This is a genomic window from Streptomyces sp. NPDC088725, assembly GCF_044751305.1.
GTDB lineage: Bacteria > Actinomycetota > Actinomycetes > Streptomycetales > Streptomycetaceae > Streptomyces.
Genome location: NZ_JBIVLO010000001.1, coordinates 1 through 57,671, shown reverse-complemented (window position 1 = coordinate 57,671; position 57,671 = coordinate 1). Strand labels below are relative to the sequence as shown.

The following is a 57,671-nucleotide window of genomic DNA, read 5'->3' as shown; positions in this document are numbered from 1 at the left end:
CGCGCACGCATCGGTGCTCTCGTCGGCGCTCTCATCAGTGGGAGGCACGGTCTCTCGCTCCTCGCGGCAGGTCGGGCCGGACGCGTTCGGTCACCGGCTCAGGGGGTTGGTGAGGGTGATGTAGACGGACTGGGTGTCGACCGGGCCGACGAGTTCGTCCAGATCGTGCAGCCGCGTGAGCAGGTTGGCCTTGCACCGCAGGGTGGGCGCGTCGAGGAGATGGCCGGGCAGCGGCGAGCCGAGCGGCAGGGCCCCGGCCAGGAACTGACGGAAGGCGGCGAGGAGGACGCGCTCGTCGGCGAGACCCTGCGCGCCGAACGCTCCGATCAGCCCGCATACGTTGTTGATGCCGAGGTAGTAGGCGAACCGTTCGTCGGTGACCTCGTCGGAGACGAAGGTGTCGCTGGCCACACCGATGCCGGGGAGACGGCGCTCCAGGGCGGTCCTGTACGACTCACGGAAGTAGTAGCCCTGGTTGTCGCGGTAGCGCCCGCCGATGGGCCAGCCGTCGGGGTCGAGGAGCACCAGGGTGTTCTGCTGGTGCGCTTCCAGGGCGATGCCCGCCGTGCCGTCCAGCCAGAGGACCGGGCGCACGACCTGGTCGAGGTAGCGCAGGAACCACTCGGCGGCCACGGCTCCGGTGCTCCGGCCGGTGCGGGCCGCGAGCCCGGACACGGTCTCCGCGAGGCGCGAACGCACACCGGGGCGGCCGGGCCAGGGTCGCGGGGCGGTCAGCCCCGCGACACAGACGGCGTCGTCGGCGGGTCCGAACGGGTTGTGGCGCAGCATGACGTCGAGTCCGCCGACCGGTTCTCCGTCCCGGGTGTCGACGGCCAGCCAGGCGGGGTCGCGGACGATGTCGAACCCCGGGTGGGCGGACCGCAGTTCCCTGCCGAGTCCGCTGCGCAGCAGCCGGTGGACCTCGACTCCGCGGTGGAGTTCCTTGCGCAGGTTCTCGCGGCGGGAGTTGGTGATCCGTACGCCGAGGGAGAGCTTGAGCATGGCGGCGGCGCCGGGCCTGTGCACCGTACGGATCGAGGAGGTGGGGTGCCAGCGGTCACCGGACGGCCCGAGGTCGTGGAGCAGTCCGGCGTCGAGGAGCGCGGTGACGGCGGGACGGTGCGTCAGTTCGCGGGCCTGCCAGGGGTGCAGGGGCAGCGGGACGGTGCGCTCGGGGACGGGCAGACCGGCAAGGAGCCGGGAGGTGAGCTGTTCGGCCCGTACGACACGGCCCTGTTCGGTCCACGCCGAGTCGGTGGCGAGTACGGACCGGTCGACGGCCATCCAGTGCAGGGCGAAGGATCCGCGCAACTCCGGTGAGTAGGAGCGTACTTCGGCCTCGGAGAGTCCTTGCCTGCTCTTGGGCGTGGGATGCAGCGGGTGCCCGAGCAGCAGCGACTGTTCGGCGGTGAGGAAGAGATCGGCGCCCTCGGCGGGTTCTGGCCTGCGGCGCCGGTCCGCGAGGAAGTCGGCTGTGCGGTCGACGGAGTCGGCGACCCTGCCGACCAGATCGGCACTCTGCGGCCGGCCCGACTCCCGGCCGAGAAGGGCTGCGACCGTGACGGCTTCGGCGGCGGGGGCGTCCGGAGTCACGCCCTCCAGAAGGGGCGCGCCGAAGCGGTGCCAGCCGGTCGGCGACCAGTAGAGGACGGGGACGAGCAGCGCGGCGCCGCTCATGTCGAGCGGGATCCGCAGGAGGTCACCGGCGGGCTGGGGCAGGTTGTTCTCCCTGACCCAGCAGCGCAGCAGGTTCTCCACCGCCGCCGCGTCGGCCGCCCGCCGCGGGTCGGGGTGGTCGAGGAGGTCGGCCGGCGGGGAGGCCGCCGCGTGGGTGTGCTCCTCCGCGGGGCTGCCCGCCTGCTGCCGCGGCACGGTCGGTGACTCGGCGGCGACAGCGGGCGCGGGAACGGAGACGGGCGCGGGCACAGAAGGAGGGACGGGCGTGGGGGTGGGGTTCACGGAAAGCTTCCTTGTGAGGGGGCCGGGGTGGAGGCCGACGCCGGGAGGTCCGGGGGTGGTCGGTACGACGACGATCAGCCGGCGCTCCGCCGGAGCAGGGACCGCCGAGGCGCGGAAGGCCGGGGTACGGAACGCCGGACCACGGAACGCTCGGCGGCGGCCAGGGCGTCGCAGAACCGGTCGAGGACCGCCACGGCTTGTTCGTCGGTGAGGGTGAGCGGCGGGAGCAGCCGGACGACGGCGGTGTGCTGTCCGGCGAGTTCGACGATGAGGCCGCGGCTGAGGCATTCGCGCCGGACGACCTCGGCGAGTGCGGGATCCGGGGGCGCGGCCGGGCCGTCGCCGCCGCTCTCCGGGTCCACCAGCTCGACACCGATCATGAGGCCGCGGCCCCGTACGTCTCCGACTCGGTGATGGCCGGCGGCGAGGCCCCGGAGCTGCCGGAGCATCTGCGCGCCGAGCAGCCCGGCGCGCGCCGCGAGGCCGTTCTCCCGTACGTACGCGAGGGTCGCCGTGCCTGCGGCCATCGCGAGCTGGTTGCCGCGGAACGAGCCCGGGCGGGCGGCGGGTTCGCCGCGTTCGAGATCCGCGCGGTACACGATCACGGCCAGCGGCAGGGACCCCCCGATCGCCTGCGAGAGCACCATGACGTCGGGGGTGATTCCGCTGTGTTCCACCGCCCAGAACGTGCCGGTGCGTCCGACCCCTGTCTGCCCCTCGTCGGCGATGAGGGGGATGGCACGGTCGGTGGTGATCTCGCGCATTCTGCGCAGCCAGGTGTCGGGGGCCGGGATGACCCCGCCCTCGCCCTGGACCGGTTCGAGGATCATGCCCGCCGGAGCGGGCACACCGTCCCTGAGGTCGTCGAGCAGGCTCTCGGTCCAGCGGGCGGCGAGTTCGGCGCCGCGTTCGCCGCCGGCGCCGAAGGGGCAACGGTAGTCGTACGGGAACGGCAGCCGGGTCACCTGTACGTCCTGGGCGCGGCCGGGTCCGCCGAGGGCCGAAGGCGTCATTCCGTGGTGTGCCCCGGTGAAGGCGAGAAGTCCGCCGCGGCCGGTGGCGGTACGGACGAGTCCGACGGCGGCCCCGACCGCGTCGGCGCCCGTGGGTCCGCAGAACCGCACCGAGGCGTTCTCGGCCAGCCGTGGCGGCAGCGTGGTCAACAACTCCGCCGTGAAGGCGTCCTGCACGGGGGTCGCGAGGCCGGGGGCGTGCAGTGGCGCGCCGGAGTCGAGAACGGATCTGATCGCTTCCAGGACCACCGGGTGGTTGTGCCCGAGAGCCAGTGTCCCGGCGCCGGAGAGGCAGTCCAAGTACCGCCGCCCGTCGGCCCCTTCGATCGTCAGACCCCGGGCCCGCACCGGCACGACGGGCAGCGAGCCCGCGTACGTGCGCGCCGACGGCTCACGTGACGTCTGGCGCCGCAGGGTGCCTTCGTGGGTGACGGTCGCCGCCACCGGTGCTGGTTCGGTCACGGCGGTAGGTCCTCCCGGTGTCACGGTCATGGTGCGCGTACGGCTCCGGACAGCCGGATGTACGGGGGCGGACGCTCGATGGGCGCCTCTCAGGTCTCAACGACGAGGTGCCCGGTGGATCACGGGCACGGGGAAGATCCCTTGGGCGCGGAACCGCGGCCCTGCCGTCGGGCGTCCGCTCCGGCACCGGCATAGTGGGGGCCGCATCCTGACTCCTCAGAGTGACCGGGGTGTGTCAGTTGTGCGTTTTTCGAGGGAACCGTTCCGACGCCACAGGGGGATTTCCACCATGCGACCCATTCGCCCGAAGCTCACCGCTCGCCGTCAGGGAAGCGCTCGGCGCGGAGTCTCGCCCGCTCTCGCGATGGCTTCCGTCGCCGTCGCTCTCGCGCTCACCGCCACGGCCTGCGGTTCCGGCGAGGACGACGCGAGTGACCACCCGAGCGTGTCGAGCGGCAGTTCGTCCGACGGCAAGATCGTCATTCCGGACGGCCTCAAGGAAAAGCTCAAGGACCACGGGTTCGATCTGGACAACTGGAAGAACGGCGAGTGGAAGAACTGGGACAGGGAGACGTGGCTGCGGGAGGCCAGGGACTTCGTCAATCCGATCATCGCCGGTCTCTGGGACTCCGAGCGGATGCGGGATGCCGACAAGGCGCCCGAGAAGCCCGTCGCCCCGGACCTCTCGAGTGACGAGGGGGTGACCGACCCGACGCCGGCGCCGGTCGAGGCCGCGGCGGTGAGCGCTCCGTACAGCGCCCACGCGGCCGAGGCGGGCAAGCTGTTCTTCGACAGCCCGGACGGCTCGATGGTCTGCTCGGCGACCGTCGTGAAGGACCCGGCGCATCCCGGCAAGTCCAACATGGTGTGGTCGGCGGGGCACTGCGTGCACGCGGGCAAGGAGGGCGGCTGGTACCGCAACCTTGCCTTCGTGCCCGCGTACAACGACAAGGGCCTGTCCTCGGCCGAGTTGGAGACGGCACCGAAGGAGGAGATCGCTCCGCACGGCGTCTGGTGGGCCGACTGGGCGCAGACGTCCCAGCAGTGGATCTCCCAGGGCGGCCCCAGCGGCGGCGACGGCGCACCGTACGACTTCTCGGTGATCCACGTCACCCCGGAGGGCGGCAGCACCGGCAAGTCGCTTGAGGAAACGGTCGGTTCGGCGCTTCCGGTGGAGTTCAACGAGCCTGCCACGACGGAGATCGCCGACGTCACGGCGACCGGCTACCCGGCGGCGGCGCCGTTCGACGGCCAGAAGCTCTTCCAGTGCGCGGACAAGCCGGGCCGGCTGTCCCTGAACGCCTCTGACCCGACGATGTACCGCGTCGGCTGCACCATGACCGGCGGTGCCTCCGGCGGCGGCTGGGTGGCCACCGGTCAGGACGGCAAGCCCGCCCTGGTGTCCAACACCTCCATCGGCCCGGTCAGCGCGGGATGGCTGGCGGGTCCGCGCCTCGGTGACGTGGCACAGGGCGTCTACGACGGGGTCAGCAAGAAGTTCGCGGACAAGTAGCGACGCATGACGGCGGCCCGTCCACTCTCCCGGGAGAGTGGACGGGCCGCCGTCATGCGTCGCTCAAGGCCGGTGCCGGTCGGACCAGGCCCGGTCAGGTCAGGGCGCGACCGGTACGTACGCGGCGAGCGCGGCCGCCAGTTCCTCGTGGACCCGTGCCTTGAGCAGCGTGCCCTCCGGGGTGTGCTCCTCGGACAGCACCTCGCCCTCGGCGTGCACCCGGGAGACCAGAGCGCCCTGCGTGTACGGGACGAGCACCTCGACCCCGACCTCGGGCCTGGGCAGCTCGGCGTCGATCAGCGCCAGCAGCTCCGCCATGCCCTGGCCGGTACGGGCCGAGACGGCGATCGCGTACCGCTCCGCCGTCAGCAATCGCTGCAGGACCAGCGGATCGGCGGCATCCGCCTTGTTGATCACGACGATCTCGCGGACGTCCACCGCGCCCACGTCGCGGATCACCTCGCGCACGGCGGCGAGCTGCTCCTCCGGCGCGGGGTGGGCGCCGTCCACCACGTGCAGGATCAGGTCGGAGTCGCCGACCTCCTCCATCGTGGAGCGGAACGCCTCGACGAGGTGGTGCGGCAGGTGCCGGACGAATCCGACGGTGTCGGCCAGCGTGTACAGCCGGCCGCTCGGCGTCTCCGCGCGGCGGACGGTCGGGTCCAGGGTGGCGAACAGCGCGTTCTCCACCAGGACGCCCGCACCGGTGAGCCGGTTGAGCAGGGACGACTTGCCCGCGTTCGTGTATCCGGCGATCGCGACCGACGGCACCTGATGGCGCCGGCGCTCCTGCCGCTTGATCTCGCGGCCGGTCTTCATGTCCGCGATCTCCCGGCGCATCTTCGCCATCTTCTCGCGGATCCTGCGCCGGTCCGTCTCGATCTTGGTCTCACCGGGACCGCGCGTGGCCATGCCGCCACCGCCGCCGCCACCCATCTGCCGGGAGAGCGACTGACCCCAGCCGCGGAGCCTCGGCAGCATGTACTGCATCTGCGCGAGCGCGACCTGCGCCTTGCCCTCACGGGACTTGGCGTGCTGGGCGAAGATGTCGAGGATCAGGGCGGTGCGGTCGACCACCTTGACCTTGACGACGTCTTCGAGATGGATCAGCTGACCGGGGCTCAGCTCACCGTCGCAGATGACGGTGTCGGCGCCGCTGTCGAGGACGATGTCCCGCAGCTCCTGCGCCTTGCCGGAGCCGATGTACGTGGCGGAGTCGGGCTTGTCGCGGCGCTGGACGACTCCGTCGAGCACCACGGCGCCCGCCGTCTCGGCGAGGGCCGCCAGCTCCGCGAGGGAGTTCTCCGCGTCCCGGACCGTGCCGGAGGTCCACACGCCGACGAGGACCACGCGCTCCAGGCGCAGCTGCCGGTACTCGACCTCGGTGACGTCTTCGAGTTCGGTGGAGAGGCCGGCGACGCGCCGCAGCGCGGCACGGTCGGAGCGGTCGTACTGGTCCCCGTCCCGCTCACCGTCGATCTCGTGGCTCCAGGCGACGTCCTCTTCCATCAGGGCATCGGCCCGAAGGCTGTCCGTGCGCGGGTCCGCCGTGCGGCTGTCCTCGAAGGTCTGCGCGTCCTGGGAAGTGGATGAAGAGGAGGTCATTGGATCCTTTACGTCGATCGGAAAGGCCGGTCCACCCGGCTCAGCAGTCACAACGGGTGACGGCCGGGATTGATTCCCGGCCATGCCGCCGGCCCCTTGACCGGCCCCTTGATGGTGGCACGGTTCGCTCCGGCCGTCACATGTGTTTCACGTGCTGTTTCCGGCGGGTGCCACGCTGTGCCAGTCCGGGTGTCCCGGCATCGGCGGGGTCTTCTTCCCGTACAGCCACGGTTCGAGGAAGGCGGACAGGTCACGCCCCGCGACCTCCGAGGCGAGCGCGGTGAAGTCGGCGGTGGTCGCCGTCCCGTCGCGGTGGTCCCGTACCCACGAGCGCTCCACGCGGGCGAAGTCCTGCTCGCCGATCTCCTGCCGGAGCGCGTAGAGGATGAGGGCGCTGCCGTCGTAGACGACGGGACGGAACAGGCTGATCGGGTGGCCCGCGGTGGGGGGCTCCGGGGCCGCCGGCGGGCCGCCCGCGGCCCGCCAGACGTCGGACTGCCGGTAGGCCTCGCGCATCCGCGTCTCCAGCGGCATCCGCGCGTGCTCCTGGGCGTACAGGGCCTCGTACCAGCTGGCATGCCCCTCGTTGAGCCACAGGTCCGACCAGGACCGCGGCGAGACGCTGTCGCCGAACCACTGGTGGGACAGCTCGTGGACCATCACCGAGTCGACGTACCACTCGGGGTACTCGGTACGGGTGAACAGGGAGCGTTCGAAGAGCGAGAGCGTCTGTGTCTCCAGCTCGAAGCCGGTGACGGCGCCGGCGATCAGCACGCCGTACGTCTCGAAGGGGTACGGGGTGCCGAGCTGCCGTTCCATCCAGCGGATCTGCTCCGGGGTCTTCGCGAGCCACGGCTCCAGCAGCTCACGGTCGGCGGCCGGCACGACGTCCCGTACGGGCAGTCCGTGCGGCCCCTCGCGGTGGATGACGGCCGAGTCGCCGATGGTGATCTGCGCGAGTTCGGTGGCCATGGAGTGTTCGGTGCGGTACGTCCAGGTGGTGGTCGCGTCGTGGCGAGTCTTCGCCACAGGGAGGCCGTTGGCGACTACGGCCAGCCGCTGCGGGGCAGTGACATGGAACGTGAAGTACGCCTTGTCGGAGGGGTGGTCGTTGCTGGGAAAGACACGATGGGCCGCGTCGGCCTGATTGGCCATCACCAGACCGTCGGTGGTGCGGATCCAGCCGCCCTTCTTCCCGCCGGTGTCGCTGGTGTGGCCGACGGTGATCCGCAGGGGCATGCCCGGGTCCACGGCCTTCGCGGGGGTGATGACCAGGTCCTCGCTCGCGCTCGCGAAGCGCGCGGGCGCTCCGTTGACCTCGACGGAACGCACGGTGCCGTGGCTGAAGTCGAGGTTGATCCGCTCCAGCCGTTCGGTCGCCAGCGCGTCGATCCTGGTGACGGCCTCCAGCGGTTCGGTGTTGTCGCCGCCGTAGGTGAAGCCGATGTCGTAGGCGCGTACGTCGTAGCCGGGGTTGCCCAGTTCCGGGAAGAGCGGGTCCCCGATACCGAGCGGTACGGGCGCGGGCAGAGTGGCGGCGACGAGGGAGGCGGAGGCGGCGGCCAGCAGGACGGCGCGCAGGCGCGGTGAGATGAGCGGCATGCACCACCGCTATCAGCGGCCGCCCGGAGCGCGGCGACGGCTCGCTCCACATCCACCCGAACGAGACGGCCGGGCACCTCAGCGGCCCCGGGTCGGGCAGTCCGGTCCGGCAAGCGGCCGGTGTCTCAGCTGGCCGCCGGGTGCTGGGCGCGGCTCACGTCGTACACCCCCGGCACGTCCCGCATGGCGCGCATCAGCCCGGGCAGTCCTGCCGCGTCGGGCAGCTGGAGCGTGTACGTGTGCCGTACGCGCTGCTCGTTGGGCGGCTCCACGGTCGCGGAGACGATCGCGGCGCCTTCCGTGGCGATGGCTTCCGTGAGGTCGGCGAGCAGCCTCGGGCGCCCGAAGGACTCCGCGTACAGGGTGACGCGGCAGTCCGCCGCGTCCGTCCAGCTCACCGCGACCGGCGCCCGGCCGAGAGCGCGCATCCTGGCCACCGCGGAACACTCCTCGCGGTGGACGGTGACGGCCCCGCCGCTGACCGGGAAGCCCGTGACCGCGTCCGGCGGTACGGGCGTGCAGCAGCCCGCGAGCCGTACGGCCGCGTCCGGCAGGTCCACCACGACGTTGGCCGCGCCGCGCTGGCCGGCGCTCACGGCGGAGGGCGCGCGGGGCGCGGCCGCGGGCGCCCTCACCGCTTCCGGGTGCGCCGCGAGCCAGCCCGTGATCGCGATCCGCGCGGCGGGAGTGTGCGCGTGGTCGAGCCACTCCGGCGAGGGTCCCGACGTGGTGTCCTGGGCCAGCAGCAGCTGGACGGTGTCGCCGTCGCCGAGGACCGTACTCAGCGGTGCCAGACGGCCGTTGACGCGCGCGCCGAGGCAGCCGTGCGCCGCGTCTCCGTGCTGGGCGTACGCGGCGTCCACGCAGGTCGCCCCCGCGGGCAGTCCGAGCATCCCGCCCTCCGCGCGGAAGACGGCGATCTCCCGCTCCTGCGCCAGATCGGCACGCAGCGTCGTCCAGAAGGTCTCGGAATCGGTGGTCGCCTGCTGCCATTCCAGGAGGCGGGAGAGCCACCCCGGCCTGGTGGGGTCGGCGCGCTCGCCCTCCTGCGGTTCCGTCACGTCGACGGCGGCGTAGGGATTGCCGAGAGCGACGACGCCGGCCTCGGCGACCTGGTGCATCTGGTGCGTACGGATGAGGACTTCGGCGACCGCGCCGTCCGGTCCCGCGACCGCGGTGTGCAGCGACTGGTACAGGTTGAACTTGGGCGCGGCGATGAAGTCCTTGAACTCGGAGATCACCGGCGTGAAGCAGGTGTGCAGCTCGCCGAGGACCGCGTAACAGTCCGCGTCCTCACCGACCAGCACGAGCAGTCTGCCGAAGTCCGTGCCGCGCAGTTCGCCGCGTTTCAGCCTGGAGCGGTGCACGGATACGAAGTGCCGTGGCCTGACGAGGACTTCGGCGCTGACGCCCGCGTCGCGCAGGACCTTCCTGACGTCCTCGGAGATGGCCGCGAGCGCGTCCCCCGCCGTGGCGTTCTCCTCGATCAGCGCGCGGGTCTCCTCGTACTCCTCCGGGCGCAGGATCGCAAAGACCAGGTCCTCCAGCTCCGCCTTGAGCGCCTGGACGCCCAGGCGCTCGGCGAGCGGGATGAGGACGTCGCGGGTGACCCTGGCGATGCGGGCCTGCTTCTCGGGCCGCATCACACCGAGCGTGCGCATGTTGTGCAGCCGGTCCGCGAGCTTGATCGACATCACGCGGACGTCGTTGCCGGTGGCGACGAGCATCTTGCGGAAGGTCTCGGGCTCCGCCGCGGCGCCGTAGTCGACCTTCTCCAGCTTCGTCACGCCGTCGACCAGATAGCAGACCTCGTCACCGAACTCGGCGCGCACCTGATCGAGCGTCACGTCCGTGTCCTCGACGGTGTCGTGGAGGAGCGATGCCGTCAACGTCGTGGTCTCCGCGCCCAGTTCGGCGAGGATCAGGGTGACGGCCAGCGGATGGGTGATGTAGGGGTCGCCGCTCTTGCGGTACTGGCCGCGGTGCGAGGCCTCGGCGAGGACGTACGCCTTGCGCAGCACGGCGAGGTCGGATTCCGGGTAGTGCGCGCGGTGGGCGTCCGCGACGTGTCCCATGGCGTCGGGCAGCCGGTCCCTGGTGGCGGGCCCGAGCAGCGCGGCTCTCCCGATCCTGCGGAGGTCGATCCTGGGAAGACCGCGCTTGCGGCTGTGGGCACCGGGGCTGGTGGCCTCTGCGCTCATGGGGCACCTCCAACAGCTTCGACCGGCGGTGGAGGAGCAGGAGCGCCCTCCGGGCCGGTACTTGATGCTATCGAGCCCATCACGCGGACCGGACCAGCTCCCGCCGAGCGTGAAACGGATCACCCATTCGAGCGAGGTTCTATCCGAAGGCCGTTTCGAGCCAGAGCGGGTCGAATCGCCCGTCGGCCACGATGACGGCCGGCCCCGTCATCTCGACCTCTCCGTCCGGGCGTTCCGTGATCAGCAGCCGTCCGCCGGGCAGGTCCACGGTGTATGTGACGGGCGTTCCGGTCACCGCCGGGTCGACGCCGTCCCTGCGGGCCGCGACCACGGCGACGGCGCAGGCGCCGGTGCCGCACGACAGGGTCTCGCCCGAGCCGCGTTCGTGGACGCGCATGGCGACATGGCGCGGGCCCCGGCCGACGACGAACTCGATGTTCACCCCGTCCGGATAGACGGACGCGGGGGCGTAGGCCGGCGCGGAGTACAGGTTTCCGGCGTGCGCCAGGTCCTCGACGAAGGCGACCGCGTGCGGATTGCCCATGTCGACGTGGACGGCGGGCCAGTCGCGGTCGCCGACCGTGACCGTCACGGCGCCCCTGTGAAACGCGGCGGGTCCCATGTGGACGGTGATGTCGCCGTCTTCGGCGCCGTCCGCGCGCTCTGCTCCCGTGCCCTTGGCGATGTGCACCCGCTTCACCCCGGCGCGGGTGGCGACTGCGAGATCGCCCGCCTGCACATGACCCGCGCGCCGCAGGTAGCGGGCGAAGACCCGCACACCGTTGCCGCACATCTCGGCGATGGATCCGTCGGCGTTTCGGTAGTCCATGAACCACTCGGCCTCGCCGGCCATGGCGCGCGCCTCGGGATGCGCGGCGGACCGCACGACATGCAGCACCCCGTCGGCGCCGATGCCCGCTCTGCGATCGCAGAGCGCGGCCACCACCCGGGGGGACAGCCCGACGGTGTTCTCCGGGTCGGGGACGATCACGAAGTCGTTCTGCGTGCCGTGGCCCTTGAGGAAGGGGATCGGCGCGGTCTGCGAGGTACTCACAGGTCCATCGTACGAGTTCAGCGCAGTCGGGCGACTCGCCAGACCGCGAGCGCGACCAGTGCGGCGGCCATGGTCACGTACAGCGCGACGACCCGCCAGTCGGGGCGCTCGCCGGAGGCACGGGACGGCAGTCCCGGCCAGGTGTGGCCGACGCGGCGGGCGGCCATCATGGCCCCGCCGGCGGCGCAGCAGCTGATCAGCAGGCCCAGCATCGCTACGACCGCTCCGACGTCACCGGTGCCGAAGGCGAGGGGGAACGCGAACATCAGCGAGCCGACCGCCGCGAGCATCACGATCGGGGCGAGCTGCCAGATGCGCAGCCTGCGCTGCGGGCGCAGTTCGACCTCGACCTCGGGGGTGACGGCTTCTTCTTCGTCGGGCCCGTCGGGGCTCAGTCCAGGACTCAACCGTGGGGGGGCTTCCTGTGTGACCTGGGTAATGGGTTCACCTTCGCGAGGGCCGGCTTCCATCGCCACGCGCCCTCCCAACTCGGACTCCACTGGTCGATCGATGCTCGATGATGGCACGCTCCCGGGTCCCGGAATGACGGGCTGAGCGTCCCGATGCCATCACGTGATCAGGCTGTGACCGCCCGTTCGACCAACGCCAGTGCCCGCTGCGGGAGTTCCTCGCGGTGCTCCGCCCCTCCGTCGAGCCAGTGCACCCGCGCGTCCCGGCGGAACCAGGAGTCCTGACGCCTCGCGAAGCGTTTGGTCGCCCGTACGGTCTCGGCGCGCGCCTCCTCGTCGGTGCACTCCCCGGCGAGCGAGGCCAGCACCTGCTGGTAGCCGAGCGCGCGCGAGGCGGTACGGCCTTCCCGCAGGCCCTGGGTCTCCAGCGCGCGCACCTCGTCCACCAGTCCCGCGCTCCACATCCGTTCGACCCGCAGCGCGATGCGCGCGTCCAGTTCGGGGCGTTCGACGTCGACGCCGATCTGGATCGTGTCGTACACGGCCTCGTGGCCCGGCAGGTTGGCGGTGAAGGGCTTGCCGGTGATCTCGATCACCTCGAGCGCCCGGACGATGCGCCGGCCGTTGCTGGGCAGGATCGCGCGGCCGGCCTGGGGGTCCGCGGCGGACAGCCTGGCGTGCAGGGCGCCGGAGCCGCGCAGGGCCAGTTCGCCTTCGAGCCTGGCGCGTACCTCGGGGTCCGTTCCCGGAAAGTCGAGGGCGTCGATGGCGCCTCGTACGTACAGCCCGGAGCCGCCCACGAGGACCGGCGTACGGCCCTCGGCGAGCAGCCGGTCCATCTCCGCCCTGGCCCGCTTCTGGTACTCGGCGACGCTCGCGGCCTCGGTGACGTCCCAGATGTCGAGGAGGTGGTGCGGGACGCCGGCGCGCTCGGCGGGTGTCAGCTTGGCGGTGCCGATGTCCATTCCCCGGTAGAGCTGCATGGAGTCGGCGTTGACTACCTCACCGTCAAGTTGCCGGGCGAGATGGACGCCCAGATCGGACTTGCCGGCCGCGGTGGGACCGACAACGGCGATGACCCGCGGTGCGGGAGCTGCACTTGTCACGGTCCCAGTCTCGCAAACAAGGGACCGCTCCCCGAACGGGTTACCCGGGTGGCGGCGGACAACGAGGCTGTCGGGGGCGCTCGCCCGTAGGCTGTAGTTCCCACCGAGGGAAGGTGCCCCATGGGATTCAAGGATTCATTCAAGGCCAGGATCGCTCCGGCCAAGGACAAGGTCTCCGATCTCGCTCAGCAGCACGGGGACAGGATCGGCCACGGCCTGGACAAGGCCGCGAAGACGGTCGACGAGAAGACCAAGGGCAAGTACAGCGACAAGATCGAGTCCGGGACGGGCAAGGCGAAGGGCGCCATCGACCGGATGGCCCAGAAGGACGACGGCACTCCCCCGCCGCCGCCACCGTCCGCCCCCTGACATCCCCGCTCAGCGACATCCCCGCTCAGCGACATTCCGGCTCACCCTTACGGCCGCGGGACGCCTCGACCGGCGCTTCGCGGCCGCTGCCGTGGGTGCGGTCCCCGGGGCTTCCGGTGCGTCAGGACCAGGCCGCGACGAGGTAGCCGACGCCATAGGGGGCGTCCTCGTACAGCAGCGCGCCGCCCAGGTCCGCTCCCCTTGCCGCGCCCGCCAGTACCTGCCAGGGCGCCCGGCCGGCCACCTTCAGTTCGGCCGCCAGGCCGACGTCCAGCGACTCCAGCGACTCAAGGTCGGCGGTCTCCAGGGCCCTTGCCGCGCGTGCGTCGAAACCGGCCGCCCGCTCGTCGAGATACCCGGGCGCTTTCAGCGAGCGGCAGGCACTGGCGTCGCCCATCACCAGCAGCGCCACTCTCCCCGGCCGCCCGACCAGTTCCTGTCCCGCCCGCACGCACTGGTCGGCGGGTATTTCCCCCGCCACGCCCAGACCGGTGACGGGGGCGGCGGACCAGCGGACGTGTTCCAGCAGCCAGGCCCCGACCGCCAGCGAGGTCGGCAGCGGGCGCTCGCAGCGCCCGCCGGATACGCCGAGCACGGTCTCGACGTCCACGCCGAAGCCCCGGAAGGACCCGACGGCGCCCTGCGGATACGGCCCCGGGCCGTCCCGCCCGGCGGGCCCGACGACGACGAGCCGGTCGGGCCTGGCGGCGGCGAGCACCCCGAGGGCGTCGGCGCACGCGGCCCGTACGGCATCGAGTTCGGGGGCTGCCCCCGACGCCACGGCGGGCACGAGCAGCGGCGGACAGGGGCAGACGGCAGCGGCGACCAGCATGCCCGCACCCTAACGCGCGCGAAAAGCGCCAAGGCCCGGGCCGGACCTACGCCCGGGCCCGGGCCGGACCTACGCCTCGACTCCGCAGCCGCCCGCCACCGCGGGCAGCGGGGCGGGGACGCCGACCGTGGGCAGCCCCAGCAGCACCCCGGCGGGGCGCTCGCCGGCGGCCGCGTTGCGCTTGTCCCAGGCGTCTCCCGAGCGGGTACGGCGCACCCGGAGGGCCGGCCCCTCGGCGAGCAGGTGGTGCGGCGCCGCGTACGTGATGTCGACGGTCACCACATCCCCGGGGCGCACCGGCTCGTCCGGCTTGGTGAAGTGGACGAGACGGCTGTCGGGCGCGCGGCCGGACAGCCGGTGGGTGGCCCCGTCCTTGCGGCCCTCACCCTCGGCGACCATGACGTCGAGCGTGCGGCCGACCTGCGTCTTGTTCTCCTCCCAGGAGATCTCCTCCTGGAGGGCGGAGAGCCGCATGTAGCGCTCCTGGACGACTTCCTTCGGGATCTGTCCGTCCATCTCGGCGGCCGGCGTCCCCGGTCGCTTCGAGTACTGGAAGGTGAACGCCTGCGCGAAGCGCGCCTGCCGCACCACGTGCATCGTCTGCTCGAAGTCCTCCTCGGTCTCGCCGGGGAAGCCCACGATGATGTCGGTGGAGATGGCCGCGTGCGGGATGGCGGCGCGCACCTTGTCGATGATGCCGAGGTAGCGGTCCTGGCGGTACGAGCGGCGCATCGCCTTCAGGATCGTGTCCGAGCCCGACTGCAGCGGCATGTGCAACTGCGGCATCACGTTCGGCGTCTCGGCCATCGCGGCGATCACGTCGTCCGTGAAGTCGCGGGGGTGCGGCGAGGTGAACCGGACGCGCTCCAGGCCCTCGATCGAGCCGCAGGCCCGCAGCAGCTTGGAGAACGCCTCGCGGTCGCCGATGTCGGAACCGTACGCGTTGACGTTCTGGCCCAGCAGCGTGACTTCCGAGACTCCCTCGGCGACCAGCGCCTCGACCTCGGCCAGGATGTCGCCGGGGCGGCGGTCCTTCTCCTTGCCGCGCAGCGCGGGGACGATGCAGAAGGTGCAGGTGTTGTTGCAGCCGACGGAGACGGAGACCCACGCGGCGTAGGCGGACTCCCGGCGGGTCGGCAGCGTCGAGGGGAAGGCTTCCAGCGACTCGGCGATCTCGATCTGCGCCTCTTCCTGGACGCGCGCACGCTCCAGGAGGACGGGCAGCTTGCCGATGTTGTGCGTCCCGAAGACCACGTCGACCCAGGGAGCGCGCCGCACGATCGTGTCGCGGTCCTTCTGGGCCAGGCAGCCGCCGACGGCGATCTGCATGCCGGGACGCCTGGTCTTCATCGGGGCGAGTCTGCCGAGGTTGCCGTACAGCTTGTTGTCGGCGTTCTCCCGCACCGCGCAGGTGTTGAAGACGACGACATCGGCATCGCCGTCGGAGCCGTCGGGGGCACGGACGTATCCCGCGCCCTCCAGCAGGCCCGACAGCCGCTCGGAGTCGTGGACATTCATCTGACACCCGTAGGTGCGCACTTCGTAGGTCTTCGCGCTCATCTCGCCACCAGGGTACGGGGTCGCCCCGGGCAACCGTCCGGGGCTTCGTCAGATGGGCCCTTGCCATCATGGGCCCTGGCCATCACGAGGAGCGAACTGGCAGGATCACGCCATGCTCGCCGCCTTGTCCGTACCGTCCTGGCTCAGCCGCCGCCGCACTCTGCGGGCAGCCGCCGCGTTTCTGGTGGTGCTGGGGCTGCTGCTGTGGTGGCTGCTGCCCTTCGGGACATCGTCCCCGCACGGCTCCGTCACGTTCAGTACGGGGGTGACCAGCGGGGTCTACCAGCGGTACGGAACGCTGCTCAAGAACGAACTGGCGCGCGATCTGCCGGATGTGTCAGTGGCGCTCCAGACCAGTGAGGGCTCGCAGCAGAACATCTCGCGGGTGGCGATCGGTGAGGCCGACGTCACGATCGCGACCGCCGACGCGGTCGCGGAGTACCAGAAGAACGGCGGCACAGGCGCGGACCGGCTGCGCGGCTGCGCGCGGCTGTACGACGACTACGTACAGCTGATCGTGCCGAAGGACTCGGAGATCCACTCCATCCGGGATCTGCGCGGCAAACGGGTGGGCGTGGGCCAGCAGGGGTCCGGCGTACGGCTGATAGCCGACCGGCTGCTGAAGGCCGTCGGGCTCGACTCGTCGCGGTCCGTCAGCGCGGCGCCCGTGGGGATAGACACCGCGCCCGGTCTCATCGAGCACGGGCAGCTCGACGCCTTCTTCTGGTCGGGCGGTCTGCCCACCCTCGCCGTGGAACAGCTGTCGGAGCGCTTCGACATACGGCTGGTGCCACTGGAAGCGTCGCTGGTCACCGAGTTGCACGCGACGGGCGACAGGGCCTCGACCTTCTACCGCTCGGCGGAGCTGCCGGCCGACGCCTATCCCAGGGCGCAGAACGGCGCGGCCATAGCGACCGTGGCCGTGTCGAATCTCCTGGTCACGACCGACCGGATGGATCCGTCCATGACCGAGGCCCTGACCCGCGCGGTGATCGACAGCCGGGACCGCATCGGCCACGAGGTGCACCCCGCGCAGCTGGTGGATCTGCGGACCGCCATCTATACGGACCCGCTGCCGCTCCACGAGGGCGCCAAGCGCTACTACCGGTCGGTCAAGCCATAGGCCCGGGCCCGCTGTCCGGGAGAGCGGGCGTTCAGGCCTGCGGGGACATCCTCGGAACAGTGAGCGTGACACGCAGACCTCGGGGCTCGCCGTGCGCGTACGCGATCGAGCCGCCGCCCGCGGTGAGCAGCACCCGCGAGATCGACAGGCCGAGCCCCGAGCCCTTGACGTTCTGGTGCCGGTTGCTGCGCCAGAACCGGTCGCCGATCCGGGCCAGCTCGTCGTCCGCGAGCCCGGGTCCACCGTCGTTGACGACGATGGTGCAGGTCTCGCCGCCCCGCCCGACCGTGACCACGACCTCTTCACCCGCCGGAGTGAATTTGAGAGCGTTGTCCACGACGGCGTCCAGAGCGCTGGAGAGCGCGACGGGATCCGCCCAGGCCGTGACATGCGCTCCGTGCTCGGTCAGCCGTACGCCCTTCTCGTCCGCGACGGCCCGCCACGCGGCGACGCGTTCCGCGGTCAGCTCGCCGATGTCGGTGAGCCGCAGATCGGCCGCGGCGTGCTCGGCCAGCGCCAGGTCCAGCAGATCGTCAAGGACCTGGCCGAGGCGTTTGCCCTCGGTGCGTACGGACGCGATCTCCTCGTTCCCCTCCGGAAGTTCGAGGGCCAGCAGCTCAATGCGCAGCAGCAGCGCGGCGAGCGGATTGCGCAACTGGTGGGAGGCGTCGGCGACGAAGGCGCGCTGCTGTTCGAGCACATCCTCGACGTTGTCGGCCATCTCGTTGAACGAGCGTGCCAGGCGCCGCAGTTCGGGCGGGCCGCCGGCCGCGGCGACCCGGGACTTCATCCGGCCCGTGGCGATGCCGTGGGTGGCCGCGTCGAGCACCCGTACCGGCAGCAGGACCCACCCCGTCAGCCGGAATGCCGCTCCCACGGCGACCAGCATCGCCACCACCTCGCCGGCGATGATGATCAGCCAGCCCCGCAGGATGCGTGCACGCATCTGTTCCGTGGGCGAGTCGGTCACCACGACCGCGATGACGTCACCGTCCCGTACGACCGGTGAGGCCACGATGAGCCGGCCCCGCTGAAGCGGCCAGACCTGAGGCGGATCGTCACTGCGGCGTCCGAGCAGAGCCTCGCCGAACGCCTTGCGGCCCTCGCCGTCGACGGGCACGCTCCATGTCTTCGGGGCGCGCGCCATGGCCTCGTTGTCGCGGTAGAAGACACCCGCCCTGATCCCGTACACATCGTGGTACCGGGTGAGTTCGCTCTCCAGCATCTCGCGCCGCTCGTCCGTGCCCGAGCGGCCTTCGGCCACGAACTGGGCGAGCGCGGCGACGCGCGCGGTGTCGTCGATGCGGTCGACGACAACCTGCTGCTGTTGCGCGTTGGCGAGACTCACCGCGAGCGGGAAGCCGAGAGCGAGGAGGATGGCCGCCATGAGGATGATGAGCAGCGGCAGAAGTCGGGTGCGCACCGGCCGCTACGGACCCTGGTTCACGGTCGGCGCGACAAGGCAGTAGCCGACGCCCCGTACCGTCTCTATCAGCGTCGGCATACCGAGCTTGTGGCGCAGGGACGCGACATGCACTTCGAGGGTGCGGCCCGTCCCCTCCCAGCTGGTGCGCCAGACCTCACTGATGATCTGCTCCCTGCGGAAGACGACTCCGGGGCGCTGTGCGAGCAGGGCGAGCAGGTCGAACTCCTTGCGGGTCAGCTGTATGGCCGCGCCGTCGACGGTCACCCGGCGGGTGGGCACCTCGATGTGGACGCGGCCGAGGGACGGAAGTGCCTCGGCGGGTTTCTCCGGCTCCTCCGTGTTCGGCGTGCGCCGGCTGACGGCATGGATGCGGGCGAGCAGTTCGCCGGTGTCGTACGGCTTGGTGACGTAGTCGTCGGCGCCGAGATTCAGCCCGTGGATACGGGAGCGGACGTCGGCACGCGCGGTCACCATGATCACCGGCGTCGAGGTGATCTTCCGTATCTTCCCGCAGACTTGATAGCCGTCCTGGTCGGGTAGTCCGAGGTCCAGAAGGACCACGCCGAAGGGCGGCTTGCCCTGATTGGCGGCGGGCAGCAGCGCGCGGAGCGCTTCCGCGCCGTTGCGGGCGTGCACCACCGCGAAACCGTGTTTGGCAAGCACGGCGGAAAGCGCGGCGGCGACGTGGTCGTCGTCCTCGACCAGCAGCAGTCTCATACCCCCCCTTGTGGTCGTGGTCACACTGCGTACAGGCATCCATTCCTATGCCGGTCCGTCAGTCAAGGGCCTTCTCGTTACCCTCATGTTTCCGTTATCCGCCTGGTACCCCGTGTGTCCTCACATGTGCACCGAGTTGTCGGCCCGCAGCCGTTTCGTAATACTCAATTTCCGCTCAGATGTAATGACGTTGATCGCAGTGCGTGACTAAGGTCCTTCCAACCGAGGAGGACGGAGCATTAAGCCGATGAGCGGAGTGTCAGTGACCAAGAGTGCCGGGGACGCCGGACAGGCGACGGACGACCTGGTCGTACTGAGCAACGTCAACAAGCACTTCGGCGCGCTGCATGTGCTCCAGGACATCGATCTGACGATCGCCCGCGGCGAAGTCGTGGTCGTCATCGGACCGTCGGGGTCCGGGAAGTCCACACTGTGCCGCACCATCAACCGCCTGGAAACGATCGATTCGGGCTCGATCTCGATCGACGGAAAGGCGCTGCCGCAGGAGGGCAGGGAGCTCGCGCGGCTGCGTGCCGACGTAGGCATGGTCTTCCAGTCGTTCAACCTCTTCGCGCACAAGACCGTGCTGGAGAACGTCATGCTGGGCCAGATCAAGGTCCGCAAGCTGGACAAGAAGGAAGCCGAGGACAAGGCCCGCGCCCTTCTGGACCGTGTGGGTGTGGGTACGCAGGCCGACAAGTACCCGGCCCAGCTCTCGGGCGGTCAGCAGCAACGCGTCGCGATCGCGCGGGCGTTGGCGATGGGGCCCAAGGTCATGCTCTTCGACGAGCCGACCTCGGCGCTCGACCCCGAGATGATCAACGAGGTCCTCGAGGTCATGCAGCAGCTGGCCCGCGAGGGGATGACCATGGTCGTCGTCACCCACGAGATGGGCTTCGCGCGCTCCGCGGCCAATCGTGTCGTCTTCATGGCGGACGGCAAGATCGTCGAAGAGGCCACCCCCGAGGAATTCTTCAGCAATCCGCGCAGTGACCGTGCCAAGGACTTCCTCTCCAAGATCCTGCACCACTGACGTCCCGGCATCACTCACGGACCGTGATCGCCGCTCTGCCGGAACCTTTTCGCCCACGTCTCATCCGAGGGAAGTCCACACATGAAGCTTCACCAGGCAAGCACCGCAGCCGCTGCGCTCCTCGTCCTCTCGCTGACCGCCACCGCATGTGGCAAGAGCGACAGCGGAGACGGAGGTGACAAGGGCGGCAAGATCAACATCGGTGTCAAGTTCGACCAGCCCGGTCTCGGCCTGAAGACGCCGGACGGCTCCTTCGCCGGCTTCGACATCGACGTCGCCACGTACGTCGCCAAGGAACTGGGCTACGACGCCAAGGACATCAACTGGAAAGAGGCTCCCAGCGCCGAGCGCGAGAACCTCATTTCCAACGGTGACGTGAAGTTCGTCGTCGCCAGCTACTCGATCACGGACGAGCGCAAGCAGAAGGTCGACTTCGCCGGCCCGTACTTCCTCGCGCACCAGGACCTGCTGGTCCGCGCGGGCGACAAGAGCATCACCAAGCCCGAGGACCTGAACTCCAAGAAGCTCTGCTCGGTGACGGGTTCCACCTCGGCGCAGAACATGAAGACCGAACTCGCCCCGAAGGCAGACCTCCTGCAGTACGGCGGCTACTCCGAGTGCCTGACCGGCCTGGAGAACAAGGCTGTTGACGCCCTGACCACGGACGACTCCATCCTCGCCGGTTACGCCGCGCAGAAGGAGCACCAGGGCAAGTTCCAGCTCACCGGCCTCAAGCTGAGCGACGAGAACTACGGCATCGGCCTCAAGAAGGGCGACGCCGACCTCCAGAAGAAGATCAACGACGCGCTCACGAAGATGGAGTCGGACGGCTCCTGGGAGAAGGCCGTGACGGCCAACTTCGGTTCGGCCAACTACAAGAACGAGCCTGCCCCGAAGATCGGCTGACGCCCGCGCGACCGCCGACACAGCAGTAACGCGCCGCCGGTCCGTCCGGCGGCGCTTTCCTACCAGCCATTTTGGGGAGAGCGCGGGGCATCGTGTTCGACTTTCTTGATACCGGGCAGTACGACGTGCTCGGCGCCTTCTGGGTGACGGTGCAACTCACCCTCTACTCCGCGGTCGGTTCCCTCGTCTGGGGAACGCTGCTGGCCGGGATGCGGGTCAGCCCTGTTCCGCTGATGCGCGCCTTCGGCACCGCTTACGTCAACCTGGTCCGGAACACCCCACTGACCGTGATCATCCTCGGCTGCTCCGTGGGGCTCAACCAGACGCTGCAAATCGCGCTCGGTGGACAGGACTTCAAGGAGATCGGCTTCCGGCTCGCCGTTCTCGGCCTGGTCGCCTACACGGGCACCTTCGTCTGTGAGGCGCTGCGCTCCGGCATCAACACCGTGCCGGTGGGCCAGGCGGAGGCCGCCCGCGCGCTGGGCCTGAGCTTCTTCCAGGTGCTGACGCTGATCGTGCTTCCGCAGGCGTTCCGTACCGTTGTCGCTCCGCTGGCGAACGTACTGATCGCACTGACCAAGAACACCACGGTGGCCGCGGCGATCAGCGTCGCGGAAGCCGCGGCGCTGATGAAGGAAATGATGGAGAACGAGAGTGACGCGATCTTCGCGGTCGCCGCGGTGTTCGCCTTCGGATTCATCGTCCTGACCCTCCCGGTCGGTCTGATCCTCGGTTGGGTCGGCAAGCGTGTGGCGGTGAAGCGATGAGTGCGACAAGCGTTCTGTACGACGCCCCCGGCAGCCGCGCCAAGCGCCGCAACGTCCTCTACACCGTCCTGTTCGTGGTGCTGTGCGCACTCGCCGCCTGGTGGGTGCTCGCGGCGATGGCCGACAAGGGCCAGCTGGCGTCCGAGAAGTGGAGCCCGTTCGCGACGGACTCCCAGGCATGGACGACCTACCTGCTGCCCGGTCTCGGGAAAACCCTGACTGCGGCGGGCCTGTCCATCGTGATCGCCCTGCCGTTCGCGGCGCTCCTGGGCATCGGACGGCTCTCCGACCACGCGTGGGTACGGGGACCGGTCGGTGTCGTGGTGGAGTTCTTCCGCTCCATCCCCGTCCTGCTGATGATGCTCTTCGCGAACCAGGCGTACGCGGAGTACAGCACCATCTCGTCCGACATCCGGCCGATGTACGCGGTCGTGACCGGCCTGGTGCTCTACAACGCCTCGGTCATGGCGGAGATCGTCCGGGCGGGCATACTGTCGCTGCCGTTCGGGCAGACCGACGCCGCCAAGGCGATCGGGATGCGCAAGGGCCAGACCATGACGTCCGTCCTGCTGCCGCAGGGTGTGACGGCCATGCTGCCGGCCCTGGTCAGCCAGCTCGTCGTGATCGTGAAGGACACCGCGCTCGGTGGCGCCCTGCTTGGGCTGCCGGAACTCCTCTCGCAGAGCCGCACGATCACCGCGAACTACGGCGCGAACACCATCGCCACGTTCACGGTCATCGCGGTGATCTACATCGCGCTGAACTCCTCGATCACCGCGCTCGCCGGCCGGCTGGAACAGCGGCTGCGCCGGGCCAAGAGGAGCACGGGGGCGGTTCTCGGAGCCGGCGACGCACAGGAACTCAACACTCCAGGCCACGGCTCGGGCGCCGGCTGACCCGTCCGCGCCTCACACGGTGGGCCGCCTGATCCCTGCGGGGCCAGGCGGCCTACGTGCGCCCCCATGGTCACTTGACGGGGGCATCCCCAGTGGGTTGCATACGTTCTGTGATCACGCACCGGGCGCCAAGCACCACTGACCGCATGACCGTACGGGCCGGAGGGGTCGCTCCGTGGACCCGGTGATCGTCGTCGGCGCGGGCCCCGTCGGCCTCGCGCTCTCCCTCGCGCTCGCCGCGCAGGGTGTGCCCAGCGTCGTCCTTGACGAAGGATCAGGCACGGACGACCCCCGGCCCGCTCGTACGGTCGTTCTACGGCCGGACACGGCCGCTCTGGTGTCCCGGCTCGGCTGCACGACTCTCCGCGACGAGGGCACGCACTGGACCGGCTGGCGTTCCCTGCGCCGCAAGCAGCTGACGCGCCGGCTCCCCCTCGCCGACGCCGCCGTCGCCGACGTCGCGGAAGGCCGTGTGAACGATGTCGGCGACGGCGCGGGCGACGACGGCGAGGTCCGCTGCCCGTCCCCCCTGCACATCCCGCAGCACGCTCTGTCGCGCGGGCTGCGCGAGGCCGTAGCGGAACAGGAACTCATCCAGGTGATCACCGGAAGCCGCCTCGACTCGCTGGAGCAGGACGCCCACGGGATCACCGCGCACACCCGGGGCCCGGGAGCGACGTGGTGGCGCGGCAGTCATCTGGTGGGCTGCGACGGCGCCAGGTCCACGGTCCGCAAGCTGCTCGACATCCGCTTCCCCGGACGCACGGCGGTGGAACGGCACGCGGTCGCCGCGCTCCGCGCCGAGCTGCCCTGGCCGGGCGAAGCCGTTCTGCACCGGCAGCCCTCCTGGCGCAGCGGAGGCGAGGAGATCTCGGCCAGGCCGCTCCCCGGCGGCGTCTGGCGGCTGGACTGGCTGCTCCCCTCGCGCGGCGAGTTGGTCACACCCGACGCGCTGGTCGTCCGGCTGAGGGACACCCTGGCCGGCTGGTGCGGTGAGACCCCGCCGTACGAACTGCTCGACACCGGTGTCTACACACTGCACCACCGCCTCGCGCGCCGGTGGCGGGTGGGCCGGGCGTTCCTCGCCGGGGACGCCGCCCACCTGCTGGGGGCCGTCGGCACCCAGGGTCTCGACGAAGGGCTGCGGGACGCCGACAACCTGGCCTGGAAGCTGGCCCACGCCTGGCACCACGGCGCCTCGGACACCCTGCTGGACAGCTACCAGACGGAGCGGCGCACCGCCGTCGCCGCCCGGCTGCGCGCGGCCGACCAGTCGCTGCCGATACTGCGGGGCGGCGGCGGGCTGCGTACGTACCTGCCCGGCGCCTCTCGCGGGTACGACACCCTGCTGGCGGACGGGCACCTGGGGAACGGGCCGCTGGGCGCGCCGCCCTCGTACCCGCACTCCCCTCTCGCGCCTCCGCACGCCGAGACGCACACGGCGGTCGCCACGCTCACCGGCGCGCCCCTCGCCGACGTGCTGGTCACCGCCCCCGACGGGGAGTCCGTACGGCTCCGCGACCGGCTCGGGCAGGATCGGCTGCTGGTGGTTCTCGTGGCGCCGGGAACCGGGGTGTGGGACCGCAGGCACTGGCTGACCGCGGGCGTGATGCCGCGGCTGGCGGCGGCGGTGACCGCCCTGCCGGTGCGGGCCGAGCTGCTGGTCACGGAGGCCTACCCGGGGGCGTCCGCGCACAATGTGCTGCTGGCGCGGCCCGACGGGCATCTCGTCGCCGCTTTCGACGGGGTGCGGCCCGCGGACCTCTACGCGGCGGCCGACGCGGTACGCGGCGGAGACCCCTCCGACACGCCCGCGACCACTCCGGTTGACCGAACTGCGGACCTCAATTGACCCTCGCGAGTACTCGTGGTGTAGTACCGAACGTGACCGACACCGATGTACGCCTGTGGCGACGGGTCCATGTGGACCTCGTCCGCTATGCGGGCTGTGTGTGTCGCCCCACCTGCTGATTCGCCATCTTTCCCCGCGCTCGCTGTGACGTATCCCGGCAGCGCTTCTTCTCGCGAACCATTCAGGACGGTCACCATGTCTGTACCCGTACGTGCCGACGCAGGCTCTGACGCCTCCCCGCTGCCGGCTTCCGCGCCTGCGGCCGTATCCGACCCGGCACCTGCGGCTGTACCCGCTCCGGCATCCGCGGCTTCCGGTCCCACCGCTGCCGCACTGCTCGCTTTCGTTCGCAGGACGGCGGCCGACGCCGCTCTTGTCGCCTCGCTCCCCCTCGACCCCGAGGGCCGTACGTGGATCCGGCTCGACGGCCCCGCGGGCAGCGAGGCGTGGCTGATCGCCTGGCCGCCCGGCACGGGCACCGGCTGGCACGACCACGGCGGCTCGCACGGCGCGTTCTCCACGGCGGCGGGCGCGCTCCAGGAGGACTCGCTGGCGGTCAGGCTGCCCACCGAGGGGTGGAAGACCCTGGAGCTGGCCGAGGGCGTCGACCGCGAGCGCCGGCTGGCCGCCGGTGAGGGACGGGCCTTCGGCAGGCACCACGTGCACGAGGTGCGCAACGAGTCGGAGACCGAGCACGCGATCTCGGTGCACGCGTACTACCCGCCGCTGCCGATGATGCGTCGCTACAGCCGTAACGGCGCCGTCCTGCGTCTGGAGCAGGTCGAGGTCCCCGAGGAGTGGCAGTGAGCGGGGCGGCGAGCGGGCGAATAGATCCGGTGGGAGAGCCGGTGGGAATCGACGAGCTGCTGGACCGGGTCCGCGAGGATCTGGACAGGGTCGGTCCGCGTGAGGCCTACGAGGCCGCTGCCGACGGCGCCCTGCTGGTGGACATCCGGTACGCGGAACTGCGGGACCGCGACGGGCTGATCCCCGGCGCGCTCGTGGTCGAGCGCAATGAGCTGGAATGGCGGCTCGACCCGCAGGGCAGCCACCGCGCGGCCGAGGCGACGGGCCACGATCTGCGGGTGGTGGTGGTCTGCAACGAGGGGTATGCGTCGAGTCTCGCGGCGGTTTCCCTGCGCCAGCTGGGACTGCACCGCGCGACGGACCTCGTCGGAGGCTTCCAGGCATGGAAGGCCGAGGGACTGCCGGTCACCCGCTGACCGGTCGCCCGCCTGCTCTCATCCACGCCCGGTCTCACCGGCGCCCGGTCTCACCGGCACCCGGTCTCACCGACCGCCGGATCTCAACGGCACCCGGTCCACCGGGCCTCGCCGACCGCCGTATCTCACCGTGCGGCGCCGCCCCTTGTGAGTGGACCTGTACCGGGTGAGGGCTCGCACCGCATGAGGGCCTGCACCGTGTGAGGGCCTGCAACTGGCGCCGTGACAAGGGCTCCCACTGCGGCTCCGGTTGCCCGGGGGCGCTTGCCCGGGGCACTTTGCCCCGAGGCGCCTTGCCCGGGGGTCGCTAGTACAGGCTCTCGTCCAGCCCGTCCGTGTCCTCGCCCTCCTCCTCAAGCGCCTGCTTGACCACCCGCAGGGCCATGCCCTCGCCATAGCCCTTGCGGGCCAGCATGCCCGCGAGTCTCCGCAGCCGTCTGTCGCGGTCCAGACCGCGGGTGGCACGGAGCTTGCGGGCGACCAGCTCGCGCGCGGTCGCCTCCTCCTGATCGGAGTCGAGCTGCCCGACCGCTTCGTCGATCAGGGCGGAGTCCACTCCCTTCGTGCGCAGCTCACGCGCGAGGGCGCGCCTGGCGAGGCCCCGGCCGTGGTGCCTGGACTCGACCCAGGCGTCCGCGAACGACGCGTCGTCGATCAGTCCCACGTCCTCGAAGCGGGAGAGCACTTCCTCCGCGACGTCCTCAGGGATCTCCCGCTTCTGCAACGCGTCCGCCAGCTGCTTACGGGTGCGCGGGGTCCCGGTGAGCAGGCGCAGACAGATCGCCCGCGCCCGCTCCGCCGGATCCTGGGGCGGCCGCTCCTGCTCGGTCCCCGACGAGCCGGAGCCGCCGTCCCGCTGTTCCGTCCGCCGCCTCTTCGCGTAAGGCATGGTCCGAATCAGCTCTTGGCAGTGGCCACCTTGGCCGACTTGGCCTTGGAGGCAGGTGCGGGTACCGACTTGGCAGTGCCGTCGGCCGGGGACGCGGCCGTGACAGCGGCGGCCGCCGCGTCCGCGCCGGGTCCGGCCGTGAGGTCTGCGGGCTTCACACCGATGCCCAGCTTCTCCAGGATCTTCTTCTCGATCTCGTTGGCGAGATCGGGGTTGTCCTTGAGGAAGTTGCGCGCGTTCTCCTTGCCCTGGCCGAGCTGGTCGCCCTCGTACGTGTACCAGGCACCGGCCTTGCGCACGAAGCCGTTCTCCACGCCCATGTCGATCAGGCCACCCTCGCGGCTGATGCCCTGGCCGTAGAGGATGTCGAACTCGGCCTGCTTGAAGGGCGGCGCGACCTTGTTCTTGACGATCTTGACGCGGGTGCGGTTGCCGACCGCGTCCGTACCGTCCTTCAGCGTCTCGATACGGCGGATGTCGAGGCGCACCGAGGCATAGAACTTGAGCGCGCGTCCACCGGTCGTGGTCTCCGGCGAGCCGAACATCACACCGATCTTCTCGCGGAGCTGGTTGATGAAGATCGCGGTGGTCTTGGACTGGTTGAGCGCGCTGGTGATCTTCCTGAGCGCCTGGCTCATCAGCCGCGCCTGCAGACCTACGTGCGAATCACCCATCTCGCCCTCGATCTCCGCGCGCGGCACCAGGGCCGCGACGGAGTCGATGACGATGAGGTCGATCGCGCCGGAGCGGACCAGCATGTCCACGATCTCCAGCGCCTGCTCGCCGTTGTCCGGCTGGGACAGGAGCAGGTTCTCGATGTCGACACCGAGCTTCTTCGCGTACTCGGGGTCCAGCGCGTGCTCCGCGTCCACGAAGGCCACGGTGCCGCCGGCCCGCTGCGCGTTCGCCACCGCGTGCAGGGTCAGCGTCGTCTTACCGGAGGACTCCGGTCCGTACACCTCCACGACGCGGCCACGCGGCAGCCCACCGACGCCGAGCGCGACGTCGAGCGCGGTCGATCCGGTGGAGATGACCTCGATGGGGTCGTTCGGCCGGTCACCGAGGCGCATCACCGCGCCCTTCCCGAATTGCCGTTCAATCTGTGCGAGCGCGGCGTCGAGCGCCTTCTCGCGGTCGGTTCCTGCCATTGATTCCACCCGATTTGCTTGAGTCGATCGCTTCACGTCATCGACGCTATCCCCTGCCACTGACAACGCGCCCCGACGGCCTCCCGGCCTGTGGACAACTCAGCCGGCCGGTCCGGCGAACTGGCCGGAACTCAATAAGAATGGATGTTCGATTTTACTGTCAAGCGCGCCACGCCGGCCCCCGTGGCGCACCGGCGCCCGATGTCCTGTGACAGCGAACCTTGACCGATTGCCACTGGATTGTGACCATCTCGGCTTTACGCCATTGAACGTTGTCCGCTCAGGTCGGGTTCGCGGGCGAGTCGCAGGATCAGGAGCAGAAAGGCCTTGGCCGCACTCGTCCCGGCACCCTCGGGAAGGCGGGGTCAGCACCGACACCGGTGGTGGCGGCACGGACACGCGGCGACGCAGGTGGCCCTGGACGGCGCAGGAGTAGCGTCCGCCGGCCCCGGCGGTGGGGCGGATTCACGTCCTGGCGAGACCGCTTCGCGGCACCCGGATGCGGGCCGCGACCGTGTTGTCACCCACCTCGGAGATACCCCCGGCGGCTTCGAGGACGGCAACCGGACCAGGCCCTGTCCGGGGCCATCCGCGCACTGTCTCGGCCCGTGGCTTCCAGGGCAAACCGCCACCCGCCACCTCTACCGAGTGCGGAATTCGGGAAGGGCCGTTGTGTGTGTCGTCAGGTCGAAGAAGACCGGGGGAGGGGACGCCGTTTCCACCGCGGCCCAGAGCCGGCGGCGTCCGGCCGCTGACATCTGCAGATTGTCGCCGTCGTCGGCGGAGAGCAGCACGTCGAAGTCGAGGGCCGAGTCGCGAATGGCTCGCGGATTGTCGCGGTCCAGGGCGCGCTTCACCACGGCGGCCATCGGACCGCGGGCGAGCAGGTCGAGCGTGGTGTCGTACGAGCAGTCGAGGGCATCGGCCAGGTCGAGGGCTTCTCGCAAACCGGCCTCGGCTGCCATGACCACCACGTTGGTAATCAGTTTGTAGGCCACGCCCGAACCGAGCGGCCCTACGCGGACAACGTCTCCGAAAGGCGTGAGGACTGGTTCGGTCAGGGCCATCGCGTCGTCGGAGCCTGCGAGCAACACGGTCAACTTGGCTTCCGACGCGTAGCGCACGCCACCGATGAGAGGGGCGTCGACCAGGTGAGTTCCGGCGGGCATCCGCGAGGCGATCGCGTCCAGCATGTGAGGAGTCGTCGTCGACAGGACCACCAGGGCGGATCCGGGATGTACTCCGGCGAGGACACCGTCCTGTCCCCAATGTGCCGCCGGTATGTCGTCCGACATGACGCTGCTGATCACCACATCCGTATCGCGTGCGACCGCGGCCGGACTGTCGGCCGCGACAGCCCCCAGGGCGGTCATCGCACGAACACGGTCCTGAACAAGGTCGAAGACGACCACGCGGTGGCCGGAGTTCAACAGATGGGGCACCATGCGCGAACCCATGTCCCCGAGTCCTACGAAACCTACTCCGGCCATGGCGATCTCCTGGCTTTGGGCGGGTGTCGTCGTTGCTCCGTTCGAGCGTACGTCGATGAGGTCCTTCCCGCTTCCGGGAGGAATGCGGGCGAGGCCATGACCCGAATGCATATATACGCGGCAGTCGCGCACGCGGGGACGCCCGGCTCCGGGCTGTGAATCGGTGCCCGTGGTACGCCAGAACCGAGCCGGACTCGCGACCGGGCCGTCGTCCCCGCAGGACCTCCCCACTCCCGCTCCCGGCGGCCGGCGCCAGGCCCTGCGCGTACCTGCCTGTCGTGCTGTACTGGCCAGATGAAGCGCAAGCACACGCGGACCTTCGTCCCGGGCGCTGAGCGGCCCGGCAAGGCGGCTTCCGACAACGTCCACGCCGGGCGGGCCGGACAGATGCGCGCCAGGGTGCGGCTCATGATCGAGATCACCGCGCGGGCCGGATCGTACCGGAAAGGCCTGGTCAAAGCCGCCGAGCGCCTCAGTCCTGAGGAAGCGGTGATCCTTGACGATCTGGAGCGGCACGGACTCCAGGTGCCACAGCTGCGGGACGTGCTGCGCGGCGGCCATGTGCTGGTGGACGATCCGCGGCTGTACGAGAAGTGGCGGTTCGCCAAGGGCAGCCATCCGCGGCTGTCCAGCCACCACCGCGACATCGACAAGACGCGCTACCCGGACATCGGGATGCGCGGACAGGTCGTACGGGAGAAACTGCACGGCCGTACGGAACAGGGCACCTGGGTGCAGCTGGAGAAGACCCCGGCCGCGTTCGGCGGGCCAAAACTGCCCCGTCCGAGTGACCTGCGGCACCTGGTGGACTACGTGGTGTACAAGTTCACCAACAGTAACGTCGGGCCCTGGGGTCTGTCGCGGATGACCGAGCGGCACCCGCTGTATCTCACGCCGGTTCTGGCGGTGCCCACGTCCCTGACGCCGCCGATCGCGCGGTCCCTGACCCAGGCACTGCACCGGATCGAGGCGAACGACGACGTCACGGCCGTGTCCCAGGAACTCGCGGCCCGGTTCCCGCCGCCCGACCGGCCGGATCTGACCGGCGAGCTGGGCCAGGCGCTGTCCGACAGGGGCGGCCGGGGCCTGTTCGGCAACTCCGACGTATGGGTGACGCAGACCCCGTCCCGTACCGCCGCCGCGGTTCTCCGTGAGAGCCGCAGGGCACCCGCCGTGGACGGATGGCCGACAGGAGGTTCGTCATGAGCGACGATCAGCGCGGCACGCCTCCGGCGTCGTCGCAGGGGCCGGGCGAGGCATCCGTTCCGCACGGGCTGGTCTCGGCCGTGGTGGATCTGGTGAACACCGGGCCGGTGCTGCTCGGTGCGTACACCATCGCCGAACTCACCGCTGTGGACGCCATCGTGGACTTCCTCGAGGCCCGGCCGTCCGACGACGAACTCGCCGAGGCGGTCCGCTCGCTGGCCGCACGCCAGCTGCTCCTGGCGGGCTCCTCCGGCGAGGAGGTCCAGGTACGGGGAGACCTGGGCATCGCTGTGGCGTTCCAGCAGCGGGCCAGGAAGGTGCTCGACGCCCGTACGACCGGGACGGAACCGGGCGAGCCGTGGCGGATCCTGCTGCTCCCCCAGCCCGAGCGGATCTGCCTGATGGTCCGCATCGACGCGCTCGGCGTCCACCAGGTCGGCCTGTACAAGCTCGACGAGGCGCTCCGGACGCTCACCGACTGGCTGCCCCGGGGCTCGTCGGCGGACAGCGATCCGTCAGTGGACGCCGATGCCGTGCTCACCGGATCGGAGCGTTCCGCGCTGGTCACCGTCACCCAGTACACCGCGCAGGGATCGGCCGAGACGGCAGGCGCCAGCACCGACCTGATCCTGGCCCGTAACGAGGGGCGGCTGCATGTCCTTTCCCGGGACCCGCAGCACCGGGAGAGGCTGGTACCGGCCACGTCGGGCGGCCGGGACGGTGTCCGCGACAGGCTGACGGACCTCCTGGCCGCGTAAGGGTCCGTGCTACGCGTCGTTGCCCTCGCGCAGCACCCGCCGGACCCGCCCGGCCAGCGCCCCCAGGCCGCGCCGCCTGGGGGCCCGCACCTCCGGGTCGTCCATCACGTCGTACCGCTTCACATACGCGCCGAGGAACGCCTGCAGCGTGGCGACCGCCGGGATGGCGATCAGCGCGCCGACCGCGCCGAGCAGCGCCGTACCGGCGATCACGGAGCCGAAAGCCACCGCGGGGTGGATGTCGACGGTCTTGGAGGTGAGCTTGGGCTGGAGCACATAATTCTCGAACTGCTGATAGATCACGACGAACGCGAGCACCCAGACCGCGTACCACGGCTCCACGGTGAAGGCGATCAGAGTGGGCAGCGCACCCGCCAGATACGTGCCGATGGTCGGGATGAACTGGGAGACCAGACCCACCCACACCGCGAGCACCGGCGCATACGGCACACCCAGGATCTCCAGCACGATGTAGTGCGCGACACCGGAGGCGAGCGCCATCAGGCCGCGGGAGTAGATGTAGCCGCCCGTCTTGTCGACCGCGATCTCCCAGGCGCGCAGCACCTCGGCCTGCCTGGCCGGCGGGAGTACGGAGCACAGGGCGCGCCGCAGCCGGGGGCCGTCGGCCGCGAAGTAGAACGAGAACAGGAAGATCGTCAGCAGCCGGAACAGACCGCCGAGGACCGTGGTGGAGACATCGAGCACGCCGCTCGCGCTGTTCTGGACGTACCGCTGGAGCCAGTCGGAGTGCAGCAGGCTGTCCTGGACGTCGACCCGGGAGACCGTGGTGTGGAAGGTGCTGTTGATCCAGTTGATCAGTGCGTCGAGGTACTGGGGGAAGTCCTCGACCATGTCGACGATCTGTCCCGCGAGTATCGAACTGAGCATCACCACAAAGCCGGCGCCCGCTATCAGCACCAGGAAGAAGACGAGGAACGTGGCGAGTCCGCGCCGCATGCCCCGGGACGCCATCCTGCTCACGGCGGGCTCGACCGCCAGCGCCAGGAAAAAGGCGATCAGTACGTTGATCAGCAGCCCGATGAGCTGGTGGAACGCCCAATTTCCCAGCTGGTAGCAGGCGACGAGCGCCAGCGCGAGAACCAGGGCCTTGGGCAGCCAGCGGGGCATGCCGGCCCGACCGCCGTCCCCGGTGCCCGCGGGACGCGGTGTGCCCGGGGCCGTCGCGGGCGGTGGTGCGTCCACCGGGGTGCTGGTCGCTGTCCCCTGCACGGTCTCGTCAGTCTGTGATGCCACGGGCCAAGTCTCGCCTACAGGTACGACATCCCCACGCACGGCCGGGGTCACTTCACGCCGCGCACAGGTCGTATGAGCGGTGATGTCACCTTTTGTCGGCCGGGATGCCCATGGCGGCGCAGACCGCGCGCCAGACGTCCTTCGTTTCCCATCCCGCGTCCAGGGCCTCGTGCACCGTACGGCCGCCCAGTTCGGCCATCACATGGTCGCGCGCGAAGGAATCGGCGTAGGCCGCGCCGAAGTGGTCCGCCATCCGCTCCCAGAAAATCGTCAACCGCATGCCTTCATTATCGCGTTATCGCGCTCCTGAGAGTGCAGCTGGGCCCACGCCCCCTGCCGCCGGGCGTGCGCGGCCTACGGTCGGAACATGGCTGGAACAGGAGTACCAACCGCTTCTCCCCTCGCCCGCGCCGAGCGCTTCGTCTGGCTGACGGCCCGGGTGCTCGAACAGCGCCGGTTCGCCTACCACTTCCTGAGCGGCGGAGCGCGCGACGACCCCGGCGAACAGGCCGTCGAGACAGCCCTCACGGCGTACCGCAACGAGGACGGCGGGTACGGGCACGCGCTCGACCCGGATCTGCGCGGTCCCGTCAGCCAGCCGCTCCACACCGCGTACGCGCTGCGCGTCCTCGACACCGTGGGCCGCTGCGACGGGCCGCGCGTGGAGAAGATCTGCCGCTATCTCACGGCGGTCTCCACCCCGGAGGGGGCGCTGCCCGCGCTCCACCCCTCCCTGCGCGGCTATCCGTACGCGCCGTTCCTCCCGCTCGGGGAAGCGCCCCAGGGCGCACTGCTCGCGACAGGCCCGGTGGTCGGGCTGCTGCACCGCAACGAGGTGTGGCACGCCTGGCTTTTCCGCGCCACCGACTTCTGCTGGCGGGCCGTCGAGACGCTGGAGACGTCGCTTCCTCACGAGGTCTTCGCCGCGATCGCCTTCCTGGACGGCGTCCCCGACCGTCCCCGGGCCGCGACGGCGGCCCACCGGCTCGGCAGGATGGTGCGGGAGCGCGGGCTCGCGGTCCTCGGTCCGGGGCGTCGCGCCGAGCACCCGGTCCCGCCGGGACGCGCACCGGACGAGCAGCACTTCCCGCACGACTACGCGCGCGTGCCCGGGTCGCTGGCCCGGCGCTGGTTCACGGACGAGGAGATGGAGCGGTCGCTCGACTTCCTCGCCGCGCGACAGCAGGAGGACGGAGGATGGCCGGCCGCCCGGCGCGCCTGGGCACCGGGCAGTGCCCTGGAGTGGCGGCCGTTCGTGACCATCGAGGCGCTGCGCACGCTGCGCGCCTACGGCCGCCCGCTCACGCCGGCCGGCACGGGGCACGACGGCCGGCGGCGCTGCTGAGCGACGGCGGAGTACATCCTGGTTGCCACCGACCGTTTCCCCAGGTCCGGGCGTTTGTCAGTGGCCGGGTGCACGATGGGGGCATGGCACGGTCAGCGCTCGACTCCTTCTCCCCCGCGACCCGCAGCTGGTTCGCAGGGGCCTTCTCCGCGCCCACCCCGGCGCAGGAGGGAGCCTGGCGCGCCATCGAGGAGGGTTCGGACGTACTGGTCGTGGCTCCGACCGGCTCGGGCAAGACGCTGGCCTCGTTCCTCGCCGCCCTGGACCAGCTGGCGTCGGCGCCACCGCCCGCCGAGCCGAAGAAACGCTGCCGGGTGCTGTACGTATCGCCGCTCAAGGCGCTCGCGGTCGACGTGGAGCGGAATCTGCGCAGCCCGCTCACGGGGATCCGGCAGGAGTCCGTCCGGCTCGGGAAGCCGGAACCGGAGGTGCGGGTCGGCATCCGCTCGGGCGACACCCCGGCGGCCGAGCGCCGGTCGCTGGCCACGAAACCGCCGGACATCCTGATCACCACCCCCGAGTCGCTGTTCCTGATGCTGACGTCCGCCGCGCGTGACGCGCTCGCCGGTATCGAGACGGTGATCCTGGACGAGGTGCACGCCGTCGCGGGCACGAAGCGGGGAGCGCATCTGGCGCTGTCCCTGGAACGGCTCGACGAGCTGCTGCCGCGCCCGGCCCGCCGGATCGGTCTCTCCGCCACGGTGCGTCCGGTGGAGGAGGTGGCCCGCTATCTGTCGCCGCGGCGCAGGGTGGAGATCGTACAGCCGCCCTCCGGCAAGGAGTTCGATCTCTCCGTCGTCGTCCCGGTCGAGGATCTGGGCGAGCTGGGCGGCTCCCCGGCCTCGGAGACGGAAAAGGCGGAGAAACCCTCGATCTGGCCGCATGTCGAGGAGCGGATCGCCGATCTCGTCCAGGCGCACCGCTCCACGATCGTCTTCGCGAACTCCCGCCGGCTGGCGGAGCGACTGTGCAACAGACTGAACGAGATCGCGTACGAGCGTGCCACGGGCGAGGCCATGCCCGAAGCCCACTCCCCCGCCGAGATCATGGCCCAGTCCGGCGCGGCGAACGGAGCCCCGCCGGTGCTCGCCCGGGCCCATCACGGCTCGGTCTCCAAGGAACAGCGGGCCCAGGTCGAGGAAGACCTCAAGGCGGGCAGGCTGCCCGCCGTGGTGGCCACGTCCAGTCTGGAGCTGGGCATCGACATGGGCGCGGTGGATCTGGTCGTCCAGGTCGAGTCACCGCCCTCCGTCGCCTCGGGGCTCCAGCGGGTGGGCCGCGCGGGCCACCAGGTGGGGGCGGTCTCCAGGGGCGTCTTCTTCCCCAAGTACCGCGGCGATCTGGTGCAGGCGGCCGTCGTCACGGAACGGATGCGCACCGGATCCATCGAGGCGCTGCGCGTCCCGGCCAATCCGCTGGACGTACTGGCGCAGCAGCTCGTCGCCATGGTGTCGCTGGACACCGTGCAGGCCGACGATCTGCTCGCCCTGGTCCGCCGCGCCGCGCCGTTCGCCGCGCTGCCCGAGTCGGCCTTCACCTCCGTGCTGGACATGCTCGCGGGCCGCTATCCCTCCGACGCCTTCGCCGAACTGCGCCCCCGGGTGGTGTGGGACCGCGTCACCGGTACGGTCACGGGCCGTCCTGGAGCGCAGCGCCTCGCCGTCACCTCCGGAGGCACGATCCCCGACCGCGGCCTGTTCGGTGTCTTCCTGGTGGGCGCCGACCCGAAGAAGGGCGGCGGACGGGTCGGCGAGCTGGACGAGGAAATGGTCTACGAGTCCCGGGTGGGGGATGTCTTCACCCTCGGTACGACGTCGTGGCGGATCGAGGACATCACCCGGGACCGTGTCCTGGTCACCCCGGCCCCGGGCGCCCCGGGACGACTGCCGTTCTGGAAGGGCGACCAGCTGGGCCGGCCGCTGGAGCTGGGCCGCGCGGTCGGCGCGTTCCTGCGCGAGGTCGGCTCCCTGCCCGCCGAGGACGCCCGGCTGCGCCTGCTGACCGCCGGTCTGGACGCCTGGGCCGCCGAGAACGTCATCGCGTACCTGGACGAGCAGCGCAGAGCCTGCGGTCACATCCCGGACGACCGAACGATCCTCGTGGAGCGATTCCGCGACGAGCTGGGCGACTGGCGCGTGGTGATCCACTCCCCGTTCGGTGCCCAGGTGCACGCCCCCTGGGCACTGGCCCTCGGCGCGCGTCTCGCCGAGCGCTACGGCATGGACGCGCAGGTGATGCACGCGGACGACGGGATCGTACTGCGCCTGCCCGACGCCGATCTGATGGGCTTCGATCTCCTGGACGACGACTTCGCGAGCGGAGACGGCCCCGGGAGCGGAGGCGGCCAGGGGAGCAACAAGGAGGCCGACCGCCCCGGATCGTTCTTCGACAGCGAGCAGCCCCCTGTCGGAGCTGCGGACGTCGCCTTCGACAAGGGCGAGATCCGGGGCATCGTCACCGACCAGGTGGGCGGCTCCGCGCTGTTCGCGTCCCGCTTCCGGGAATGTGCGGCGCGCGCCCTGCTGCTGCCGCGCCGCAGCCCCGGAAAGCGCACCCCGTTGTGGCAGCAGCGCCAGCGGGCCGCTCAGCTCCTCCAGGTGGCGAGCGAGTTCGGCTCGTTCCCGATCGTGCTGGAAGCGGTCAGGGAATGCCTCCAGGACGTCTTCGACGTCCCCGGTCTCACCGAGCTCATGGGCGACCTCGAGTCGCGCCGGGTGCGTCTGATCGAGGTCACCACCACCGAGCCCTCCCCCTTCGCCCGTTCCCTGCTGTTCGGTTACGTCGCCCAGTTCCTCTACGAGGGCGATTCCCCCCTCGCCGAGCGCAGGGCCGCGGCGCTCTCCCTCGACTCCCGCCTGCTCGCGGAACTGCTCGGCCAGGCGGAGCTGCGGGAACTGCTCGACCCCGAAGTCCTCACCGAGCTGGAGCATGAACTCCAGTGGCTCACCGACGACCGCCGTGTGAAGGACGTGGAAGGCGTCGCCGACCTGCTGCGCGTCCTCGGCCCGCTCACCGGCGCCGAGCTGGCGGAGCGCGGCGCGCAGGCCTCCTGGGCCGAGGAGCTGGCCGCGTCCCGCCGTGCCATCACCGTCCGCATCGGCGGAGCCGACCACTGGGCGGCGATCGAGGACGCGGGCCGGCTGCGGGACGCGCTGGGCACGGCGCTGCCTGTCGGCGTACCCGAGGCGTTCACGGAACCGGTCAAAGACCCTCTGGGCGATCTCCTCGGCCGCTACGCCCGTACGCACGGCCCTTTCGCGTCCTCCTCGGCCGCCGCGCGTTTCGGTCTCGGCCCCGCCGTCACGGACGGCGCTCTCCAGCGCCTGGCGGCGAGCGGCCGGGTCGTCCAGGGCGAATTCCACCCGTCCGGGATCGGGCAGGAATGGTGCGACGCGACGGTGCTGCGCCGGCTGCGGCGCCGCTCCCTGGCCGCGTTGCGGGAAGAGCTGGAGCCGGTGGCGCCTGCCGCACTCGCCACGTTCCTCCCCCAGTGGCAGCATCTGGGCCACCACAGCCTGCGCGGAATCGACGGCCTGGCCCGCGCCGTCGAGCAGTTGCAGGGCGCGCCCGTCCCCGCGTCGGCGCTGGAGAAGCTGATCCTCCCCTCTCGCGTCTCCGGCTACACGCCGGCCCTCCTGGACGAGCTGACCACCACCGGCGAGGTCGTCTGGGCCGGAGCCGGCTCCCTGCCGGGCAAGGACGGCTGGGTCTCTCTCCATCTCGCCGACGCCGCCCCCCTGTTGCTGTCGCCCGCGCGCCCGCTGGAGCTCACCGCCCTGCACGAGTCGGTCCTCACCGCGCTCACCGGCGGCTACGGCCTCTTCTTCCGGCAGATCGCCGACCAGGTACGCGCCACCACCCACCCCGACGCCACCGATCCCCAACTGGCCGACGCCGTATGGGACCTGACGTGGTCGGGCCGGCTCACCAACGACACACTGGCACCGCTGCGTTCGCTGCTCGGCTCCGGACGCACCGCGGGCTCCACCGCCCATCGCGGGCGCCGTCCGGTCCCGCGCGGCCGGTACGGCACGCTCACCGCCGCGGCCAGGCCGGCGTCCCGTACCGGCCCGCCGACGGTGAGCGGCCGCTGGTCGCTGCTGCCAGGCCTGGAGCCGGACCGCACGCTTCGCGCGCATGCCCTGGCCCGCACCCTGCTCGACCGCCACGGCGTCGTCACCCGGGGCGCGGTCGCCGCCGAAGGGGTCGAGGGCGGCTTCTCGGCGACGTACCGCGTGCTGTCCGCCTTCGAGGACAGCGGGCAGGCCCGCCGCGGCTATGTCGTGGAGGGCCTGGGCGCGGCGCAGTTCGCGATGGACGGCGCCGTCGACCGGCTGCGCACGGCGGCGACGGCCCGCGATCGCGCGGAGTCCCAGGCACCCCGCGCCCTGGTCCTGGCCGCGGCCGATCCCGCCAACGCGTACGGCGCGGCCCTGCCCTGGCCAGAGCCCCCCGACGGAGCCGGCCACAAGCCGGGCCGCAAGGCCGGTTCGCTGGTCGTGCTCGTCGACGGCGAGCTGACGCTCTACATGGAACGCGGCGGGAAGACGCTGCTGGCGTGGCCGAAGGACCCGGAGGATCCCGCGCTCCAGGCAGCCGCCCAGGCACTGGCGGACACCGCACGCTCCGGTTCGCTCGGCACGGTCACCGTGGAGCGCGCCAATGGTGCCTCGGCCCTGTCCTCACCCCTCGGCCACGCGCTGGAGGCGGCGGGCTTCCACGCCACCCCGAGAGGCCTGCGCCTGCGCGCCTGACACCAGCGGCCCCTGATCTCCGCGGCACCTGCCATCCGTCCGCCTGACTTTTCGCCGGTAAGCCCTCCATGCCCGCATGATGGGACGCGGGCCCGAAGGAGACATCGCATGCCCGAAGGAGACACCGTCTGGCAGGCTGCCCGGCGGCTGCACACCGCCCTGGCGGGGTGCGTGCTGACCAGGTCGGACCTGCGCGTCCCCCGTTTCGCCACCGCCGACCTGACCGGCCGTACCGTCCTCGATGTCACTCCGCGCGGAAAGCATCTCCTCACCCGGATAGAGGGCGGCCTGACGCTCCACTCGCATCTGCGGATGGACGGCGCCTGGAAGGTGTACGCCGCCGGCGAGCGCTGGCGCGGCGGCGCGGACCACCAGATCCGGGCCGTCCTCGGCACCGCGGAAAACACCGCGGTGGGCTACCGCCTGCCCGTCCTTGAGCTTCTGCGTACCAGCGAGGAGGCGAAGGTGGTCGGTCATCTGGGCCCCGACCTCCTGGGACCCGACTGGGATCCGGCGACGGCACTGCGCAATCTGCTGGCGGATCCGGGACGTCCGGTCGGCGAGGCGCTGCTCGACCAGCGCAACCTCGCCGGGGTCGGCAACATCTTCAAGTCCGAGACGTGTTTCCTGGCCCGCGTCACGCCGTGGCTCCCCGTGGGAGAAGTCCCGTCGCCGCAGCGGCTGGTGACAGCGGCGAAGAAACTCCTCGAAGCCAACCGCGAACGCCCGGGCGGCCAACGGCGGCTCTACGTCTATGGCCGCGCCGGACGGCCGTGCCCCCGGTGCCGCACGGCCGTCCGTACCGCCGACCAGGACAACCGCCCCACCTACTGGTGCCCCCACTGCCAGTCGGGGCCCGCCGGCTGACGCCGTCTCATCCCGGCGTCAGCCGCCGCACCATCACGTCATGCCGACGTCTGCCGTCACCCCGTCACGTCATGCCGGCATCACTTCACGAGGGGGTCGGCGGGCTCCGTGCCCGGGCGGCGGCGACCGGCGCCGGCCGCGGTCTTCCGCGAGGCGGCGTGCACCGGCAGCAGGCTCAGCCCCCAGCCGCCCACCGCCACCGTTCCCTCCACCACTCCCGCGTGCCCGGGCGCCAGCACGAGCCGCAGTACGGCCCACCACCACAGCCCGCCCAGCGCGAGCGACAGCAGCAGCACTCCTCGCCTCAAGAGGCCTCCTTCGCCGCCGAGCAGCGATCCCGCTTCCCGGAGTCCTCCCGGCAGTCTGCCCCGGCAGCGACGGCGCCGCACCCAGGAGCCGTCCCCGGAAGACGTGCGCAGGAAATCGGCGGCACCGTCAACAGCGGGCTCGCTACCCACTCTCCGCCTGGAACATCCAGGCATGCTTCTCCAGATCCGCGGTCACCTGGATCAGTACGTCCTGCGTCACCGGATCCGGCTCGTCCGTCGTCTGAACGCGCTCACGCATCCGCGTGATCACCGCGCCCAGGGCGTCCACGAGGATCTGTACCGCGTCCCCGTCCTTGATCCAGCCGTCGGGCACGGTGCCGATCGCGCTCTGGGCAGCCACGGTGCCGGCACGTCCGTCCGGCGTCACGCCGATCGCGGAGGCCCGCTCCGCCACGGTGTCCGAGTGCTGGCGCGCGGTGGTCACGACTTCGTCGAGCTGGAGATGTACCGAACGGAAGCGCGGCCCGACGATGTTCCAGTGGACCTGCTTGGCCACCAGCGAGAGGTCCACCAGGTCCACGAGCGCGCCCTGCAGCGACTCGCCGACCAGCTTCAGGTCTTTCTCGGACAGGGAACTCTTCACCACAGACATGCACGTCCTCCAGTTCCGTCACCGATGTACAGCCGCGCACCAGTCCCGTACGCACTTTCCACCATGACACAAATGGATCAAACCGGGCGCATCGGGCATGAAGAAGGCCCCGGTGGGCTCGTACGCACCCACCGGGGCCTTCTCGTTCGGAAAGCGGTCGCCCTCAGGCAGCGACGACGTCCACCGCCTCCGTTGGCGCCTTGATCGTCACCCGTTCCGTCGGCACTCCGGCCACCGACGTCACAGAGACAGAATTGAGCATCGGGCGTACCGGCACCGGCTCACTGGCCGACGCCATCCTGGCCAGCTCGGCCAGCGACAGTTCGTCGCTCACTTCCCTCATGAGCTCGGACATCCGTACGTCAAGCGCGTCGCAGATCGCCGAGAGCAGTTCGGAGGATGCCTCCTTCTGCCCCCGTTCCACCTCGGAGAGATAGCCGAGAGAGACCCGGGCGGACGAGGAGACTTCGCGCAGAGTACGGCCCTGGCGCTGGCGCTGCCGACGCAGTACGTCACCAAGCAGGCGACGGAGCAGAATCATCGGTGGCTCCCTCCTCGGACCGCGTAGCCGCATCCTTCACGCCCCACCGTACCGCCTCGCGCCGCGGCCGTGCGGGGAGCGATGTCGTGTTCACTCAGGGCTGCAAACATCAAAACTCCCCGTTCTGTTCCGTATCCTGTGCGCGCCCATTCCCGGAAAGTTCGCCCAGCAGCAGGACAAGCACGCTCCGCACGCTCTCTTTACGGATGTCCGCGCGGCCGCCGTTCAACCGTAGTGCGGACACTTTCCCCGGGCTGTCCGGTCCGGCGACGGCCACGAAGACGGTTCCCACGCTCTGCCCGTCCTGCGGCTGCGGCCCCGCGACCCCGGTGGTCGCCGCGCCCCAGTCGGCGCCGAGCGCCTTCCGCACGCCGACCGCCATCTGCCGTGCGACCTCGGCGTCGACCGCGCCGCGCTCCGCCAGTAGGGGTCCGTCCACGCCCAGCACGTCCCGCTTGAGATCCGTCGCGTAGGCCGTGACGGACCCGCGGAAGGTCCGGGAGGCGCCGGGGACCGACGTCAGCTCCGCGGCCAGCAGACCGCCGGTGAGGGACTCCGCGACCGCGAGCGTGCCGCCCCGCTCGTCGAGCAGCGCCAGGACGCGCGCCGCCTCGCCCTTCACCGCGCCGACTCCGCCGCCCCGGCGGCCGCGCGCTCCGCGGCCAGAGCGGCGCGGCGCAGTGTGATCGCCTGGCGCACGTAGTCGAGCCCGGTGACCACCGTCAACACGACAGCGACCGCCATCACCCAGAAGCGCATCGTGGCGAGCGGCCCCGTGAGCACGAGCACGTACATACCGACGGCCGTGCCCTGCGCCAGGGTCTTCAGCTTGCCGCCCCGGCTGGCCGGGATGACGGCAAGCCGGATCACCCAGAACCGCATCAGGGTGATCCCCAGCTCGCGGAAGAGGATCACGCCCGTGACCCACCACGGCAGATCGCCGAGGAACGACAGACAGATCAGCCCCGCGGCCATGATGGCCTTGTCCGCGATCGGGTCGGCGATCTTGCCGAAGTCGGTGATCAGGTTGTACGTACGGGCCAGATGCCCGTCGAAGATGTCGGTGATCATGGCGACGGCGAACGCCGCCCACGCCCAGGCCCGCCATTTGGGGTCGGTCCCGTTGTCCTCGAGCATCAGTGCCACGAACGCGGGCACGAGGACCAGCCTCACCATGGTGAGGATGTTGGCGATGTTCCACACACCGGCCTGTCCTGCCGCCGCGGCAGCCAGTGTGGCCGGGGGCACCGGAGTGGCCCCGGAACCGCGCGCGGCCGACGCCGGGGCTCCCGTCACCTGGCCGCCTCCTCACCCGGCACACGGAGCCCGCCGGCAGGAAGGCCGACGGGCTCGGCCACGAGGTCCACGCCCTCGGTCCCGACCACCTTCGCCTCCACCATGCGGCCGGGGACCAGTCCCTCGCGGGACGTGAAGATCACCTGGCCGTCCGTCTCCGGGGCCTGGTGCGCGGCCCGGCCGGTCGCGGCCTCGTCCTCGCCGCCCACGGACTCGACGAGCACCTCCAGGCTCTCGCCCAGGCGCTCCTCGGCCCGCTGGGCGGTCAGTTCCTCCGCGAGCCTCGACAGGTGCGCCAGCCGCTCGGCGACGATGTCCTCGTCCAGCTTGTTCTCGTAGGTGGCCGCCTCGGTGCCGTCCTCGTCCGAGTAGCCGAAGACGCCGATGGCGTCGAGCCGCGCGCCATTGAGGAAGCGTTCCAGCTCGGCGAAGTCGGCCTCGGTCTCGCCGGGGAAACCGACGATGAAGTTCGAGCGGACGCCGGCCTGCGGAGCCTTGCCGCGGATGGTGTCCAGCAGTTCGAGGAAGCGGTCCGTGTCGCCGAAGCGCCGCATCGAGCGCAGCACGGCGGGCGCCGAGTGCTGGAAGGAGAGGTCGAAGTACGGCGCGACCTTGGGCGTCGAGGTGAGGACGTCGATCAGGCCGGGACGCATCTCCGCGGGCTGGAGGTAACTGACCCGCACCCGCTCGATGCCGTCGACGCCGGCCAGTTCGGGCAGCAGGGTCTCCAGCAGCCGGATGTCGCCGAGGTCCTTGCCGTACGAGGTGTTGTTCTCCGATACGAGCATGACTTCCTTCACGCCCTGCTCGGCCAGCCAGCGCGTCTCGCCCAGCACATCGCTCGGGCGCCGCGAGATGAAGGAGCCGCGGAAGGACGGGATGGCGCAGAAGGAACAGCGCCGGTCACAGCCGGACGCCAGCTTCACGGAGGCGACGGGGCTGCTGTCGAGGCGGCGGCGCAGCGGCGCGCGCGGCCCGGACGCGGGCGCGAGCCCTTCCGGCAGGTCCTCGGGGGCCGGGGCCGGGGCGAGGTCGCCGTGTCCCGGCAGAGCCACCCCGCCCGCGCCCTGGCGCTCGGCGGGACTGAGCGGCAGCAGCTTGCGGCGGTCCCGGGGGGTGTGCGAGGCGTGGATGCCACCGTTGAGGATGGTCTGCAGCCGGTCGGAGATGTCGGCGTAGTCGTCGAAGCCGAGTACACCGTCCGCTTCCGGGAGGGCCTGCGCCAGCTCCTTCCCGTACCGCTCGGCCATGCAGCCGACGGCGACGACGGCCTGGGTCCTGCCATGATCCTTGAGATCGTTGGCTTCCAGCAGGGCGTCTACGGAGTCCTTCTTGGCGGCTTCGACGAATCCGCAGGTGTTGACGACGGCGACATCCGCGTCGGAGGCGTCCTGGACGAGCTGCCAGCCGTCCGCTGCCAAGCGGCCTGCGAGCTCCTCCGAATCGACCTCGTTGCGGGCGCAGCCAAGAGTGACCAGTGCGACGGTACGGCGTTCGGGCATGGGCTCAAGACTACGTTGTCCTGGCCCTGCCCCTGCCGTGCAGGGCTGACCGGCGGCCCGCAGGCCGTCGATCAGCCGACTTCCGGGTCACCCTGCGTGTACGAAAGCCGCTCGACCTGACCCGATTCGAATTCGTCCTCGACCTTCTTGCCGTTCACGAACAGGTCGATCGCTCCGGCATTGCCGAGGATGAGGTCGATCTGATCGTCGTCCTGGAAGGTCTTGGACTGCCCCTTGAGGAGCAGTCCGTCGAAGAGCAGCTTGCCGTTGTGCGCCTTGGCGGAGATCCAGCTCTTGTCGTCCCTCGCGGAGAGCTTCACCGTGACCTTGTCGCGCGGAGCCGCGGCGATGGCGCTCTCGGAGGGGTCCGGCTCACCGGCCGGCTTGCTGGGCACCGTCGTGGCCGTGTTGGTGTCCTCGGGCGTGGGGCCCTCGGCGACCGGCTTGGTCTTGCCCGCGTCGTCACCGCCGCCGATCAGGGTGAAGCCGGCGAAGCCGGCCACCGCGACGATCGCGGCGACCATGGCCGCGGTCCAGTTGGGCCGGCGCCGTTCCGGCCGGATGCGCTCCGCTTCGAACAGCGGTGCCGCCAGAGTGGGCGCGGGGCGCCCGCCGTGCTGGGCGTCGTACCGTTCGACCAGCGGATCGGGATCGAGCCCGACCTGGTGGGCGAGCATGCGGATGTGGCCACGGGCGTAGACGTCACCGCCGGAGGGCGAGAAGTCGTCCTGCTCGATCGCGTGCACGATGGGAACGCGCACCCGGGTGGCAGCACTGACCTCGTCCACCGTCAGATTCGCGGCGACACGTGCTTCTTGAAGGGCGCGGCCGATCGAAGGCCGGTCGTCCTCGGTCGGGTTCCGGCTGACTTCCGGGGAGTCGTCTTCGGGGGATTTGCCGTCGGGGGATTTGCCGATGGACACGGGGGCGCCTTTCGAGCGTGTAGCCACCTGCTGGACGTTCAGTCTATGGGTGGTACGAAAGGGTGGGGCAACCGGGCGGATGCTCCCTGTACGCCATCGGACTGGCCGAACGGCGTGGTGGGTGGAGTGACAAAGTCTGCTCCCTCTCTCCAACTTGACGCTTGGCCAAGGGAAACGGTTGCATTCTGTCTCCCTACGAGTCGGATTCCCCGCGAATCACGGCCAACACACCGTCGAGTTCGTCCGCCTTCACCAGGACGTCGCGCGCTTTGGAGCCCTCGCTGGGCCCGACGATGCTCCTCGACTCCATCAGGTCCATCAGCCGGCCGGCCTTGGCGAAACCGACGCGCAGCTTGCGCTGGAGCATCGAGGTCGACCCGAACTGAGTGGAGACCACCAGCTCGGCGGCCTGGCAGAGCAGATCGAGATCGTCGCCGATGTCCTCGTCGATCTCTTTCTTCTTCGCCGTACCGACGACGACGTCCTCGCGGAAGACGGGCGCCATCTGATCCTTGCAGTGCTGGACGATCGCCGCGACTTCGTCCTCCGTCACGAAGGCGCCCTGCATACGCGTCGGCTTGTTCGCCCCCATAGGGAGGAACAGGCCGTCGCCCTTGCCGATCAGCTTCTCCGCGCCCGGCTGGTCGAGAATGACCCGGCTGTCGGCCAGTGAGGACGTGGCGAACGCGAGCCTCGAAGGCACGTTCGCCTTGATGAGGCCGGTGACGACGTCGACCGAGGGCCGCTGCGTGGCGAGCACCAGGTGGATACCGGCGGCGCGGGCCAACTGGGTGATACGGACGATGGCGTCCTCGACGTCACGCGGCGCGACCATCATCAGGTCCGCCAGCTCGTCGACGATGACCAGCAGATACGGATACGGCGACAGCTCGCGTTCGCTGCCCTCCGGCGGCTTGACCTTGCCGGTGCGTACGGCGTGATTGAAGTCGTCGATGTGCCGGAAACCGAACGCGGCGAGGTCGTCGTAGCGCAGGTCCATCTCGCGGACGACCCACTGAAGCGCCTCGGCGGCCCGCTTGGGGTTGGTGATGATCGGGGTGATCAGGTGCGGGATGCCTTCGTACGCGGTGAGTTCGACGCGCTTGGGGTCGACGAGGACCATCCGCACGTCCTCCGGGGTCGCCCGGACCATCACCGACGTGATGAGGCAGTTGATGCAGGAGGACTTGCCGGAACCGGTCGCGCCCGCGACGAGCAGGTGCGGCATCTTGGCGAGGTTGGCCATCTCGTAGCCGCCCTCGACGTTCTTGCCGAGCGCGACCAGCATCGGGTGGTCGTCCTCCGCCGCGTCCGCCAGGCGCAGCACATCGCCGAGGTTGACCATCTCGCGGTCGGAGTTGGGGATCTCGATGCCGACGGCCGACTTGCCGGGGATCGGGGAGATGATCCGTACATCGGGGCTGGCCACCGCGTACGCGATGTTCTTGGTGAGCGCGATGATGCGCTCCACCTTCACGGCGGGGCCGAGCTGGACCTCGTAGCGCGTGACCGTGGGCCCCCGGGTGAAGCCGGTGACGGTCGCGTCGACCTTGAACTCCATGAACACGTTGGTCAGCGAATCGACCACCGCGTCGTTGGCGGCGCTGCGCGTCTTGCCGGGGCCGCCGCGCTCCAGCAGGTCGAGTGAGGGCAGGGAGTACGTGATGTCCCCGGCGAGCCGCAACTGCTCGGCGCGCGGCGGCAGCGGCCGTTCCTCGGCGGGCACGGGCTTGGTCAGATCCGCCACGGCCCCGGCGGGCGCGGGCCGCTTGTGGCCCGCCCGCGCGGTCGGCACGGGCACGGAATGCTCCCCGGTGTCCTCCGCCGGCTCCGGCCCGAACCCTTCCGCGGCCACTTGCGGGGTCCCCGGGCCGGCGTCCGGCCGCTCGCGCGTCCGGTCGACGCCCTGGGTCAGGTCGGCGACGATCGGCGACGGCGGCATCCCGTTGAGGACGGCGCCGTCCAGCGCGGCGGCGGCCGCGGCCGCGACATCCACGGCGTCCATGGTCCGGCCGAGAGCCGGCTGTACGGGACCCCTGCGCGGCCGTTCGCGGCGCTTCGCGATGGCCTCGACCTCGGCCTGGTGCCTGCCTCCGGCCTGCCGGCGCCCGCGGTCGGGCAGCGCCTCACGCCACTGCTCGTCATACCGCTCGTCGTCATCGTCGTACCGCTCGGACCCGGACTGCTCGACGGAATCGACTATCCCCAGCCGGGAACCGAGCAGGCGCAGCCGCTGGGGAATGGCGTTGACCGGGGTGGCGGTGACGACCAGCAGGCCGAAGAGCGTGAGCAGCAGAAGCAGCGGCACGGCGAGGACCTCGCCCATCATGAAGATCAGCGGCTCGGAGGCCGCCCAGCCGATCAGCCCGCCGGCGTCCTGCATGGCCTCCGTGCCCGCGTCGCGCCCCGGCGCTCCACAGGCGATGTGGACCAGCCCGAGCACACCGATGACCAGAGCGGACAGGCCGATGACGATCCGGCCGTTGGCCTCGGGCCGCTCCGGATAGAGGATCAGCCGCACGGCCATGGCGCCCAGCAGTATCGGTGCCAGCAGATCGAGGCGGCCGAAGGCTCCGGTGATGAGCATCTGGACCAGATCGCCCACCGGCCCCTGGAGGTTCGACCAGGTGCCGGCCGCGATGATCAGCGCCAGACCGAGCAGCAGCAGCGCCACTCCGTCCTTGCGGTGCGCCGGGTCGAGCCCCTTGGCGCCGCGCCCTATACCGCGGAACATCGCCCCGACCCCGTGCGCCGCACCGAGCCAGACGGCACGTACCAGCCGGAACACGCCCGCTGTCGGGGACGGCGCGGGCCTGGGCGCGGGCCTGGGCGCGGGCCTGGCGGCCGCTTTCTTCGCGGGCGGCCTCTTGGCGGGTGCTTTTTTCGCTGGCGGCGGTTTCTTCGCCGAGGTCTTCTTGGCGGGCGCCGCCTTCCGCACGGCGCCCGTCGTACGGCCGGCACGCGGCTTCGCAGTGCCCGCCGTGCCCTGGGAACCCTTGCCGGACGTACGTGAGGCCATGGTGGTGAGGTTACCGGTGTGAGCGCCCGCGGACACGTGTGCCTACCGCTTCACCCGATCGTGTCGTCCTTGGTACGTCAGGCAACTGACGCCTCCTCAGCTCACGACTCCACGGGCAGCGGACCCGAACCGCCGCCCGTACCCGGCTCCAGCGCGTCGAGTGCCCGGCGCAGACCGGTCAGCTTGCGCTCCAGATGGGCCGCTGTGGCGACCGCCGAGGCGTCCGCGGATTCGTCGTCCAACTGCTTGGACAGCGCCTCCGCCTGCTCCTCGACCGCCGCGAGCCGCGCGGACAGTTCGGCCAGAACCCCCGACGGCTCCCGGGTCTCCCCGGCGCCCGCCAGCTGGCGCCGCAGCAGCTCGGCCTGCTCCTTCAGCTGACAGTTCTTCATGTACAGCTCGACGAAGACCGAGACCTTGGCACGCAGCACCCAGGGGTCGAACGGCTTCGAGATGTAGTCCACCGCACCCGCCGCGTATCCCCGGAAGGTGTGGTGCGGGCCATGGTTGATGGCCGTGAGGAAAATGATCGGGATGTCGCGCGTCCGCTCGCGCCGCTTGATGTGCGCGGCGGTCTCGAAGCCGTCCATTCCCGGCATCTGAACATCCAGCAGAATGACCGCGAAGTCGTCTGTCAGAAGCGCCTTGAGCGCTTCCTCCCCTGACGATGCCCGCACCAGTGTCTGATCGAGCGCAGAGAGGATGGCCTCCAGCGCCAGCAGATTCTCCGGCCGGTCATCGACCAGGAGGATCTTGGCCTTCTGCACCATGGCCGCCCGCCCTCCTCGCCCCTCCACGGGGCCTCCCCTGTGTGCGGGGCTCGGGAAACCACCGGCCACCGCTCCAGGGGACGGCTCCCTTACGCCGTCCGTCCTTGTGCCGGTCATCGTAGCCGCACCCCGCTTGTCGCCACACCCTGTCACCGCGATGTCACTGTGCACGAAGCGAAAACGTGGCGCGAGACCAGAAGGTTCCCCCGATATCGGCACCTCACACCACCCCGGCCACCGACGGCCGGAGGAGCGGGAGGAATCGTACCCTCACTGATCATTTGTCCTGCATCCACTGTTCCATGACCGTCAGCAGGTGGTCCGGATCCACCGGCTTCGTCACGTAGTCCGACGCCCCGGATTCGAGGGCCTTCTCCCGGTCGCCCTTCATCGCCTTCGCGGTGAGCGCGATGATCGGCAGATCGACGAACTGCGGCATCCTGCGGATCGCCGAGGTCGTCGCGTACCCATCCATCTCGGGCATCATGATGTCCATCAGCACGACCGTCACATCGTCGTGCTGCTCCATGACTTCGACACCCTCGCGGCCGTTCTCCGCGTAGAGCACGGCGAGACCGTGCTGCTCCAGGACAGCGGTGAGCGCGAAGACGTTCCGGATGTCGTCGTCCACGATCAGCACCTTCTCGCCGTGGAACGCGAACGTACGGCGCTCCTGAGGGGCCTCCTGGGCGCCCTCACCAGCCGCCCCCACGGTCCAGGACTCCTGCTCGCCCGAAGGGGCCACCGGAGCCGCCGAGCCCCCCTGCCGCGCCTCCCCGGAGCCCTCTTCGCCGGCCCCGGCGCTCTTGCGCCTGCGCCGGAAGAGCGTGGCGGGCCCCGGCGGCAACTGCGCGGGTGCGAAGGCCTCCAGGCGGGCGGGGCCGGCCGGCTCCTCCGCGCCCCTGATCTGCGACCTGCGCATCTGCGGCTCCATACCGGCGGGCGTCAGCTGCGGATAGCCCTGCGGGGGCAGTTCGCTCGGATGCAGCGGCAGGTAGAGCGTGAACGTCGACCCGCGTCCCGTCTCACTCGCCGCGTGGATCTCGCCGCCGAGCAGCCGCGCGATCTCCCGGCTGATGGACAGACCGAGGCCCGTACCGCCGTACTTCCTGCTCGTCGTACCGTCCGCCTGCTTGAACGCCTCGAAGATCACCCGCATCTTGCTCGCCGCGATACCGATACCGGTGTCGGTGACCGAGAACGCGATCAGGTCGCTGTCCGCCTCGCGCAGCGAACCCGCTTCGAGCAGCTGCTCCCTGATCGCGTTCGGCACATCGGCGCCCGCGGGCCTGATGACCAGCTCCACCGCGCCGCTGTCGGTGAACTTGACCGCGTTGGACAGCAGATTGCGCAGCACCTGCAACAGCCGCTGCTCGTCGGTGTGCAGCGTCGCCGGCAGCTCGGGCGAGACCCGTACGGAGAAGTCGAGGCCCTTCTCCGCCGTCAGCGGCCTGAACGTCGCCTCGACGTAGTCGACGAGCTGGACCAGCGCGATCCGGGTCGGGCTGACGTCCATCTTGCCCGCCTCGACCTTCGACAGGTCGAGGATGTCGTTGATCAGCTGGAGCAGATCGGAACCCGCTCCGTGGATCGTCTCCGCGAACTCCACCTGCTTCGGCGAGAGGTTGGACTCCGCGTTGTCCGCGAGCAGCTTGGCGAGGATCAGCAGCGAGTTGAGCGGCGTACGCAGCTCGTGCGACATGTTCGCCAGGAACTCCGACTTGTAGCGCATCGAGACGGCCAGCTGCTCGGCCCGCTCCTCCAGGACCTGCCTGGCCTCCTCGATCTCGGTGTTCTTCACCTCGATGTCGCGGTTCTGCTGCGCCAGCAGCTCGGCCTTCTCCTCCAGTTCCGCGTTGGACTCCTGAAGCGCCTTCTGCCGGTTCTCCAGCTCCGCGGAACGCTCACGCAGCTGCTCGGTCAGCTCCTGCGACTGCTTCAGCAGGACCTCGGTCTTGGTGTTGACGCTGATCGTGTTGACGCTCGTCGCGATCATCTCGGCGATCTGGTTCAGGAAGTCCCGCTGGATCTGCGTGAACGGCTGGAACGACGCCAGCTCGATCACCCCGAGGACCTTCCCCTCGAACAGCACGGGCAGCACGATCACATGTGCCGGCGACGCGTCACCGAGACCGGACGAGATCTTGAGATAGCCCGGCGGCACGTTGATCTGGATGGTGCGTTTCTCCTCGGCCGCCGTGCCGATCAGGGTCTCGCCGGGCCGGAAGGACGTCGGCATGGAACCGGCCGAGTAGCCGTAACTGCCGCGCATGCACAGCTCGTACGAGCCGCTCTTCTCCACGCCCGGGCCCAGTTCCGGGACCGTACCCGTCTGCATCGCCAGGAAGAACGCGCCGTGCTGCGCCGAGACCACCGGGGTCAGCTCGCTCATGATCAGCGAGGCCACGTCGTCGAGATCGCGACGGCCCTGCATCAGACCGGAGATACGGGCGAGGTTGCCCTTCAGCCAGTCCTGCTCCTCGTTGGCGAGGGTGGTGTCGCGGAGATTCGCGATCATCGTGTTGATGTTGTCCTGGAGGACCTGGATCTCGCCCGCCGCGTCGACGTCGATCTTGAGATTCAGATCGCCTCGCGTCACCGCCGTGGCGACGGCGGCGATCGCCCGCACCTGCCGGGTCAGGTTCCCGGCCATCTCGTTCACCGACTCGGTGAGGTCGCGCCAGGTGCCGTCGACGTCACGCACCCGTGCCTGACCGCCCAGTTGCCCGTCCGTACCCACTTCGCGGGCCACCCGGGTGACCTGGTCGGCGAAGGAGGAGAGCTGGTCCACCATCGTGTTGATGGTGTTCTTCAGCTCCAGGATCTCGCCGCGCGCGTCGATGTCGATCTTCTTGGTGAGATCACCCTTGGCGATGGCGGTGGTGACCGTCGCGATCTGGCGCACCTGACCGGTCAGGTTGGACGCCATCGAGTTCACGGACTCGGTGAGGTCCTTCCACGTACCCGAGACCCCGGGAACGCGTGCCTGGCCGCCCAGTTCGCCCTCGGTGCCCACCTCGCGGGCGACCCTGGTCACCTCGTCGGCGAACGAGGACAGGGTCTTCACCATCGTGTTGACGGTGTCGGCCAGCTCCGCGACCTCGCCGCGCGCCTCGACCGTCACCTTCTTCGTCAGGTCACCGTTGGCGACCGCCGAGGAGACCCGCGAGATGTTGCGCACCTGGCTGGTCAGGTTGTTGGCCATCGTGTTGACGTTGTCGCTGAGGTCCTTCCAGATACCGGTGACTCCCCGGACCCTGGCCTGGCCACCGAGAATGCCCTCGGTACCCACCTCGCGGGCGACGCGCGTCACCTCGTCGGCGAAGTTCAGCAGCTGGTCGACCATGGTGTTGACGGTCGTCACCAGGTCGAGGATCTCGCCCTTGGCGTCAACGGTGATCTTCTTCGACAGATCGCCCTTGGCGACCGCCGTCGTGACCTCGGCGATGTTGCGCACCTGCGAGGTCAGGTTGTTCGCCATGAAGTTGACGGACTGGGTGAGGTCCTTCCACGTACCGGAGACGCCCTGGACCTCGGCCTGACCGCCCAGGATGCCTTCGGTGCCCACTTCCCGGGCCACCCGGGTCACCTGCTCGGCGAAGTTGGACAGCTGGTCCACCATCGTGTTGAGCGTGTTCTTCAGCTCGAGGATCTCGCCCCGGGCGTCCACGTCGATCTTCTGCGACAGGTCACCCCGGGCCACCGCCGTCGCGACCTGCGCGATGTTGCGCACCTGACCCGTCAGGTTCTCCGCCATGCCGTTCACGGAGTCGGTCAGTTCCCGCCAGACGCCGGCCACGCCGGGCACCTGCGCCTGACCGCCGAGCCGGCCGTCCGTGCCCACCTCGCGCGCGACCCTGGTCACCTGATCCGCGAACGCGGAGAGCTGGTCGACCATCGTGTTGATGGTGTTCTTCAGCTCGAGGATCTCGCCCCGGGCGTCCACGTCGATCTTCTGCGACAGGTCGCCCCGCGCCACGGCCGTGGTCACCTGGGCGATCTGCCTCACCTGGTCGGTGAGGTTCCCGGCCATGAAGTTGACGGAGTCGGTGAGTTCCTTCCAGGTACCGCTGACGCCGTCCACGCGGGCCTGGCCGCCGAGGCGGCCCTCCGTACCCACGTCGCGCGCCATACGGGTCACCTGGTCGGCGAACGACGACAGCTGCGACACCATCGTGTTGACGGTGTTCTTGAGTTCCAGCATCTCGCCCGCGACGTCCACGGTGACCTTCTGCGACAGATCGCCGTTGGCAACCGCCGTCGTCACCTGGGCGATGTCCCGCACCTGCCCGGTGAGGTTGCGGAAGGCCGTGTTCACCGAATCGGTGAGGTCCTTCCACGTACCGGCGGCGCCCGGCACCTCCGCCTGGCCGCCGAGCCGGCCCTCGACACCGACCTCCCGCGCGACCCGGGTGACCTCGGAACCGAACGCCGAGAGCTGGTCGACCATCGTGTTGACGGTGTTCTTCAGCTCCAGCATCTCGCCCGCGACATCCACGGTGACCTTCTGCGAGAGGTCACCGCTGGCGACCGCCGTCGTCACCGTGGCGATGTCACGCACCTGAGTGGTCAGGTTGCGGAAGACGGTGTTGACGGAGTCCGTGAGGTCCTTCCAGGTCCCGGCGGCGCCCGGTACCTGCGCCTGGCCACCGAGCAGGCCCTCGGCTCCGACCTCGCTCGCGACGCGCGTCACCTCGTCGGCGAACGTACGGAGCGTCTCGGTCATCTGGTTGATCGTCTCGGCGAGCTGGGCGACCTCGCCGCGCGCGTTCACCGTGACCTTCTGCGACAGATCACCATTGGCGACGGCTGTCGTGACCTGCGCGATGCCCCGCACCTGGTTCGTCAGGTTGCCGGCCATCGTGTTCACCGAATCGGTGAGGTCCTTCCACACCCCGGCCACACCGGGCACGGTCGCCTGGCCGCCCAGCTCGCCCTCGGTACCGACCTCCCGGGCGACGCGCGTGACCTCGGAGGAGAAGGAGGACAGCTGGTCCACCATCGTGTTCACGGTGTTCTTCAGCTGGAGCATCTCACCGGCCACATGGACGGTGACCTTGCGCGACAGATCACCCTTGGCCACAGCCGTGGTGACGAGAGCAATGTCACGCACCTGAGCGGTCAACCGGTACGCCATCGTGTTGACGGAGTCCGTGAGGTCCTTCCATGAACCCGACATGCCGCGCACCTTGGCCTGGCCACCGAGCTTCCCCTCGGTACCGACCTCCAGCGCCACCCGCGTCACTTCGTCGGTGAACGCCGAGAGCTGGTCGACCAGGTTGTTGACCGTACGGGCGACCTTCAGGAACTCGCCCCGCAGCGGCCGCTCCGCCCCGTCCGACGATTCCGAGCGCAGCTCCATCCGCTGCTCCAGGTCGCCCTCCGCCACCGCGGAGAGCACCCGCCCGACCTCGGACACCGGCCGCGCCAGGTCGTCCACCAGCGCGTTCGACGCGTCGATCGCGGCGGCCCAGGAGCCCTCGCAGGCCCCGGTCTCCAGCCGCTCGGTCAGCTTCCCCTCACGCCCGACCATGCGCCGCACACGCGCCAGCTCACCCGTGAGGTGGAGGTTTCGATCGGCGACCTCGTTGAAGACGGCGGCGATCTCCGCCATCACATCGTCGCCGGCCACGGTCAGACGTTTGCGGAAGTTGCCGTCTCTCATGGACACGAGCGCCGTCAGCAGTCTGCTCAGCTCCGCCGAGTCCACCTCGGTTGTCCCGTTGCTCCGGGACCGTCCGCCTTTTGCGCGCGAGTTGTCGCCACGCGCTGTCACGCCAGACTCCACCGTGTCCCTCCCGCAGGGGTTGACCGTACTGTCCGGGCTGTCTCCGGAAGCCTGCCCAGTGTTTCACCCCGGTCGAACCAGGCGATAACAGATCGGCAGCTTCGCATAGCGTCCCCGCCCCCGGAGGGCGGAAACAGTGGTGACCGGCATCCGCCACGACCGCGAAGGTAAGTAACCTGGCATCCGGCTGTCCAACCCGCTCCGGTCTGCCCGGCAGGGGCGGTATGGCGAAGGTACTACCACCGGGCACCTGGAGGGGCGGGGCCGATCATGGCAGAGCCGGGCGTCGAAACGCGTATGAGGAGTTCTGTGATCACCGCGCGGGCGGCTGCCACCTTCGACCCGGTAGGGCGGTCCGTAGCGACCGCTCGTGCCTTTGTCCGGGACACGCTCCAGGGATGGGGCTTCTCCGACGTCGTCGATGACGCCGTCGTTCTCACCAGCGAACTCGTCACCAATGCGGTGATCCACGCCGGCACCTCCGCCGACGTTCTCTGCCTCCGTACGGAGGACGGCGTCCGCGTCGAGGTCGCCGACCGATACCCCGAACGCGAAGTGCCCATGCAGGGCACGGGAAAGTCACTGGGCAGCCCCGACCGCGAGAACGGTCGCGGCCTGCTGCTCTGTGCCGCGCTCGCCTCCCGCTGGGGCGTCGAGTACACCCCGACGTACAAGAAGGTCTGGTTCCAGCTCGACCTTCCGGAACGGCCGGTCGGCGCCCGTTCCGCGGGGCCCGTCCTCCCCGTCGATCTGCTGCCCGTGGCGGACGAGCGGGTACGGGTCGCCGTCGTGCAGGTCGACAGGACCGGCGCCCTGATGAGCTGGAACGACGACGCGGAACACATTTTCGGCTATCCCGCCGAGAAGGTCATGGGCAAACCCTTCACGGAATTCGCCGCGTGGCCCCACACCCCGGGCACAGGCACCGGCATCGTCGACGCGCTCCACCTCTCCCGCTGGGAGGGCAGTTACGGCATGCGCGGCGCCGACGGCCGCGTCATCCCCGTCTACGCCTCGCACCTGCGGGTGCGCGACACCCAGGGCGAGCCGTCCACGGTCTGCCTTCTCGTACGCGACTACGAACGCGCGGTCATCCAGACCCCGCAGCGCGTCCCTGTGACCGAGGGCTCCGAGAGCCGCGCCGCGGACCCCTTCGAGGTGTTCATCGGCTCCCCGGCCCCCGACGACCTCGACGGACTGCTCCAGCGCACCGTGGAGCGCGCCCGCGACATGCTCGACGGTGACGCGGCCTTCCTGCTGCTCGCCACGGACGACGAGACCGAGCTGGAGGTGCGCTCCACCACTGGGCTTCCCTCCGCCCGCCAGCGCTTCGCCCGCGTCCCCGTGGAGGCGGGCACGGGACGCTACGGCTCCGCGCGCATGCCGGCCGTCCACGAGGACCTCATGGCCGTTCCCGGGGCCGTCCCGCTGCTCAACGACACCGGGATGCGTTCCGTCGTGACCGTCCCGCTGAAGGTGGAGGGCCGCCTCACCGGGTCCCTGGGCGTCGCCTCGGAGACGGCCGCCCATTTCTCGAACGAGGAGGCGCTGCGCCTCCAGTTCGCCGCGGACCGTATCGCCCTGGCCGTCGAGTCGGCCCGCCTCGGCGAGCTGGAACGGCTCCGCCGCGGCTCGCTGTCCTTCCTCGTCGAAGCCTCCGACCTGCTGGCGGGCACGCTGGACCGCGACCAGACACTGGCGCTGATGGCCCAGATGACCATCCCGACCCTCGCCACCTGGTGCGCCGTCTACACGATCGCCGACCAGTCCTCGGAGCCCTACCTCTCCTTCGTCCTGCACGAGGACGAGGAGCGCATCGACGGCCTCAAGTCCCTGCTCTCCAAGATCAGTCCGCCCGACCCGGTCCCGACACCGGGCGCCCGTATCTGGACCGCGCCGGCCGAGGCCGCCCACCAGGCGGCGCTGCGTACGTCCATCCGGGAGCTGGGAGGGGGCTCCGCGCCTGTCTCCTCGGGAATCGGCACCACGCTCGCGACGGCGGCCGCTGTCGGCGGAGAGACCGTGGTACTGCCGCTGGTCGCCCGTAACCGCGTCATCGGCATGCTCACACTCGGCAAACCGTCCGACGACCACTTCCGCCAGGAGATCCTGGAACTGGCCGAAGACCTCTCCCGGCGTGCGGCACTCGCTCTCGACAACGCGCGCCTCTACTCGGAGCGCACGGCCATCAGCCAGGCGCTGCAGAAGAGTCTGCTGCCCCCGGGCCTCCCCCAGATCGCCGGTGTCGAGGTCGAGGTCATCTACCGCGCCGCCGGCGAGGGCAACGAGGTCGGCGGTGACTTCTACGACCTCTTCCCGATCCGCGACGGCGCTTACGGCTTCGCCATCGGCGACGTCTGCGGTACGGGCCCCGAGGCCGCGGCCGTCACCGGCCTGGCACGGCACGCGCTGCGGCTGCTGGCCCGTGAGGGCTTCACCGGACCCGCGGTCCTCGAACGACTGAACGCGGCGATCCTGGACGAGGGCGAGCGCAGCCGCTTCCTCACGCTGCTGTACGGCGAACTGTGGCCCCAGGAGGACGGCAGCGCGCTCCTGAAGGTCGTCTGTGCCGGACATCCGCTCCCGCTGCGCCTGCGCCAGGACGGCACCGTCGAACCGGCTGCCGAGCCGCAGCCGCTGCTGGGCGTGCTGGACGACCTGAGCCTGTACGAGCAGACGGTCACCCTGGACCCCGGCGATGTCCTCCTGTGCGTCACCGACGGCGTCACCGAACGCAGGGAGGGAACGCGCATGCTGGGCGACGACGGTCTGGCCGAGGTACTGACCACCTGCACGGGCCTCACGGCGGGCGCGGTCGCCTCACGCGTCCTGCGCGCCGTGGAACGCTTCGCCGCGGAGCCGGCGTCGGACGACATGGCGATCCTGGCCATGCGCATCCCTGAGCCCCAGCCCAGCTAGAGACAGGACACCTCCGGACCCGGACATGCGAAAGGACCCCCGCCTGCAGGCGGGGGTCCTTTCCTTTACCGGAGCCCCAATACGGAATCGAACCGTAGACCTTCTCCTTACCATGGAGACGCTCTACCGACTGAGCTATTGGGGCGCAGCAACAAGAGAAAGCATACCTGAAACTTCCTGATGCTCAGAACCCACACCACCACCAGGAACCACACCGCTCCCTGCGAGGGAAGGCACGAGGGAAGGTGCAATGGAAGCCGTATCCGCAAAGTGTCCACCCCTGGAACACGGAGAGAACGCAGAGGGCACAGGGGGCATCCGGAGAAATCGATGGTGAACGCAGAGAAGCCCCGTACCATAAAGGTACGGGGCTTCCCCATAAAAATTGTTCGGCGGCGACCTACTCTCCCACAGGGTCCCCCCTGCAGTACCATCGGCGCTGAAAGGCTTAGCTTCCGGGTTCGGAATGTAACCGGGCGTTTCCCTAACGCAATGACCACCGAAACACTATGAAATTAAACAACCGGTAACAACACAGCCGTTCATTATTTCAGAACCAACACAGTGGACGCGAGCAACTGAGGACAAGCCCTCGGCCTATTAGTACCAGTCAGCTTCAACCGTTACCGGTCTTCCACATCTGGCCTATCAA

At 70.2% G+C, this 57,671-nt stretch carries 44 protein-coding genes, 1 tRNA gene, 1 rRNA gene and 1 pseudogene (1 of these 47 running past the window's edge); 17 read left to right on the top strand and 30 right to left on the bottom strand.

Annotated features, from left to right (window positions below):
* The 3 genes from ACIP6N_RS00235 to ACIP6N_RS00225 form a co-directional block, all read right to left on the bottom strand.
* Positions 1 to 48, bottom strand: the 5' portion of a protein-coding gene (locus tag ACIP6N_RS00235) for a GNAT family N-acetyltransferase (protein WP_401811612.1). Its footprint begins 747 nt before the window's first position; the window shows 48 of its 795 coding nt (coding positions 1–48); it begins with the start codon at positions 46 to 48; the stop codon falls past the left edge of the window.
* 42 nt (positions 49 to 90) lie between these two features.
* Positions 91 to 1,959 carry an IucA/IucC family protein gene (locus tag ACIP6N_RS00230; RefSeq protein ID WP_401811610.1) on the bottom strand — a complete coding sequence of 623 codons (1,869 nt, stop codon included), beginning with the start codon at positions 1,957 to 1,959 and terminating at the stop codon, positions 91 to 93.
* A 74-nt stretch (positions 1,960 to 2,033) separates the two neighbouring features.
* Entirely contained in the window at positions 2,034 to 3,464 is a 1,431-nt protein-coding gene (locus ACIP6N_RS00225) for a diaminobutyrate--2-oxoglutarate transaminase family protein (RefSeq protein ID WP_401811609.1), read from the bottom strand.
* 259 nt (positions 3,465 to 3,723) lie between these two features.
* Here ACIP6N_RS00225 and ACIP6N_RS00220 point away from each other — a divergent pair, with 259 nt between their 5' ends.
* Entirely contained in the window at positions 3,724 to 4,947 is a 1,224-nt protein-coding gene (locus ACIP6N_RS00220) for a trypsin-like serine peptidase (protein WP_401811608.1), read from the top strand.
* Between the two features lie 99 nt (positions 4,948 to 5,046).
* Here the strand turns inward: ACIP6N_RS00220 and hflX are convergent, their stop codons facing one another.
* The 6 genes from hflX to miaA all read right to left on the bottom strand — a co-directional run bounded on the left by hflX (position 5,047) and on the right by miaA (position 12,925).
* The gene (gene hflX / locus ACIP6N_RS00215; protein WP_401811606.1) at positions 5,047 to 6,552 is read right to left on the bottom strand and encodes a GTPase HflX; all 1,506 of its coding nucleotides are present in this window, start codon (positions 6,550 to 6,552) and stop codon (positions 5,047 to 5,049) included.
* A gap of 147 nt (positions 6,553 to 6,699) precedes the next feature.
* On the bottom strand, positions 6,700 to 8,154 hold the full coding sequence (locus ACIP6N_RS00210) for a M1 family metallopeptidase (RefSeq protein WP_401811604.1): 1,455 nt from the start codon (positions 8,152 to 8,154) through the stop codon (positions 6,700 to 6,702).
* 125 nt (positions 8,155 to 8,279) lie between these two features.
* Entirely contained in the window at positions 8,280 to 10,355 is a 2,076-nt protein-coding gene (locus tag ACIP6N_RS00205) for a RelA/SpoT family protein (RefSeq protein WP_401811603.1), read from the bottom strand.
* A 139-nt stretch (positions 10,356 to 10,494) separates the two neighbouring features.
* Positions 10,495 to 11,409 carry a diaminopimelate epimerase gene (gene dapF / locus ACIP6N_RS00200; RefSeq protein ID WP_401811602.1) on the bottom strand — a complete coding sequence of 305 codons (915 nt, stop codon included), beginning with the start codon at positions 11,407 to 11,409 and terminating at the stop codon, positions 10,495 to 10,497.
* A 17-nt stretch (positions 11,410 to 11,426) separates the two neighbouring features.
* A complete protein-coding gene (locus tag ACIP6N_RS00195; protein ID WP_401812575.1) occupies positions 11,427 to 11,879 on the bottom strand; it encodes a hypothetical protein in 453 nt (150 codons plus the stop codon).
* A 107-nt stretch (positions 11,880 to 11,986) separates the two neighbouring features.
* Positions 11,987 to 12,925, bottom strand: coding sequence for a tRNA (adenosine(37)-N6)-dimethylallyltransferase MiaA (miaA, locus tag ACIP6N_RS00190; protein ID WP_401811601.1), 939 nt, complete (start codon positions 12,923 to 12,925; stop codon positions 11,987 to 11,989).
* A 120-nt stretch (positions 12,926 to 13,045) separates the two neighbouring features.
* On the opposite strand from miaA, the gene ACIP6N_RS00185 reads away from it, so the two are divergent.
* Positions 13,046 to 13,294: an antitoxin gene (locus tag ACIP6N_RS00185; RefSeq protein WP_401811600.1), complete on the top strand. Its 249-nt coding sequence runs from the start codon at positions 13,046 to 13,048 to the stop codon at positions 13,292 to 13,294.
* Positions 13,295 to 13,415: 121 nt separating this feature from the next.
* Here the strand turns inward: ACIP6N_RS00185 and ACIP6N_RS00180 are convergent, their stop codons facing one another.
* The gene (locus tag ACIP6N_RS00180) at positions 13,416 to 14,126 is read right to left on the bottom strand and encodes a class III extradiol dioxygenase subunit B-like domain-containing protein (protein ID WP_401811598.1); all 711 of its coding nucleotides are present in this window, start codon (positions 14,124 to 14,126) and stop codon (positions 13,416 to 13,418) included.
* Positions 14,127 to 14,195: 69 nt separating this feature from the next.
* Positions 14,196 to 15,686 (bottom strand): tRNA (N6-isopentenyl adenosine(37)-C2)-methylthiotransferase MiaB, encoded by a 1,491-nt coding sequence (miaB, locus tag ACIP6N_RS00175; protein ID WP_401811597.1) that lies wholly within the window; start codon positions 15,684 to 15,686, stop codon positions 14,196 to 14,198.
* Between the two features lie 112 nt (positions 15,687 to 15,798).
* On the opposite strand from miaB, the gene ACIP6N_RS00170 reads away from it, so the two are divergent.
* Positions 15,799 to 16,809 carry a TAXI family TRAP transporter solute-binding subunit gene (locus ACIP6N_RS00170; protein ID WP_401811595.1) on the top strand — a complete coding sequence of 337 codons (1,011 nt, stop codon included), beginning with the start codon at positions 15,799 to 15,801 and terminating at the stop codon, positions 16,807 to 16,809.
* Positions 16,810 to 16,840: 31 nt separating this feature from the next.
* Here the strand turns inward: ACIP6N_RS00170 and ACIP6N_RS00165 are convergent, their stop codons facing one another.
* The gene (locus tag ACIP6N_RS00165) at positions 16,841 to 18,232 is read right to left on the bottom strand and encodes an ATP-binding protein (protein ID WP_401811594.1); all 1,392 of its coding nucleotides are present in this window, start codon (positions 18,230 to 18,232) and stop codon (positions 16,841 to 16,843) included.
* Between the two features lie 6 nt (positions 18,233 to 18,238).
* The gene (locus ACIP6N_RS00160) at positions 18,239 to 18,952 is read right to left on the bottom strand and encodes a response regulator transcription factor (protein ID WP_401811593.1); all 714 of its coding nucleotides are present in this window, start codon (positions 18,950 to 18,952) and stop codon (positions 18,239 to 18,241) included.
* Between the two features lie 247 nt (positions 18,953 to 19,199).
* Between ACIP6N_RS00160 and ACIP6N_RS00155 the strand changes: the two genes are divergently transcribed.
* From ACIP6N_RS00155 to ACIP6N_RS00120, 8 genes are all read left to right on the top strand, one after another.
* Positions 19,200 to 19,985 carry an amino acid ABC transporter ATP-binding protein gene (locus tag ACIP6N_RS00155; protein ID WP_401811592.1) on the top strand — a complete coding sequence of 262 codons (786 nt, stop codon included), beginning with the start codon at positions 19,200 to 19,202 and terminating at the stop codon, positions 19,983 to 19,985.
* Positions 19,986 to 20,066: 81 nt separating this feature from the next.
* Entirely contained in the window at positions 20,067 to 20,891 is an 825-nt protein-coding gene (locus ACIP6N_RS00150) for a glutamate ABC transporter substrate-binding protein (RefSeq protein WP_401811590.1), read from the top strand.
* 92 nt (positions 20,892 to 20,983) lie between these two features.
* Positions 20,984 to 21,658 carry an amino acid ABC transporter permease gene (locus ACIP6N_RS00145; RefSeq protein WP_401811589.1) on the top strand — a complete coding sequence of 225 codons (675 nt, stop codon included), beginning with the start codon at positions 20,984 to 20,986 and terminating at the stop codon, positions 21,656 to 21,658.
* Complete coding sequence (locus ACIP6N_RS00140; protein ID WP_401811587.1) at positions 21,655 to 22,554, top strand: amino acid ABC transporter permease; 900 nt, start codon at positions 21,655 to 21,657, stop codon at positions 22,552 to 22,554. Before ACIP6N_RS00145 ends, ACIP6N_RS00140 begins: the two co-directional genes overlap by 4 nt.
* Before the next feature lie 175 nt (positions 22,555 to 22,729).
* Complete coding sequence (locus ACIP6N_RS00135) at positions 22,730 to 24,406, top strand: FAD-dependent monooxygenase (protein WP_401811585.1); 1,677 nt, start codon at positions 22,730 to 22,732, stop codon at positions 24,404 to 24,406.
* Between the two features lie 32 nt (positions 24,407 to 24,438).
* On the top strand, positions 24,439 to 24,525 hold the full coding sequence (locus tag ACIP6N_RS00130) for a putative leader peptide (protein ID WP_401812574.1): 87 nt from the start codon (positions 24,439 to 24,441) through the stop codon (positions 24,523 to 24,525).
* Positions 24,526 to 24,601: 76 nt separating this feature from the next.
* A complete protein-coding gene (locus ACIP6N_RS00125) occupies positions 24,602 to 25,213 on the top strand; it encodes a cysteine dioxygenase (protein WP_401811584.1) in 612 nt (203 codons plus the stop codon).
* Positions 25,210 to 25,629, top strand: a complete 420-nt coding sequence (locus ACIP6N_RS00120; RefSeq protein ID WP_401811583.1) for a rhodanese-like domain-containing protein — start codon at positions 25,210 to 25,212, stop codon at positions 25,627 to 25,629. The genes ACIP6N_RS00125 and ACIP6N_RS00120 overlap by 4 nt, the downstream gene beginning before the upstream one ends.
* A 376-nt stretch (positions 25,630 to 26,005) precedes the next feature.
* Here ACIP6N_RS00120 and recX read toward each other — a convergent pair.
* The 3 genes and pseudogenes from recX to ACIP6N_RS00105 form a co-directional block, all read right to left on the bottom strand.
* Positions 26,006 to 26,599 (bottom strand): annotated as a pseudogene (gene recX, locus ACIP6N_RS00115) (recombination regulator RecX); the annotation flags it as partial.
* On the bottom strand, positions 26,527 to 27,666 hold the full coding sequence (gene recA / locus ACIP6N_RS00110) for a recombinase RecA (RefSeq protein ID WP_401811581.1): 1,140 nt from the start codon (positions 27,664 to 27,666) through the stop codon (positions 26,527 to 26,529). The gene recA and the pseudogene recX, both read right to left, overlap by 73 nt.
* Before the next feature lie 641 nt (positions 27,667 to 28,307).
* Positions 28,308 to 29,156, bottom strand: coding sequence for an NAD(P)-dependent oxidoreductase (locus ACIP6N_RS00105; protein ID WP_401811580.1), 849 nt, complete (start codon positions 29,154 to 29,156; stop codon positions 28,308 to 28,310).
* 294 nt (positions 29,157 to 29,450) lie between these two features.
* Between ACIP6N_RS00105 and ACIP6N_RS00100 the strand changes: the two genes are divergently transcribed.
* Both ACIP6N_RS00100 and ACIP6N_RS00095 read left to right on the top strand, forming a co-directional pair.
* Positions 29,451 to 30,362: a hypothetical protein gene (locus ACIP6N_RS00100; protein ID WP_401811578.1), complete on the top strand. Its 912-nt coding sequence runs from the start codon at positions 29,451 to 29,453 to the stop codon at positions 30,360 to 30,362.
* A complete protein-coding gene (locus tag ACIP6N_RS00095) occupies positions 30,359 to 31,120 on the top strand; it encodes a hypothetical protein (protein WP_401811577.1) in 762 nt (253 codons plus the stop codon). The genes ACIP6N_RS00100 and ACIP6N_RS00095 overlap by 4 nt, the downstream gene beginning before the upstream one ends.
* Before the next feature lie 9 nt (positions 31,121 to 31,129).
* Here ACIP6N_RS00095 and ACIP6N_RS00090 read toward each other — a convergent pair whose 3' ends face one another.
* On the bottom strand, positions 31,130 to 32,248 hold the full coding sequence (locus ACIP6N_RS00090; RefSeq protein ID WP_401812572.1) for an AI-2E family transporter: 1,119 nt from the start codon (positions 32,246 to 32,248) through the stop codon (positions 31,130 to 31,132).
* A gap of 211 nt (positions 32,249 to 32,459) precedes the next feature.
* Positions 32,460 to 32,654, bottom strand: a complete 195-nt coding sequence (locus ACIP6N_RS00085) for a DUF3046 domain-containing protein (RefSeq protein WP_401811575.1) — start codon at positions 32,652 to 32,654, stop codon at positions 32,460 to 32,462.
* Between the two features lie 87 nt (positions 32,655 to 32,741).
* Here ACIP6N_RS00085 and ACIP6N_RS00080 point away from each other — a divergent pair, with 87 nt between their 5' ends.
* From ACIP6N_RS00080 to ACIP6N_RS00070, 3 genes are all read left to right on the top strand, one after another.
* On the top strand, positions 32,742 to 33,719 hold the full coding sequence (locus ACIP6N_RS00080) for a hypothetical protein (protein WP_401811574.1): 978 nt from the start codon (positions 32,742 to 32,744) through the stop codon (positions 33,717 to 33,719).
* Positions 33,720 to 33,802: 83 nt separating this feature from the next.
* Positions 33,803 to 38,473, top strand: coding sequence for a DEAD/DEAH box helicase (locus ACIP6N_RS00075; RefSeq protein ID WP_401811572.1), 4,671 nt, complete (start codon positions 33,803 to 33,805; stop codon positions 38,471 to 38,473).
* A 108-nt stretch (positions 38,474 to 38,581) separates the two neighbouring features.
* The gene (locus ACIP6N_RS00070; protein ID WP_401811570.1) at positions 38,582 to 39,340 is read left to right on the top strand and encodes an Fpg/Nei family DNA glycosylase; all 759 of its coding nucleotides are present in this window, start codon (positions 38,582 to 38,584) and stop codon (positions 39,338 to 39,340) included.
* 80 nt (positions 39,341 to 39,420) lie between these two features.
* Here ACIP6N_RS00070 and ACIP6N_RS00065 read toward each other — a convergent pair whose 3' ends face one another.
* The 10 genes from ACIP6N_RS00065 to ACIP6N_RS00020 all read right to left on the bottom strand — a co-directional run bounded on the left by ACIP6N_RS00065 (position 39,421) and on the right by ACIP6N_RS00020 (position 54,100).
* Positions 39,421 to 39,648: a hypothetical protein gene (locus tag ACIP6N_RS00065; protein WP_401811569.1), complete on the bottom strand. Its 228-nt coding sequence runs from the start codon at positions 39,646 to 39,648 to the stop codon at positions 39,421 to 39,423.
* 142 nt (positions 39,649 to 39,790) lie between these two features.
* Positions 39,791 to 40,261, bottom strand: a complete 471-nt coding sequence (locus ACIP6N_RS00060; RefSeq protein WP_401811567.1) for a Dps family protein — start codon at positions 40,259 to 40,261, stop codon at positions 39,791 to 39,793.
* 163 nt (positions 40,262 to 40,424) lie between these two features.
* Entirely contained in the window at positions 40,425 to 40,802 is a 378-nt protein-coding gene (locus ACIP6N_RS00055) for a helix-turn-helix domain-containing protein (RefSeq protein ID WP_401811566.1), read from the bottom strand.
* 109 nt (positions 40,803 to 40,911) lie between these two features.
* Positions 40,912 to 41,424 (bottom strand): CinA family protein, encoded by a 513-nt coding sequence (locus ACIP6N_RS00050; protein WP_401811565.1) that lies wholly within the window; start codon positions 41,422 to 41,424, stop codon positions 40,912 to 40,914.
* Positions 41,421 to 42,098, bottom strand: a complete 678-nt coding sequence (gene pgsA, locus ACIP6N_RS00045; RefSeq protein WP_401811564.1) for a CDP-diacylglycerol--glycerol-3-phosphate 3-phosphatidyltransferase — start codon at positions 42,096 to 42,098, stop codon at positions 41,421 to 41,423. Before pgsA ends, ACIP6N_RS00050 begins: the two co-directional genes overlap by 4 nt.
* Positions 42,095 to 43,600: a 30S ribosomal protein S12 methylthiotransferase RimO gene (rimO, locus tag ACIP6N_RS00040; protein ID WP_401811563.1), complete on the bottom strand. Its 1,506-nt coding sequence runs from the start codon at positions 43,598 to 43,600 to the stop codon at positions 42,095 to 42,097. The genes pgsA and rimO overlap by 4 nt, the downstream gene beginning before the upstream one ends.
* A gap of 71 nt (positions 43,601 to 43,671) precedes the next feature.
* A complete protein-coding gene (locus ACIP6N_RS00035) occupies positions 43,672 to 44,517 on the bottom strand; it encodes a helix-turn-helix domain-containing protein (RefSeq protein ID WP_401812571.1) in 846 nt (281 codons plus the stop codon).
* Between the two features lie 199 nt (positions 44,518 to 44,716).
* The gene (locus ACIP6N_RS00030) at positions 44,717 to 47,542 is read right to left on the bottom strand and encodes a DNA translocase FtsK (protein ID WP_401811562.1); all 2,826 of its coding nucleotides are present in this window, start codon (positions 47,540 to 47,542) and stop codon (positions 44,717 to 44,719) included.
* Positions 47,543 to 47,643: 101 nt separating this feature from the next.
* On the bottom strand, positions 47,644 to 48,312 hold the full coding sequence (locus tag ACIP6N_RS00025) for a two-component system response regulator (protein ID WP_401811561.1): 669 nt from the start codon (positions 48,310 to 48,312) through the stop codon (positions 47,644 to 47,646).
* Between the two features lie 277 nt (positions 48,313 to 48,589).
* Positions 48,590 to 54,100 (bottom strand): HAMP domain-containing protein, encoded by a 5,511-nt coding sequence (locus ACIP6N_RS00020; protein WP_401811559.1) that lies wholly within the window; start codon positions 54,098 to 54,100, stop codon positions 48,590 to 48,592.
* Between the two features lie 270 nt (positions 54,101 to 54,370).
* Between ACIP6N_RS00020 and ACIP6N_RS00015 the strand changes: the two genes are divergently transcribed.
* Entirely contained in the window at positions 54,371 to 57,019 is a 2,649-nt protein-coding gene (locus tag ACIP6N_RS00015; RefSeq protein ID WP_401811558.1) for a SpoIIE family protein phosphatase, read from the top strand.
* A gap of 72 nt (positions 57,020 to 57,091) precedes the next feature.
* Here ACIP6N_RS00015 and ACIP6N_RS00010 read toward each other — a convergent pair.
* Together ACIP6N_RS00010 and rrf are read right to left on the bottom strand one after the other, a co-directional pair.
* A tRNA-Thr gene (locus tag ACIP6N_RS00010) sits at positions 57,092 to 57,164 on the bottom strand.
* A 242-nt stretch (positions 57,165 to 57,406) separates the two neighbouring features.
* A 5S ribosomal RNA gene (rrf, locus tag ACIP6N_RS00005) occupies positions 57,407 to 57,523 on the bottom strand.
* Positions 57,524 to 57,671: the final 148 nt, after the last annotated feature.

Coding starts and splice junctions, on each gene's coding strand:
- ACIP6N_RS00225 (WP_401811609.1), bottom strand. CDS start 3,464: ATGACCGTGACACCGGGAGGACCTACCGCCGTGACCGAACCAGCACCG.
- ACIP6N_RS00220 (WP_401811608.1), top strand. CDS start 3,724: ATGCGACCCATTCGCCCGAAGCTCACCGCTCGCCGTCAGGGAAGCGCT.
- hflX (WP_401811606.1), bottom strand. CDS start 6,552: ATGACCTCCTCTTCATCCACTTCCCAGGACGCGCAGACCTTCGAGGAC.
- ACIP6N_RS00210 (WP_401811604.1), bottom strand. CDS start 8,154: ATGCCGCTCATCTCACCGCGCCTGCGCGCCGTCCTGCTGGCCGCCGCC.
- ACIP6N_RS00205 (WP_401811603.1), bottom strand. CDS start 10,355: ATGAGCGCAGAGGCCACCAGCCCCGGTGCCCACAGCCGCAAGCGCGGT.
- ACIP6N_RS00195 (WP_401812575.1), bottom strand. CDS start 11,879: ATGGAAGCCGGCCCTCGCGAAGGTGAACCCATTACCCAGGTCACACAG.
- ACIP6N_RS00185 (WP_401811600.1), top strand. CDS start 13,046: ATGGGATTCAAGGATTCATTCAAGGCCAGGATCGCTCCGGCCAAGGAC.
- ACIP6N_RS00180 (WP_401811598.1), bottom strand. CDS start 14,126: ATGCTGGTCGCCGCTGCCGTCTGCCCCTGTCCGCCGCTGCTCGTGCCC.
- miaB (WP_401811597.1), bottom strand. CDS start 15,686: ATGAGCGCGAAGACCTACGAAGTGCGCACCTACGGGTGTCAGATGAAT.
- ACIP6N_RS00170 (WP_401811595.1), top strand. CDS start 15,799: ATGCTCGCCGCCTTGTCCGTACCGTCCTGGCTCAGCCGCCGCCGCACT.
- ACIP6N_RS00160 (WP_401811593.1), bottom strand. CDS start 18,952: ATGAGACTGCTGCTGGTCGAGGACGACGACCACGTCGCCGCCGCGCTT.
- ACIP6N_RS00155 (WP_401811592.1), top strand. CDS start 19,200: ATGAGCGGAGTGTCAGTGACCAAGAGTGCCGGGGACGCCGGACAGGCG.
- ACIP6N_RS00150 (WP_401811590.1), top strand. CDS start 20,067: ATGAAGCTTCACCAGGCAAGCACCGCAGCCGCTGCGCTCCTCGTCCTC.
- ACIP6N_RS00140 (WP_401811587.1), top strand. CDS start 21,655: ATGAGTGCGACAAGCGTTCTGTACGACGCCCCCGGCAGCCGCGCCAAG.
- ACIP6N_RS00125 (WP_401811584.1), top strand. CDS start 24,602: ATGTCTGTACCCGTACGTGCCGACGCAGGCTCTGACGCCTCCCCGCTG.
- recA (WP_401811581.1), bottom strand. CDS start 27,666: ATGGCAGGAACCGACCGCGAGAAGGCGCTCGACGCCGCGCTCGCACAG.
- ACIP6N_RS00105 (WP_401811580.1), bottom strand. CDS start 29,156: ATGGCCGGAGTAGGTTTCGTAGGACTCGGGGACATGGGTTCGCGCATG.
- ACIP6N_RS00100 (WP_401811578.1), top strand. CDS start 29,451: ATGAAGCGCAAGCACACGCGGACCTTCGTCCCGGGCGCTGAGCGGCCC.
- ACIP6N_RS00095 (WP_401811577.1), top strand. CDS start 30,359: ATGAGCGACGATCAGCGCGGCACGCCTCCGGCGTCGTCGCAGGGGCCG.
- ACIP6N_RS00090 (WP_401812572.1), bottom strand. CDS start 32,248: ATGCCCCGCTGGCTGCCCAAGGCCCTGGTTCTCGCGCTGGCGCTCGTC.
- ACIP6N_RS00085 (WP_401811575.1), bottom strand. CDS start 32,654: ATGCGGTTGACGATTTTCTGGGAGCGGATGGCGGACCACTTCGGCGCG.
- ACIP6N_RS00080 (WP_401811574.1), top strand. CDS start 32,742: ATGGCTGGAACAGGAGTACCAACCGCTTCTCCCCTCGCCCGCGCCGAG.
- ACIP6N_RS00075 (WP_401811572.1), top strand. CDS start 33,803: ATGGCACGGTCAGCGCTCGACTCCTTCTCCCCCGCGACCCGCAGCTGG.
- ACIP6N_RS00070 (WP_401811570.1), top strand. CDS start 38,582: ATGCCCGAAGGAGACACCGTCTGGCAGGCTGCCCGGCGGCTGCACACC.
- ACIP6N_RS00060 (WP_401811567.1), bottom strand. CDS start 40,261: ATGTCTGTGGTGAAGAGTTCCCTGTCCGAGAAAGACCTGAAGCTGGTC.
- ACIP6N_RS00055 (WP_401811566.1), bottom strand. CDS start 40,802: ATGATTCTGCTCCGTCGCCTGCTTGGTGACGTACTGCGTCGGCAGCGC.
- rimO (WP_401811563.1), bottom strand. CDS start 43,600: ATGCCCGAACGCCGTACCGTCGCACTGGTCACTCTTGGCTGCGCCCGC.
- ACIP6N_RS00030 (WP_401811562.1), bottom strand. CDS start 47,542: ATGGCCTCACGTACGTCCGGCAAGGGTTCCCAGGGCACGGCGGGCACT.
- ACIP6N_RS00025 (WP_401811561.1), bottom strand. CDS start 48,312: ATGGTGCAGAAGGCCAAGATCCTCCTGGTCGATGACCGGCCGGAGAAT.
- ACIP6N_RS00015 (WP_401811558.1), top strand. CDS start 54,371: ATGGCAGAGCCGGGCGTCGAAACGCGTATGAGGAGTTCTGTGATCACC.